Raw genomic sequence first — 56,487 nt, 5'->3', positions numbered from 1 at the left:
GCCTCCGAGGACCGCCTGGGCTTCTGGGCCGAGCAGGCCCGTCGCCTCACCTGGGCCGTCGAGCCCACCGAGACGCTGGACTGGTCCAACCCGCCGTTCGCCAAGTGGTTCGCCGACGGCAAGCTCAACGTGGCCTACAACTGCGTCGACCGCCACGTCGAGGCGGGCAACGGCGACCGGGTCGCGATCCACTTCGAGGGCGAGCCCGGCGACGGCCGCTCGATCACCTACGCCCAGCTCAAGGACGAGGTCTCGCAGGCCGCCAACGCGCTGCTGGAGCTCGGCGTCGTCAAGGGCGACCGGGTGGCGATCTATCTGCCGATGATCGCCGAGGCGGTCGTCGCGATGCTCGCCTGTGCCCGGATCGGCGCCACCCACTCCGTGGTCTTCGGCGGCTTCTCCGCCGATGCCGTCGCCTCCCGCATCCAGGACGCCGACGCCAAGCTCGTCATCACCGCCGACGGCGGCTACCGGCGCGGCAAGCCGTCCGCGCTCAAGCCCGCCATCGACGAGGCGCTGACCAAGGCCCCGCAGGTCGAGCACGTCCTCGTGGTCCGCCGCACCGGCCAGGACATCTCCTGGACCGAGGGCCGCGACGTCTGGTGGCACGAGATCACCGAGCGCCAGTCCACCGAGCACACCCCCGAGGCGCACGACGCCGAGCACCCGCTCTTCATCCTGTACACCTCGGGCACCACCGGTAAGCCCAAGGGCATCCTGCACACCTCGGGCGGCTACCTCACCCAGGCCAGCTACACCCACAACGCCGTCTTCGACCTCAAGCCGGAGACCGACGTCTACTGGTGCACGGCCGACATCGGCTGGGTCACCGGCCACTCCTACATCGTCTACGGCCCGCTCTCCAACGGCGCCACCCAGGTCATCTACGAGGGCACCCCGGACACCCCGCACCAGGGCCGGTTCTGGGAGATCGTCCAGAAGTACGGCGTGACGATCCTCTACACCGCGCCCACCGCGATCCGCACCTTCATGAAGTGGGGCGACGACATCCCCGCGAAGTTCGACCTGTCCTCGCTCCGGGTGCTGGGCAGCGTCGGCGAGCCGATCAACCCCGAGGCCTGGATCTGGTACCGCGAGCACATCGGCGCCGGCAAGGCCCCGATCGTGGACACCTGGTGGCAGACCGAGACCGGCGCGATCATGATCAGCCCGCTGCCGGGCGTCACCGAGACCAAGCCGGGCTCCGCCCAGCGCGCCCTGCCGGGCATCGCGGCCACCGTCGTCGACGACGAGGCCAACGAGGTCCCGAACGGCTCCGGCGGCTACCTGGTGCTCACCGAGCCGTGGCCGTCGATGCTGCGCACCATCTGGGGCGATGACCAGCGCTACATCGACACCTACTGGTCGCGTTTCCAGGGTCGCTACTTCGCCGGTGACGGTGCCAAGAAGGACGAGGACGGCGACATCTGGCTGCTCGGCCGGGTCGACGACGTGATGCTGGTCTCCGGCCACAACATCTCGACCACCGAGGTCGAGTCGGCACTGGTCGGCCACCCGGCCGTCGCCGAGTCCGCCGTGGTCGGCGCCACCGACGCCACCACCGGCCAGGCGATCGTCGCCTTCGTCATCCTGCGCGGCACCGCGGCCGACAGCCCGGAGCTGGTCGAGGAGCTGCGCGCGCACGTCGGCAGGACGCTCGGCCCGATCGCCAAGCCGAAGCAGATCAAGGTGGTCGGCGAGCTGCCGAAGACCCGCTCCGGCAAGATCATGCGCCGCCTGCTGCGCGACATCGCCGAGGGCCGCGAGGTCGGCGACACCACGACCCTGGCGGACAGCAACGTGATGAACCTGATCCAGTCCCAGCTCCCCGCTGCGGGCAGCGAGGGCTGAGTGCAGGCCTGAGCCGCTTGAGCCGCTGAGTCGCTGAGCTCCGGGCATGGGGCCCGGCGCCCGGGACGTGGGTGTGCCCCTGGTGGTCACGATGGTGACCACCAGGGGCACACCCATGTCCGCTTCCTGCCCGACCGCAGCCGCCACGACGACGGCGACGCCGGCCCCCGGCCCCCGGCCGTCTGCCGTTAACGCCTTCACCGCACCGCGCTGGCACGAGCAGCGACAAGGGCCGGATCCGAAGGATGTCCACCGTCCGACCGCAGGTCGGCACCCGTCCGCATGCGGCTGCCGCCGTTCGGGTGCCACTCAGAAGTACAGAACAGGCCCCTGCGACTTAAGTCCTGAAGTATGACAATCAGGATGTCCCCTTGCGGTTCCCGTTAGACTGTCAACGACGCATCAAGATCCCCACTCGGGAATCCGTGCGTCACAGGGCGCGCCGGGAAGTCTGGTCGGCACTGCACCACAGGTGCATCCGCAGACCGTTCCGCGCCCCAGGAGGTCCCTCGTGGCCAGCCAACCGACCACCAATGAGCCGACGACCCGGCGCCGCCAGCTCCTCGGCCGGTTGTCGCTTCCCGAGCGCACCTACGTCACCGACGCCCTGCGCACCGAGACGGTCGGCGGCATCCTGCTGCTGACCGCCGCCGTGGTGGCCCTGATCTGGGCCAATGTCTGGCCGCATGCCTACGAGAGCGTTCTCGACTACACCATCGGGCCGTCCGGCCCGCTCCACCTGAATCTCAGCCTGGACGCCTGGGCCAAGGACGGCCTGCTGACGATCTTCTTCTTCGTGGCCGGGATCGAGCTCAAACGCGAGTTCGTGGCGGGTGAGCTGCGGAGCCTCAGCGCCGCGATACTCCCCGTCATAGCCGCGGTCTGCGGCGTGGCGCTGCCGGCGGTCCTGTTCGCCGTCACCAATTCCGGCAGCGGCGGGCACCCGGGCGGCTGGGCGATCCCGACCGCCACCGACATCGCCTTCGCGCTCGGTGTGCTGGCCGTGGTCGGCAGCCACCTGCCCTCGGCGCTGCGCGCGTTCCTGCTCACCCTCGCGGTGGTCGACGACCTGATCGCGATCCTGATCATCGCGATCTTCTACAGCTCCGGTATCAAGTTCTGGGCGCTCGGACTGGCCTTCGCCGGCCTGGTGCTGTTCTGGTTCCTGCACCGGCGCGGGGTGCGCGGCTGGTACCTGTTCGTACCGCTGGCCCTCGTGGTCTGGGCGCTGATGCACGAGAGCGGTATCCACTCCACGGTCGCGGGTGTCGCAATGGGCCTGATGCTCCGCTGCCACCGGGTCGGCGACGAGAAGCACTCCCCCGGTGAGCGCATCGAGCACCTGGTCCGCCCGCTCTCGGCCGGGCTCGCCGTCCCCGTCTTCGCGCTGTTCGCGGCCGGGGTGACGATCTCCGGACCGGCGCTCCGCGAGGTGTTCACCCAGGCCACACCGCTCGGCATCATCATCGGCCTGCTGGTCGGCAAGACCGTGGGCATCTTCGGCGGCACCTGGCTCACCGCCCGTTTCACCCGTGCCGAGCTGAACCCTCAGCTCAAGTGGGCCGATATGTTCGCGGTCTCGGTGCTGGCCGGCATAGGTTTCACGGTCTCGCTGCTGATCAGTGAGCTCGCCTTCCCCGGAAACCAGGCGCTGGCCGACCGGGCCAAGGCGGCCGTCCTGGTGGGCTCACTGCTCTGCGCGCTGGTCGCCACCGTACTGCTCAAGCTGCGCAACCGGCACTACCGGGAGCTGTGCGAGGAGGAGGACCGCGACCTGGACGGCGACGGCATCCCCGACGTCTACCAACAGGACGACCCGGCCTGGCAGGCCCGGCTGACGAAGTCGGCGGAACGGGCGGCGGACGAGCACCCGGGCACCGGCACCAACGAACTCCGCTGAGCGCTCGGACGCCCCCCTCGGCCTCACCACAGGCCCGTCGCGCCCCACCGCGGCCCCACCACGGCCCCACCCGGCTCCCGGGGCCACCGGCGGCCCGCCCGCGACGCCACGCAACGGCCCCCGGCATCGGGACACGTCCATCCGGCGGGGCCCCGGAGTGGTGTCCGACTGACTGGTAGGGGCATGATTCTGAGCTGTCGACAGTCCACTGACGCCACCGGACCCCCGCCGGTCCCCGGAATCGCACCGTACGGCGGCGTCACGCCGCACAGCCGCAGAGGAGAACCGCTGATGCCCGCAGGAGCCGCAGACCCGTCCAGCAACGGCCGGGCGCCCTACGAGGGCGAGCGTTCGGTGGGGCAGCTGTTCGCGGCGGCCACCGCCGATCTGTCCGCACTGGTCCACGACGAGATCGCGCTCGCCAAGGCCGAGCTCCGGGCGGACGTCAAGCGCGGCGTCTCCGGCGGTGTCTCGCTGACGGTCGCCGGCGTGGTGGCGCTGGCCGCCGTCCCGATGCTGAGCGCCGCAGCGGCGTTCGGGATCCACGCGCTGGGTCTCTCGCTCGGCTGGTCGTTCCTGATCGTGGCTGGCGCGTACCTGCTGCTCGCGGTGGTGCTCGGGCTGCTGGCGCTGCGCTCGTTCAAGCGGATCGAGAAGCCGCACCGCACCATCGAGGGCGCTCAGAAGACCGCCGACGTGCTCAAGAACGCCCGGCCGCGCCCGGCCACCCAGGAGGAGATCGACCGGGCTCTGGGCCGCATCCCGTAGACCCGGCCACACGGCGCCGGGACCGACGGGACCGACCGGGCCGGCAGGGCCGACGGGACCGGGAAGACCCGGCGGACGCGCCGGGTCCGGCTCCCGGCGGCGGCCGGGCGCCCCGAGAGCGAGTGCCGGGCGCGTGTCCGGCGCACGGATGTGACACGCTCTCGGTATGCCGCTCGACCAGAAGCCCGTGCCCTCGCAGCCGTCCACCGGCCCCGGCCTCGACCGTGCGACCGGTCAGGACGTTGTTGCCGGAAGCACCGACGGACTCGCCGACGGGAAAGCCGCCGGAGCCGACGGGGAGAACGCAGCCGAAAGCGCAGCCGGGAACAGCCCCGACGGGCTCGCCGACGGTACCGACGGCGGGGCCGCCGACGGCAACAGCGAAGCAGCCCCGGAGACGGTGCCCGAGGCTGTCCCCGCAGCGGCCTGGAACATCCGGCAGGCCGGTCCCTGGACGCACCGCGACCTCGCGGCCAACGGCGCCCGCTTCCACATCGCCGAGCTGGGCGAGGGTCCGCTGGTCCTGCTGGTCCACGGCTGGCCCGAGTACTGGTGGGCCTGGCGCCACCAGCTGACCGCGCTGGCCGCGGCCGGTTACCGGGCCGTCGCGCTCGACCTGCGGGGCATCGGCGGCAGCGACCGCACCCCGCGCGGGTACGACCCGGGCAACCTCGCCCTGGACATCACCGGCGTGATCCGCTCGCTCGGCGAACGCCGGGCGCACCTGGTCGGCCACGCCTCCGGCGGCACGCTGGCCTGGGTGGCGGCGGTGATGCGGCCGTCGGTGATCCACAGCCTCACCGTGGTCTCCGCCGCCCACCCCCGCGACCTCCGCCGGGCCCTGTTGACGGACCGCCGTCAGATGGCGGCCTTCGAGCACGTGCTGGGCTTCCAGCGGCCGTGGATACCAGAACGCCGCCTGGTGGCCGACGACGCCGCGCTGCTCGGCCGCTACCTGGACGCCTGGACCGGTCGCAACCAGTTGGACCGGGCGACGGTGGCCGCGTACCGGCAGGCGATCCAGATCCCCAGCACCGCGCACTGCTCGATCGAGCCCTACCGCTGGCTGCTGCGTTCGATGGCCCGCCCGGACGGTATCCAGTTCGCCCGCCGGATGAAGAAGCCGATCACCGCACCCACCCTGCACATCCAGGGTGCCTCGGACCCGGTGCTGCTGTCGCACACCGCGCTCGGCGGCGGGGAGTACGTGGCGGCGCCGTACCGCTGGCGGCTGATGCCGGGGGTCGGGCACTTCCCCCACGAGGAGGCGCCCGAGCAGTTCACCGCGGAGCTGCTGGACTGGATCGGCCGCCACAAGGACTGACCGACGAGGACCGACCGACGGGACCGGGCCGGTGGGGTGACCCAAGGGACCCCATCATGCCGGGCCTTAGGTCCCAACTCCCTTTACATTTAGCTCATATGACAAACGCATAGGCCATTTTCGAAGCCCCTGAGGCGGTTACCCCGACCGGCCCAGGGGCATCCATTGCGGTATGACCTGGATGCCCGATCACGGCAGCGCCCCGCGCAGCCGACGCCACAACAGCTCGCCGAGGTCCAACCACCGCCCCGACCGGGCGGACGACCTCGGATACGACGGTGTGGAGCGCCATCAGCGCTCGACGCAGCCGCAGCTCGGCATCCCGCGCATCCTCGGCCGCCGCGCCCGCTGGGTGGGCGTACGACTGCGACGCGAGACCTGAGGCCCCGCGCCGCATCCTTACCGCCGCACCGCCGGTCGGTTCACCACCGGCGGTCGGTTCACCACCGCTGGTCAGTTCACCACCGTCGGCGACAGCGCCGTGAACCAGAGCAGGACGAAGGTCGCCACCGACATGATCGGCACCAGCACCTTGGTCTCGACGTCGTTGCCGCTGCGCTTGATCAGCACCACCTCGTAGCGCTCCTTGTGCGGCCAGAGCAGCGGCGCGCCCTTCTTCGTCAGGCAGTCGCCCAGCAGGTGCGCCAGCGTGCCCAGCGCGACCGCGTACGGGAGCCAGCCCGGGGCGTTCGGCATCCAGGTGTTCATCCCGGCGGTGCCCAGCACCGCGAGGCCGATAATGGTGATCCACATGGTCGGGCCGTCGCCCGGCGGGTGCAGCCGCAGGGCGCGGATCGCGAGCGCCAGCAGGAAGAACGTCACGCCGAGGGTGAAGTAGCGGCCCAGGAAGGTGACGCCCGCCCAGGTGCCGGCGCCCATCAGCGCGACGAAGAGCAGCGAGTGGGTCGCGTGCCGGTGGCCGCCGGAGATCCAGGCCACGAAGCGGCAGAGCACCTTGGAGACCGGGCCGAGGAAGTTGGCGATCGTCCCGTCGTGGTGGTCGAGGTCCGGCAGCAGGGCGGCCCCCGCGCAGAGCACCGTGCCCATCAGGATGTCGGCCGGCTGCAGCGTGGTGTCCAGCAGCAACGGCGGCAGGAAGGGCGCCGAGGCCGCGTACAGCATCGCGCCGCTGACCGCGTGCGAGTGACCCATCATCGAACTTCCCGACCTCCGCTCGGGCCCACTCCGGGACGGGCCCGGTTGAGCCGAACGGGTGAGCGCGGCCGACGCTACCAGGCAGGACTGACGGTGCGACGGATATCGGCCATCACCGGCGGTTGGACCCGGGACACAGCCCGCGGGCCCCGCAGGAGAACCAACGGCGGAACCAGCGACAGAGCCGACAGCGGACCCGACGGCGGTCCGGTCAGAGCGCGCAGCCCTGGGTGTCCACCCGGGCCGTCGCGATGCTGCCCTTGTCGGCGTCCTCGCGGACCTCGGCGGCGGTCAGCACGTACCCGGTGTCCGCACTGTCCAGCGACTTGGCGAAGACCACGCCGAACACCTGCCCGTCCGGGGTGAGCAGCGGGCCGCCGCTGTTGCCCTGGCGGACCAGCGAGCGCACCGAGTAGACGTCGCGGACGACCTGGCCGCGGTGGTAGATGTCCGGGCCGTTGGCCTGGATCCGGCCGCGGATACGGGCCGGCTGGACGTTGAAGGAGCCGTTCTCGGGGAAGCCGGCCACGATCGCGTTGTCGTTGGTCTTCGCCTCGCCCGCGAAGGCGAGCGCGGGCGCGTTCAGCTTGGGCACGTCCAGGATCGCGATGTCGCGCTGCCAGTCGTAGCGGACCACGGTCGCGTCGTACAGCTGCCCGACGCCGCCGATCTGGACGGTGGGCTCGTCGACGCCGCCGACCACGTGGGCGTTGGTCATCACCCGGTGCGGGGCGTAGACGAAGCCGCTGCCCTCCAGGGTCTTGCCGCAGGAGGTGGCGGTACCGACCACCTTGACCAGGCTCTGCTTGGCCCGGGCCACCGCCGGGCTGCCGGCCAGCGCCGGGTCGGGGATGTCGACCTGGGTGATCGGCTCGTGCTCGAAGGGGTTGAAGACCTGGGGGAAGCCGTTGCGGGCGAGCACCTTGGAGAAGTCGGAGAACCAGTTGGGCGCGTCGGAGGGCAGCGCGTCCTGGACGCCGCCGAGGATCGCGGAGGTGCGGACCTGCTTCGAGACGGTCGGCAGGGACGTTCCGGCGAGCGCCGAACCGATCAGCCAGGCCACCAGCAGCATCGAGATCACGTTGACGACGGAGCCGCCGGCCGCGTCCAGTGCCTTCGCCGGACGGCGGTCGATGTGGCCGCGCAGCTTCCAGCCGAAGTGGGTGGTGATCGCCTGCCCGATCGCCGCCAGCACGATGACCACCACGACGGCGACCACCGAGGCGGTGGTGCCGGGGTTGAGGTGATCGAGCAGCAGCGGCAGCAGCTGGACGGCGATCAGCCCGCCGCCGAGAAAGCCGAGGACCGACAGGATGCCGACCACGAAGCCCTGCCGGTAGCCCGACACGGCGAATCCGATGGCGGCGGCGATCAGCAGCAGATCCAGGACATTCACCCCGACACCCTCCCACGGCGGGCCGCGCGGCCGCGCGGACGGGCGTTCACGGAGTCCTGGCGTCGCCGCCCAGCAGCGCGCGGGAGCGGTCGCGGTCGCCCTGGGCCAGTTCGATCGCCTCGTCCGAGAGGTCGACGGTCCGGGAGGTGTCCCAGGGCAGTTCCAGGCCGCTGTGGTGCAGCACCCGGTCGATCACTCCGGCGGTGAAGCCCCAGACCAGCCGGCCGCCGACGGCGAAGGCCGGGCCGAGGTGGCCGGAGGGGTGGCGCAGCCGGGCCCGGTTCGCCGGGTCGGTCAGCTCGGCGATCGGCACCCGGAACACCGCGCCGGTCTCGCACCGGTCCACCGGCGCGACCGGCGACTCCTGGCGCCACCAGCCGAGCACCGGGGTGACCACGAACCGGCTGACCGGGATGTAGAGGGCGGGCAGGGCGGCGAACACCTGCACCCCGGCCGGGTCCAGGCCGGTCTCCTCCCAGGCCTCCCGCAGCGCCGCCGCGACCGGTCCGGGCCCGGCCGGGTCGCCGTCCTCCGGGTCGAGGGCGCCGCCCGGGAAGGACGGCTGCCCGGCGTGCGAGCGCAGCGAGCGGGCCCGTTCGATCAGCAGCAGGTCCGGGCCGTCGGCGCTCTCACCGAAGAGCATCAGGACCGCCGACGCCCGGCCGCCCTCGGCGGGCGGCAGGAAGCGGCTCAGCTGCTCGGGCCGTACCCGCTCGGCGGCGTCGCGGACCGGCAGCAGCCACGGCGGCAGACCGTCCCGCTCGATCCGCGCCGTCACTCGGCCACCGCCAGGTCCGCGACCTCGCCGTCGTGCGCGGCCGCCGCGGCCCGTGCCGCCGCCTCCCCCGGGTAGTCGGCGGGCGGCCGCAGCCGCTGGCCGGGCTGCCCGCCCAGTTCGTACTTGAGCAGCTTCCTCGCCTTCTCCGGGTCGGTCTCGCCCTCCCCGTAGGACGGGCAGAGCGGCGCGATCGGGCAGGCCCCGCAGGCCGGCTTGCGGGAGTGGCAGATCCTGCGGCCGTGGAAGACCACCCGGTGGGAGAGCATCGTCCACTCGGACTTCGGGAAGATCTCGGCGACGGCCGCCTCGACCTTCACCGGGTCCTCGTCGGTCGTCCAGCCGAAGCGTCGCGCGAGCCGCCCGAAGTGGGTGTCCACGGTGATCCCCGGGACGCCGAAAGCATTGCCGAGGACGACGTTGGCGGTCTTGCGCCCGACGCCCGGCAGGGTGACCAGGTCCTCCAGCCGGCCGGGGACCTCGCCGCCGAAGGTGTCCCGCAGGGCGATGGAGAGGCCGATCAGCGACTTCGCCTTGGCGCGGAAGAACCCGGTCGGCCGGATGATCTCCTCCAGCACCTCCGGCTCCGCCGCCGCCATGTCCTCGGGCGTCGGGTACTTCGCGAACAGGGCCGGCGTCGTCTGGTTCACCCGCAGGTCCGTCGTCTGCGCCGACAGCACCGTGGCCACCAGCAGCTCGAACGGGTTCTCGAAGTCCAGCTCGGGGTGTGCGTACGGATACAGCTCCGCCAGCTCCCGGTTGATCCTCCGTGCCCGCCGCACCATCGCCAGGTGCGACTCCGGCTTCCTCGGCTTCACACCCGGCTCAGCGGCCGCCCTCTTCGCTGCCGGCGCGGCCTTCTCGACCTTGCTCTCTGCCATGCCCGAAGGCTACGCCGCCCGACCGGCGGCAGGCAGCAGATCTCCCAGAGCCCCGCTCGCGACGGCTCCGCGCGGAGGCGGGCGGGTTGCGCGAAGGCCGCTACGGCCGGTGTGCCAGGACTGAGCCGTCGAGATCGGTCACACCGTTCACGCCCACGAAGCCCAGCGCTGTTTCCAGTTCCTCGCGGAGCAGGTCGAAGACCTTGTCGACCCCGGACGGTCCGAGCGCGGCCAGACCATAGGCGGCCGGGCGGCCGATGAGCGACGCGTCGGCCCCGAGCGCCAAGGCCTTGACCACGTCCGAGCCGCGTCGCACCCCACCGTCCAGGTAGACCTCGAGCCTGCCGTCCGCCGCTGCCACGACCTCCGGCAGGGCCGCGATGGTGGAGGGCTGCGAGTCGAACTGGCGGCCGCCGTGGTTGGACACGATGACGGCGTCGACCCCCGTGTCGGCAGCCCGAACGGTGTCCTCGCCGGTCATGACCCCCTTCACGACGATCTTCCCCGGCCACCGCTCACGCAGCCGCTCGACATCCGCCCAGGTCGCGGCCGCGTTCTCCATGGTGTGCATGAATCCGCCCATCTCCCTCATGCGCATGCGCCGCCCGTCGATCCGGTAGTTGCCGAACGTGGGCCGACGGCCGGTGGCGAGCCGGGCCAGCCAGCCGGGCCTGAGGCCGGTGTCCACCACATCGCGCAGAGTCGGCCGCGGTGGCAGGGCCATGCCGTGATGCAGGTCCCGCTCGCGCTTGCTGGACAGATTGACGTCACCGGCCACGACGAGCACCTCGACACCGGCGGCCTCGGCGCGGTCGACGTGCTCGCGGGTGAGGCCGGCGTCGGTCCAGAAGGAGATCTGCGCCCAGATCGACTTCGGCGCGGCGGCGACCACTTCCTCCAGGGAGCAGGCGGACCAGGCGCTGTGGACGAGGACGGTTCCGGCTCGTTCGGCCGCCCTCGCGAAGGCGAGGTCGGCCTGCGGGTGAAAGAGGCTCAGCATTCCCAGCGGCGAGATCATGACTGGAAGGGCGAGCCGCTGACCGAGAACCCGGGTGCCCGGTTCGATCTCGCTCATGTCGCGCAGGACGCGCTGGCGCAGACGCAGCCTGACCAGGTCCTCGGTATTGTCCTGAAGGGTCAGTTCATCGAGCGCGCCGCCTTCGAGGAAATCGAAGATCATGCGCGGCAGCTTTCGCCGGGCCTGCCTGCGCATGTCCTCGATGTTCACGATCTTTTCGGCCACCGGTAGCTCCCGCCTCGTCCTGCCGAGCGCATACCCGGACGAGCGACCGGAAGCTCAGCGATCCCAAGTTTGCGGGTCGGCCCCACTCGCCCCTATGTATCATTCACACAGTTCATGGCGATCGGCTTGTTGAATTGTCCAAATCACAATGTGTGGCACGTCGCCGAACGGCTTTCATGCGGGATGCTGGAGGAGGTGGACGAGTTGGCGCGGCTGACTCAGATCGTCAACGCCTTGGGACCGTCGATAGTCCGGGTTACGCACAGCATGCCGGACCTCGACCCCGAGATCGCCGGCCTGGTGATCCACGACGAACTCCGGGAATTGCGGCCGACTTCCGCCGGACTGCTGCTCGCGGTGGGCGTGTGTCCGGCCGGTGAACCCTGGCTGCGTCTGCTCGAACGCGCAGAAGCCGGCGGGTTCGGCTGCGTCGCCGTCAAGACGTACGGGATCGGCGAACGGCAGATCGCCGAAGCCGCGGGTTCCGGCTCGATTCCGGTCCTGCTCCTCGCCGACGAGGTCTCCTGGGAACAGCTCATCGCCTTGCTGTCGTCGGCCATCAGCTACAGCCGGCCCGCCGGACAGGGCGACGGCGGGAACAGCCTGGGCGACCTGTTCACGCTTGCCAACGCCGTCGCCTCCGCCATCGGAGGGGCGACCGCGATCGCCGACCCGGCACGCCGCATGCTGGCCTACTCAACCGTCGACGGCCAGCTGATCGACGACACCCGGAGGCAGAGCATCCTCGATCTGCAGGTGCCGACGGACCCTCAGATCGTCGCGGAGTACCAGGCCGTGCACAGCGCGCCAGGGGTCATCGAAGTAGCCGGCAGAGGCACCGACCTGCCGAGACTGGCCACCTCGATCAGGGCCGGCGGTGAACTCCTCGGCTCGATGTGGGTCATCGATCCCGGCGAGCAGGAGCGTGAGCTGGCCTGCCGGCGGCTCGTCGAAGCCTCCAACATCGCCGCCCTCCATCTGCTCCGCGTGCGCACGGAACGAGAGGGCCTGCACCGGCGCCGCAGCGACCTGCTGACAGCGCTGCTGGCTCAGGCCGATGTGCCGCACGACGTCATGAAGCGGCTGGCGCTCCCCGCCACGACGAATGCGCGGATCGCCGCGCTGGCACTGGCTGAGATCCCTCCGGAGACGGAGCCCACGGCCGCCGTCCACCAGGTACTCGACCTCGTGACGCTGCATTGCCAGGGCGAGCTGGGCTTCAGCGCCGCGACGGCCATCGACGACGTGGTGTACGTGCTGCTTCCCGCACCGCCCGGACGTGCGCGTTCGCTGCAGCAGCGACTGCTCGCAGGTGTGGCCGCACACGTCCGGCGCTCCTACGGATACCGGCTCCGGATCGGCGCGGGCGGCGAGGTCGCCGACCTCAAGGACGCCGCCCGGTCGAGGGAGCAGGCCGACCGCGTGATTCAACTGATGGGACTGCCCAGCCGGCAGAGCACGCGCACGACCACGACGGATGCGGACATCGTGTTCGCTGAAGACGTCCGCCCCCAGATCGCCCTGCTGCACCTGGCCGAGCGCTGTCCGGTCGCCGACCCCGCCATGGACGAGACCATCAACACCATGGCCGAGTACGACCGGTCCAACAACAGCCAGTACCTGCCAACCCTTTCGAGCTATCTGCAGGCCCACGGCGACATCGCCGGAATGGCTCGCGCCCTGCATGTGCACGCGAACACCTGCAGATACCGCCTCAGCAGAATGAAGGAGCTGTTCGACGTGGATCTCACCGACGCCGATGCCCGTCTCGTCATGGCCCTCCAGCTGAGGCTGCGCGATCTCGTCGCCTGACAGGGCCGCACTCGACGAAGGCGGCCCTGCGGATCAGGATCGAAACGATCAGAGCACGCTGGCCAGGAACGCCTTCGTCCGCTCGTTCCGCGGAGACAGCAGGACCTGCCCCGGTGAGCCGGACTCCACGACCGTCCCGTTGTCCATGAAGACGACGGTGTCGGCGACCTCGCGGGCGAAGCCCATCTCGTGTGTCACCACGACCATCGTCATACCCTCACCGGCGAGATCGCGCATCACCGTCAGGACCTCACCGACGAGTTCCGGGTCGAGCGCCGAAGTCGGCTCGTCGAAGAGCATGAGCGAAGGACGCATGGCCAGAGCCCGTGCGATCGCGACCCGTTGCTGCTGGCCACCTGAGAGTTGCCCGGGATAGGCATCGCCCCGATTCCCCAGTCCGACCCTGTCGAGCAGCGACCGGGCGTGTTCGAGAGCCGCCGACCGGCTCTCCCCTCGCACCGAGATCGGCGCCAGCATGATGTTCTGCAACACGGTCATGTGCCCGAACAAGTTGAATCTCTGGAACACCATCCCGATGTCGCGGCGGGCCCGCGCGATGTCGCGCGACCGCAGCTCGTACAGCTTGTCGCCCCGCTCGCGGTATCCGACCAGGCCGCCGTTGACCGAGAGTTCGCCGGAGTCCACCTTCTCCAGATGGTTGATACAGCGCAAGAACGTGCTCTTGCCCGATCCGGACGGGCCGACGATGCACAGCACCTCGCCGTCGCGGACCTCCAGGTCGATGCCACGCAGGACCTCGACCGAACCGTAGCTCTTGCGCACCTGCTCGGACCTGACGATGACTCTATCGGGCATCGGGGGCCACCGGTCCCTTCTTCATTCGCGGGTGGATTCCACGTGGAGCAAAGCCGCGTGGCCGACCGGACGCCGCTCGGAAAGCGCGACCGAATCTCCGCTCCAGGAAGTACTGCGCCACCGAGAGCACAGTCGTGAGCGCGAGATACCAGAGGCTGGCGACGATCAGCAGCGGGATGGTCTGGTACGTGCGCGCATAGATGACCTGCGCGGAGTAGAGAAGCTCGGAGATCGCCAACACGCTGACCAGTGAGGTGCTCTTCAGCATGGAGATCAGCTCGTTGCCGGTCGGCGGCACGATCACCTTCATCGCCTGCGGCAGAACCACCTTGCGCAGGGTCTGGAAGTGGGTGAGGCCGAGCGAGTGCGCGGCCTCGGTCTGGCCGTTGTCGACCGACTGGATGCCGGCTCGCACGATCTCGGCCATGTAGGCCGCCTCGTTGAGCCCGAGCCCGAGCAGCGCGGCCGCCAACGGGGTGACGATGGAATTCGCCGAACCGGAGAACAGCTGCGGGCCGAACGGAATGCCTATCCCGATCTGCGGGAAGATCGCCGAGAGGTTGTACCAGAAGATCAGCTGGACCAGCACGGGCGTGCCGCGGAAGAACCAGATGTACAGGCCGCTTGCGGCGGCGATCACCGGGTTCTTCGACATTCGGGAAATCGCGAGGACGTTTCCCAGGACGACACCGATGGCCATGGCCATGACGGTGAGTTCCAGGGTCAGCAGCGCGCCCTTGACGATGGTTCCGCTGAAGACGTACTGACCCACCACATCGAACTGGAAGCGGGGGTTGGTCAGCAGTGTGTGGATTCCCATCGCCGCCAGGACGAGCACCACTGCCGCCGCGATCCACCGCTCCGGGTGGCGTAGCGGGACGACCTTTCTCGCCGGGCGGCCTGGAGCCGCACGGCCCGGCGTCGCGTCAGCGATCGCGTTCTGGGAGCTATGCACCGTTGTCATTGACCTTCGCACTCGTGACCGCCACCGACTCAAGGCCCCACTTGGCCAGCACGGCCTTGTACACCGGGCCGGTCAGGGCCTGGGACATCGCCGCCTGAACGGCATCGGTGAGACCGCTGTTCTTGCCGATGCCGATGGCGATCGGACTGAATCCGGTATCCGCCTGCACCTCGATCGACGGGTTCTGCTTGGCCGCGTAGCCGACCACCGTGGAGTCCTCGTACAGCCCGTCGATCCGGCCGGACGCCAGCGCGAGAACCGGGGAGTTCTGGTCTGGGTACAGCTTGAGATCGATGGGCTGCCGACCGGACTCGGTGCACTTCCTGTCGAGGTCGGGAAGCACCTCGGTCACCTGGTAGGAGCCCACCAGAGCACCGATGGTGTGACCGCACATGGAGTCGACCGAGAGCTTCCGCGGATTGCCCTTCTGGACACCCAGCGCATCACCGGTTTGGGCATACGTGACGAAGTCGAGGATCTTCTCGCGCTCGGGCGTCGGGGCCATCTCAGCGACGCTGACGTCGTAGCGGCCGGCCGCGATGCCGGGAGTGATCTGGTCGAACGCGACCACCTGGACATCGAGCGTCAGCCCCAGCGACTGGGCCAGCAGCCGGGCGATGTCCGGGTCGAGTCCGATCAGGTCCTCGGTGCCCGGGGCGTAGGAGCTTCCGGGCGGCGCGTTGGTCACCATCGCCACCGTCAACGTGCCCTTGGCCCGGACGGCCGCGGGGAGAAGCGCGACTGCCGCACTCACCGGGGAAGCGCTGGGGAGCGGGCCCCCGGCATTCGTCGGCGAGCCGGCGCCGGAGGTGCCACCCGCGGCGGTGCAGGCGGCGAGCGATACGCAGCAGACAAGCGCAGCCGGTGCGACACCTCGCATCCACCTTGGCTTCCCACCTGTGGCGCGTCGGGATGATGACCTGTTGATCCTCAACTGCTTCTCCTTGTCGATCGCCGTGACCCCCTCGCCGGCGATGAGGCCCTCCCTGACGACTGCCTCGATCGCGAGTGACCTCATAGTGCAGGCCTGGGCGCCGCATGGCCTTGGAAAATGACACAGCGATGCGGGTGTGAGCTTGGACGATCGGCCAGGTTCGGATGGCTCGTCGAGAACTAACGTGGTGGCCGGCGGGTGTCGCCGATACCCCGTTCTGTCGCTTTATTGAGAGCTGGAGAGTCCCCGTGAGCCTTGCTGCGGTCACCCGGTTTCAGGCCGAGGGTGTCGGATCCGAACTCGCGCTGTCGGCCGAGGCGGTCGCCTTCGCGGGAATCGTGTGCACGACCCAGATTCCCGACCGAGAGGACGGTTCGATCGAACTGGGCGACATCCGAGCGCAGACCCGGCAGATGCTGACCAACTTGGCCGTGGCCCTCGAACGGGCGAACAGCGATCTGAGCCGGCTGCTGCACCTGACGATCTACCTCACCGACATCGACGACCGCGAGGTCTTCAATGAGGTCTACGCCGAGTTCGTACCCCTGCCGTTCCCTGCACGATGCTGCGTCGCCGTCTCCGCGCTCGCCGTTGACGGGATGCGTGTGGAAGTGACCGCGCTGGCCGCGCAGAGGCTCGGGTGACAAGGAACTTGGCGACACACTTCCGATCGATGCGCTGCGGTGGCTCAGGTGCGCCTGATGGTTGAACGAGCGGGGTGAGGTGCCCGACCAGCAGGCGCCGGCCCGGCAGGCCGGTACGGATGTGAGGATGACCTCCCAGCTGGTGCGGAAGCCGGAGGCCAAGGGGCTGTTGAACCGGAAGACCGATCCACCGGACACCCGGGCGCGCGGCCGCGGGTCACCGCGCGCGGAGCGGAGCCGGCGCAGGCCGCGATCACCGAGGTCGAGCGGGCGGGCGCGGCGTTCTTCCGCCCAGTTGCCGGGACGCGGAGGAGCTGGGCGGTCCCGGCGGACTGGACGGCATGGTCGGCGGTGGCGAGCGCGGTGCAGAACCCCGCGCAGCCGTTGTTGACGTCGAAGCCGACGGCGGCGGGTATGCCGAGCCGGCCGGCGACCTGGGTGGCGATGCTCAACCACGCCCGGCGGCTGTACCGCGACCGCTCCGCAGTCGGCCGCGATCAGCGCCGGTACAGCCCGTCCAGCTCGCCGAAGCCCAGCGAGCCGTCCAGTTCCGTGAGGGTGCCCGCGCCGAGCAGCTCGGCGGCGGCCCGACGGACGGCGGTGTACGCGAGCTGGGCGAGCCCGGTGCCGACGCTGATCCGGCGGACCCCGGCGGCGGCGAGTTCGGCCACGCCCGGTCCACCCGTCACCGCCATCGCGTTCACCGGCAGCGGGGACGCCGCGCAGAGCCGGGCCAGTGCCTCCAGGTCCAGCAACCCGGGGACGAACAGGCCGTCCGCGCCCGCCCGCGCGTACGCCTCCGCCCGGGCCAGCACCTCGTCGAGCCGGCCGCCGGGCTCGCCGATCCCGAACAGGAAGACATCCGTCCGGGCGTTGACCACCAGCTCCGGCAGACCCGCCTCCGCCGCCGCCTCCCGGGCGGCCCGCAGGCGGGCGGCCTGGTCCGCCACCGGGAACAGCGGACCGCCGGCGGCCGTGGAGTCCTCCAGGTTCACGCCGACCGCTCCGGCCCCGACCAGCAGCCGCACGGTGGCGGCGACATCGGCCGGCTGCGGGCCGTAGCCGCCCTCGGCATCGACGGTGACCGGCAGGTCGACGGCCGCGACGATCCGGCGGGCCGCCGCCGCCATCTCCTCCCGGCCGAGCCGCTGGCCGTCGCCGTGCCCGAGTGACCAGGAGACGCCTCCGCTGGTGGTGGCGATCGCACCGGCACCGGCCGAGGCGATCACCGCCGCGCTGCCCGCGTCCCAGGCGTTGGGCAGGACGAGTACGCCGCCCTCGGTGAGCGCCCGCAGACGCAGCGCCTGGTCCCGGAGCGCGGTCGAGGTCGTGGAGGTGCTGCGGGGGTGTGTGGGCATGGCGGTGACCGTCCTTCGTACCGTCGGATCGTCTGAACTGTCCGACGGCGGTGCGGTGCTGCCCCGCCGTCCGGCTCCCGCATCCTGCGGCCCGGCCCGGCCGGTGCTCCATTGATTAAGCTGAGGCCGAATCCTGAGGGAGGCGATGCGATGCGGACCGAACTGGCGTTCTCGGTGAACGACCTGGCACAGACCCGGTTCGCCGTCTCCCCCCTGTGGGAGGTCGTGACCAGCCTCCGGGCCCTGGCCACCGCCCCCGTCCCCGCCCTGCACCGCCGCTGGGCCGAGCAAGTCCGCCCCCGGCTGGTCGGCGCCGGGCTGGAGCGCGGCCGGCTGGCCGCCCTGGTCCCGGCCACCGGGCATCTGCCGGACTTCCTCAACCCCACACCGGCCGGCCCCTCCCCCGCCCTCGCGGACGAGCTGACCGCGATCACCGCCACCGCCCCGGAGCAGGTCCGGGCCGATCTCGACCGTCTGGCGGCCGAACACGGCGGCCGCCTCCCGGCCCGGCTCCGGCCGCTGTACCGCGACCCGCCGGCCCAGCTTCCCAGGGTGGCCGCCGAGATCGAGACCTACTGGCAGCTGGCGCTGGCGCCGTACTGGGCCAGGATCCGCGCGGTGCTGGAGGCCGACGTGTTCCACCGGGCGCGACAGGCCGTGGAGCACGGCACCGCCCGGGTGCTCGACGATCTGCACGAGACCGTCCGCTGGGACGGCCGCGCGCTCCGGCTGGAACAGCGGCACTGCGCCGTCGAGCGGCTGGACGCCGGGGCCGGGCTGCTGCTCGTCCCGTCCGTGTTCGCCTGGCCCAGGGTGCTCACCCGCTCACTGCCACCCGACCCGCCGCAGCTCGCCTACCCGGCGCGGGGGATCGCCGCCCTGTGGGAGCGCCGGCCGGGCAGCCGGTCCGACGCCCTCGCCGCCGTCCTGGGCCGGTCCCGGGCCCGGCTGCTCACCGAACTCGACTCGCCCGCCTCCACCACCGAGCTCGCCCGCCGGACCGGACTGTCCGCGGCCGCGGTCTCCCAGCACCTGACCGCGCTGCGGTCGGCCGACCTGACCAGCGCCCACCGCGCGGGCCACGCCGTGCTCTACGCCCGCACCGCCGTCGCCGATGCCCTGTTCGATCCGGCGGACATCGCACCGCGCCCCGCCGGGTAACCCTCGGTACGAATGGCCCCGCGCAGCACCCCTCGGCGTACCCCCTCCTCATATGATCGGAGCGACATGCGCCATGCTTGGTGATGCAGAGCACTGTACGAACTTGCGCCGGCGGGCTTGACAGCCGACCGGCCGAGAAGGAGGAAGCACGTGGACGACGTTCTGCGGCGCGCCGCACTCTTCGCGGCACTCGACGACGAACAGGCCGGCGAGCTGCGCGCTTCCATGACCGAGGTCACCCTCGCCCGCGGTGAGTCGCTGTTCCACGAAGGCGACCCGGGCGACCGGCTGTACGTCGTCGCGGAGGGCAAGGTCAAGCTGCACCGCGCCTCGCCGGACGGGCGGGAGAACATGCTCGCCGTCCTCGGCCCGAGCGAGATGATCGGCGAGCTGTCGCTGTTCGACCCGGGCCCGCGCACCGCCACCGCGAGCGCGCTGACCGAGGTCAAGCTGCTGGGCCTCGGCCACGGCGATCTCCAGCCCTGGCTGCACGCCCGCCCCGAGGTCTCGATCGCGCTGCTGCGCGCCATCGCGCGCCGACTGCGCCGGACCAACGACGTGATGTCCGACCTGGTCTTCTCCGACGTGCCCGGTCGCGTCGCCAAGGCCCTGCTGGACCTCTCCCGCCGGTTCGGCGTGCAGTCCGAGGAGGGCATTCACGTCGCCCACGACCTCACCCAGGAGGAGCTGGCCCAGCTGGTCGGCGCCTCCCGCGAGACGGTCAACAAGGCGCTCGCCGACTTCGCCGGCCGCGGCTGGCTGAAGCTGGAGGCCCGCGCGGTGGTCCTGATGGACGTCGAACGGCTGTCGCGCCGCTCGCGCTGACGGCGCCGCTCGCGCTGACGGCGCCGCACCCGACGAGGGCTCGTACACCGACCGGTGTACGAGCCCTCGCGCATGCCGTCGTCGTGCCGCCGTCGTGCCGTCAGGACCGACGGACGGGCCCGGCGAGAGGCCCCGCGACGGGGCAGGTACCCGGCGGCAGGTGCGCGGCTCAGATCAGCCCGTGCTCCTCCAGGTACTGGAGCTGGGCCAGGACCGACAGCTCGGCGGCCGGCCAGAGCGACCGGTCCACGTCGGCGTAGACCCGGGCCACCACCTCGGGCGCGGTCCGGCAGCCGGCCTCCACGGCGGTCTCCACCTGGGCGAGGCGGTTGGCCCGGTGGGCGAGGTAGTAGTCGACGGCGCCGAGCGCGTCCGCGAGCACCGGCCCGTGGCCGGGCAGAACGGTCCGCACGCCGTGCTCGGAGGCCATGGTGTGCAGGCGGCGCAGCGAGTCCAGATAGTCGCCGAGCCGGCCGTCGGGGTGGGCGACCATCGTGGTGCCGCGCCCGAGGACGGTGTCGCCGGTGAGGATCGCGCCGTCGACGGGCAGGTGGAAGGTCAGCGAGTCCGAGGTGTGACCGGGGGTGGCGACCACCCGCAGGTCGAGACCGCCGATGTCCAGGCGCTGCCCGTGGGTCAGGCCCTCCGAGCCCAGCCGGTGTGCCGGGTCCAGGGCGCGGACCTCGGTACGGGTCAGCTCGGCGAAGCGGGCGGCGCCCTCGGAGTGGTCGGCGTGGCCGTGGGTGAGCAGGGTGAGCGCGACGCGCTTGCCCTGCTGTTCGACGGTGTCGATCACCCGGCGCAGATGGCCCTCGTCGAGCGGGCCGGGGTCGACGACCACCGCGAGGTCCGAACCGGGCTCGGAGAGCAGCCAGGTGTTGGTGCCGTCCAGCGTCATCGGCGACGGGTTCGGCGCCAGCACGCAGAGCGCCCGGGGGGTGGCCTCGCCGCCGATGCCGGCGGCGGGGTCACCCGGGAGGAGACCGCTCACCGGCCGCCCCCGCCGGTCCGGACGATCGCGCGCGGCGGCATCGGCCTGAGCAGGTCGCGCAAGCCCGGGGCATGGTCCTCGCCGATCCCGGCGTCGAAGGCGAGGGTGCGGGGGATCAGGCTGCGGGCGGGCATCTCGCGTGCCGTCCGGCGAGCCACGTCGTTGTGGTTCATCGGGCGAGGTCCTCTCTGTTCATCGGATTGTCGTAGTTCATCGAGTTGTCGGACTGATCGGATTCTGCAGGTCTTCGGTGTTCGCGGTGCACGGCCTCCGCGGGCTCCCGGCGCTCCGGCGCCCAGGGCCACCGGCGCTCCGGCTACTGGGCGCGCTCGGGGAACTCTCCATCGATGGTCAGCTCTTCATACCCCGACCATCGAACGGTCATTCGATCACCCCGGACCTCGGCCCGGCCGAGGACCGGTTCCAGCGACCTGCCCCCGGCCGCCGCCAGGGCCTCGGCGGCACTGCGCGCCGGCAGCAGCTCGCGCAGCACCGTGACAGTCGGCGGCAGCATGCCGTAGCGGCCCTGCTCATAGCCCTCGACGGCCTCGGCCGGCGAGAGCCAGGCGACCTTGTCGGCCTCGCCGACCTCCAGCGCCGCGCGCTGCCCCGGCGGCAGGGCGGCCACGAAGAACCAGGTGTCGTACCGACGCTCCTCGAACTCCGGGGTGATCCACCGGGCCCAGCCGGCCAGCAGATCGCTGCGGAGCAGCAGGCCGTGCTCGCGGAGGAAGTCGGCGAAGGAGAGCTCGTGGGCCTCCAGCGCGGCGCGCTCGGCGCTCCAGTCACGCGGTTCGGCGGTGCCGGCGGTGTCCGGGCCGGCCAGCAGGACGCCGACCTCCTCGAAGGTCTCGCGGACGGCGGCACAGACCACCGCCTGCGCGGTCCGGGCGTCCGTGCCGAGCCGCCGCGCCCACTCCTGCGGGCCCGGGCCGGCCCAGCCGAGTTCGGCCTCGGCGTCGCGCGGATCCACCCCGCCGCCCGGGTAGGCGTACATGCCTGCGGCGAAGGCCATCGAGGTGCGTCGGCGCAGCAGGTACGCCTCCGGCCCGGTGGCCTCGTCCCGCAGCAGCACCACGGTGGCGGACGGCTTGGGCACCGGCGGGGTCAGCTCGCCGGACTCGACCGCCCGGATCCGGGCAGGCCAGCCGGGCGGCATCGGGAGCGTCGTTGCTCGATGGTCCATGCCCGGATGCTAAGCGCCCGGGGGTGGGGTTGGACAGGGCCGGCCGCCGCCCGTTCGGCCCAGGGCCCGCCGCCCAACCCCACCGCGACGATCAGGCTCCGGTCCTGACCCGGACCTGCAGCTCGACCTCGACCGGGGCGTCCAGCGGCAGCACCGTCACGCCGACCGCGCTGCGGGCGTGCACACCGGCTTCGCCCAGCACCCGGCCGAGCAGCTCGCTGGCGCCGTTGATGACACCCGGCTGGCCGGTGAAGTCGGCGGCGGAGGCGACGAAGCCGACCACCTTCACGACCCGCTCGATCAGATCCAGGTCGCCGATCACCGACTTCACCGCGGCCAGCGCGTTGAGCGCGCAGATCTGCGCGAGCTCCTTGGCCTCCTCCGGGGTGATCTCGGCACCGACCTTGCCGGTGTTCGGCAGCTTGCCGCCCACCATCGGCAGCTGGCCGGAGGTGAAGACGAACTCGCCCGAACGCAGAGCCGGTACGTAGGCGGCGACCGGCGCGGCCACCGGCGGCAGGGTCAGGCCCAGCTCGGCGAGCTTCTCCTCGACTTTGCTCATGCGCTCTTCTCCCGCTTGAAGTAGGCCACCAGCTGCTCCGGGTTCGGGCCCGGCACGACCTGGACGAGCTCCCAGCCGTCCTCGCCGAAGTTGTCCAGGATCTGCTTGGTGGCGTGCACGAGCAGGGGCGCCGTCATGTATTCCCACTTGGTCATGGCCAGACTCTAGACGAGCGGCCGCGACGAGCGGGGCGGCCCGCAGGCGGGCGTGTGAGGTGGCCCACAAAGCGGGCATGATTCAGGCCTGGCCCCCCTGATGCTCCAGGCATCCGGCGCGGTCCCTGGTTACCCTCGCGGGAGGGCACCAGAGCAGTGTCGGCCTTCGGAACGGCCTTCGCGCCCTCGGAACGGCCCTCGGCCCTCGAAGACGGACGGAGACGGAGCGTGGCACGCACCCCCGGCCAGGCGGCCCGGCGCGATCCCGACTGGGAGGGCGTACGGCTGCACGTGGTCAGTGGCAAGGGCGGCACGGGGAAGACCACCGTGGCCGCCGCGCTGGCGCTGGCCCTCGCCGCCGAGGGCGGACGGGTGCTGCTGATCGAGGTGGAGGGCCGCCAGGGCGTCGCCGAACTGTTCGGGATCTCCGCGCTGCCCTACGAGGAGCGCCGGATCGCCTCCGTCTCCCGCGCCCAGCTGGGACTGCCCGGCGGTGGCGGCGGCGGTGAGGTCTGCGCGCTGGCGATCGACACCGAGCAGGCGCTGCTGGAGTACCTCGACATGTTCTACAAGCTCGGGCGGGCCGGCAAGGCGCTGCAGAAGGTCGGCTTCGTCGACTTCGCGACCACCGTCGCGCCCGGCGTCCGGGACGTGCTGCTGACCGGCAAGGCCTGCGAGGCGGCCCGGCGCAAGGGCCCGGACGGGCGCCGGGCGTACGACGCGATCGTGATGGACGCGCCGCCGACCGGTCGGCTCACCCGCTTCCTGAACGTGAACTCCGAAGTGGCCGGACTGGCCCGGATCGGGCCGATACATACGCAGGCGCAGGCTGTGATGCGGGTGCTGAGATCGCCGGAGACCGCGGTGCACCTGGTCACCCTGCTGGAGGAGATGCCGGTGCAGGAGACGGTCGACGGCTTCGCCGAGCTGCGCGAGGCCGCCCTCCCGGTGGGCGGGGTGATGGTGAACATGGTCCGGCCGCCGGTGCTGGACGCGGCGGCGGTGGCGGCGGTGGACGGGGACCACCGCGAGGAGGTCGCGCTGGCCCTCGGCGAGGCGGGTCTCGGGGGGCGCTCGCGCAAGCCGGAGATCGTCCGGACCGCGGTGGAGCCGCTGCTCGACCCGCTGCTGGCGCAGGCCAGGGAGCACGCCGAGCGGGTGGAGCTGGAGCGCGAGCAGCGCGCCGACCTGCAGCAGTTGAAGCTCCCCACGTACGAACTCCCGCTGCTGGGCGAGGGTGTGGACCTCGGCGGGCTGTACCGGCTGGCGGGCGAACTGAAACGGCAGGGGGCGGCGTGAGCGGCAACGGCGTACAGGGGACGGGCAGCCGGCTCGCGGTGGACGGGCTGATCGACGACCCGAAGACCAGGATCATCGTCTGCTGCGGATCGGGCGGCGTGGGCAAGACCACCACCGCGGCGGCGATCGGCCTGCGGGCGGCCGAACGGGGGCGCAAGGTCGTCGTGCTGACCATCGACCCGGCCCGCCGGCTGGCCCAGTCGATGGGCCTGACCGAGCTGGACAACACCCCCCGGATCGTCAAGGGCGTCACCGGCGAGGGCGAGCTCCAGGCCATGATGCTCGACATGAAGCGGACCTTCGACGAGGTCGTGCTGGCCCACGCCGAGCCCGACCGGGCCAAGGCGATCATGGAGAACCCCTTCTACCAGTCCCTGTCGGCCGGCTTCGCGGGCACGCAGGAGTACATGGCGATGGAGAAGCTCGGCCAGCTGAGGGCGGCCGAGGAGTGGGACCTCATCGTCGTCGACACCCCGCCGTCCCGCTCGGCGCTGGACTTCCTGGACGCGCCGAACCGGCTGGGGTCGTTCCTGGACGGCAAGGTGATCCGCATCCTGACCGCGCCGGCCAAGGTCGGCGGCCGCAGCGCGATGAAGTTCCTCAACGTCGGGATGGGCCTGCTCACCGGCACCCTCGGCAAGATCTTCGGCGCCCAGCTGCTGACCGACGTACAGACCTTCGTCAGCGCGATGGACTCGATGTTCGGCGGCTTCCGCGAGCGCGCGGACCGGACGTACCAGCTGCTCAAGGCGCCGGGCACGGCGTTCCTGGTGGTGGCCGCGCCGGAGCGGGACGCGCTGCGCGAGGCCGCCTACTTCGTCGACCGGCTGGCGGCCGACCGGATGCCGCTGGCGGGTCTGGTGCTCAACCGGGTGCACGGCACCGGCGCTCCGCAGCTCACCGCGGAGCGTGCGCTGGCGGCGGCCGAGGCGCTGGAGGAGAACGGTTCGGAGCACGCCGGTCCCGAGGCCGAGCTGCTCGCGGCCGGGCTGCTGCGACTGCACGCCGAGCGGATGCAGATCATGGGGCGGGAGCGCCGTACCCGCGACCGCTTCGTCTCGGTCTACCCGGACGTGCCGATCGTCGAGGTGGCCGCGCTGCCCGGGGACGTCCACGACCTGGACGGGCTGCGCGTCATCGGTGACCGCCTCAGCGGCGCCGCGTAGTCCCGAGCATCGGGCAGTCCTGAGGCGCCGGGCAGTCCCGAGACACCGGGTGCAGTTCTGCCGCACCGGGCGGCACAGTCCTCACACGCCGGGTATGGTCCGCACCGGGGTGGAGGTGGGATCAGCCCGCCTGGGCGTAGTCGGTCAGTATGACGCCGGTCGCGAGCGACTCCTCGTACTCCGTGCGGGCCGTCTCCAGCAGCCGCCGCCACGAGATCACCGTCGGACGGCGGCGCAGCAGCGCTCTGCGCTCGCGCTCCGTCATCCCGCCCCAGACGCCGAACTCCACGCGGTTGTCCAACGCGTCCGCCAGGCACTCCGTGCGAACGGGGCACCCGCTGCACACCGCCTTGGCGCGATTCTGCGCCGCCCCCTGGACGAACAGTTCGTCCGGATCACTAGTGCGGCAGGCGGCCTGCGCACTCCAGTCATCTACCCAGCCCATGCCGGCGCCGTCCTCTCCCGAATCGAGGCTCCCCCACGGCGGCAACGGCATATTCACCGTTGCCAGTTGAGGACGTTACGGAAGAACGACAGCTTGCAACAGCCCCTTCGTGCCCAATCTCGAATGACCCAATCGGACTATGGGTATCGGTCAGCTCACTCGTTGGAGTGACCGCAGGTCGCATGCCTTGCCAAGTCCATCGCCACCACTCTCGCCACGCACACCATCACAGAGCGCTACCAAGAACAGGCGCACAGCCGGAGACAGCCACCTCAAAACCTGTCCACAGGGAGGCAATTCGGGCAAATCTCATCACTCACAGAGTGATAAATATTGACGCACCGAAGCTGTCGCAAGCTTGTGACAAGCCTAGGCGAACACCTGCCCCTATGTGCGGGATTCCGCGACGTAGGGTTCTCCTCATGGCACCGAAGCGCCCCCAGGCACCCCAGCCCCCAGGCAACACCGGAGCTCCGCGCGGCCAGCGCCGCGGGTCACCGCAGGATCTCGCGGGACACGGAGTGAAGTTCCTGGGCGTCAGCGTGCTCTCCGGAGTCCTGCTGGCCGGCATGGCCCTGCCCGCCGTCGGCGCGCTCGGGCTCACCGCCAAGAACACGGCGGAGAGTTTCGACAACGTCCCGGACGACTTCAAGACCCCGCCGCTCACCCAGGCCACCCAGATCTTCGACGCCAAGGGCGGCCTGATCGCGAAGGTCTACGAGCGCGACCGCACGGTGATCACGGCCGACCAGATGTCGCCCTACATGCGTCAGGCCCAGGTCGACATCGAGGACGCCCGGTTCTACGAGCACGGCGCCGTCGACCTCAAGGGCGTGCTCCGCGCGGTCAGCAAGAACGCCGAGAGCGGCACCACCTCCCAGGGCGCCTCGACGCTGACCCAGCAGTACGTGAAGAACGTCAACGTCGAGAAGGCCGGCGACGACCAGGCCGCCGTCCTGGAGGCGCAGCGCAAGACGCTGGGCCGCAAGATCCAGGAGCTGAAGGTCGCGATCAAGCTGGAGGAGGACCTGACCAAGGATCAGATCCTCACCAACTACCTGAACATCACCTTCTACGGCCACCAGGCCTACGGAGTGGAATCCGCCGCCCAGCGGTACTTCAGCAAGAGCAACAAGGACCTGACCATCGCCGAGGCCGCCACCCTGGCCGGCGTGGTGCAGAACCCCTCCCAGTACGACCCGGTGCGCTACCCCGAGAACACGGTCAAGCGCCGCAACGTGGTGATCGACAAGATGCTTGAGAACAAGCACATCACCGCGGACCAGGCGAAGGAGGCCAAGGCCGCCCCGCTGGGCCTGAAGTACAAGGACCCGCAGAACGGCTGCATCACCGCCCAGGCGGGCATGGGCTTCTTCTGCGACTACGTGCGCCACGTGGTCAAGCAGGACCCGACGTTCGGCAAGACCGCCGCCGACCGCAAGAAGCTCTGGGACACCGGTGGCCTGAACATCTACACCACCCTGGACCCCGACAAGCAGGCCGCCGCCCAGAACGCGGTGACCAAGAAGGTCTACGTCACCGACTCGGTGTCGGCCGCCACCACCATGATGGAGCCGGGCAGCGGCAAGATCCTGGCGATGGCCCAGACCCGCCCGTACGGACTGGACCCGAACAAGAACCAGACCGTCGTCAACCTCAACGTGGACGCGGCGATGGGCGGCGGCAACGGCTTCCAGACCGGCTCGACCTTCAAGCCGATCCTGGCCGCGGCGGCCCTGGAGTCGGGCATGCTGCCCACCCAGTCGTTCCCGTCCGAGAACAAGATCGACTATCCGTCGATGTCCACCTGCTCGGGCACCTGGAAGAACACCGACAAGCCGAAGGCGACGGTGAAGAACGAGAGCGAGAAGGAGATCGGCCCGTACCAGCTCAAGGAGGCCATGGCCCTCTCGGTCAACACCTACTTCGTGCAGATGGAGCAGCAGGTCGGCCTCTGCGCGATGAAGCAGATGGCCAACAAGCTGGGCATCACCCAGTCCTCCAAGGGTGACGCGTTCCAGGAAGTCCCCTCGATGGTCCTCGGCACGCTGGAGCTGAGCCCGCTGACCATGGCGAACGTCTACGCGACCTTCGCCGCACGCGGCAAGTACTGCACCCCGATCGCGATCAACAAGATCACCACGGTGGACGGCAAGGACGTGAAGGTCCCGCAGTCCACCTGCAGCCAGGCCTTCTCCGAGAACACCGCGGACGCCCTCAACACCGTTCTGCTCAACGTGACCGAGAAGGGCACCGCAGCCGACCTTCCCCTCTTCGACGGCCGGCAGATCGCCGGTAAGACCGGTACCACCGACGAGAAGAAGGCCGCCTGGTTCAACGGCTACACGCCGCAGCTCGCCACCGCCGTCTGGCTCGGCGGCCCGGCCGGCGGCGTGAAGATGAAGAACATCAGCATCGGCGGCACGCAGTTCCAGGAGGTGTTCGGTGCCACCGGCCCCGGCCCGATCTGGAAGCTGGCGATGGACCAGGCGCTGAAGGGCACTCCCAAGGAGACCTTCCAGACCATCAGCATCCCGGACCCGCCCAAGACCGACCCGAACGCGAACGCGACTCCCACGTCCGGCGCCAGCCAGCCGGGCGGCGACGCGGCCGCGGCCGGCGGTAACCCGGGTGCCCCGGGTAACCCCGGCAACCCTGGCAACCCCGGCAACCCCGGTGGGGGCCCGGGCGGTAACCCCGGCGGGGGTGGCAACCCCGGTGGGGGCGCCAACAACGCCGGCGGGATGATCGGCGGCGGGTTCACCCTCCCGCCGGGCGTCATCGGCGGGAACAACGGCGGCGGTCGGCACGGCGGCAACAACGGCAACGGCGGCTGAGCAGGCCAGTGGCAACGCCGGAGGGCGCCCCCCCGAATCATCGGGGGGGCGCCCTCCGGCGTTGCGGGCCTCAGCCCTCGCCTGGGGCTGGGGCCCGCCAGGTCGTACTGGACCTGGCTGGGCTGGGCTGGGCTGGGCTGGGCTGGGCTGGGCTGGGCTGAACGAAAACGGTCGGGGACCGGTCGGGCCCGGCCGGGAAAGTCCAGCCCTCCCGCCCCGCCCTCAGCTGAGCGCGGCCTTCACCGCGGCGGCCACCCGGCCACCCTCGGCGAGCCCGTCCACCTTCGGCTTCACCAGCTTCATCACGGCGCCCATGCCCTGCGGCCCGGTCGCCCCGCTCTCGGCGACGGCGGCGGCCACGATCGCCGTCAGCTCCTCGTCGGAGAGCTGCTTGGGCAGGTAGCCCGCCAGCACCTCGCCCTCGGCCCGCTCACGGGCGGCCGAGTCGACCCGGCCCGCCTTGTCGAACGCCTCGGCGGCCTCCCGGCGCTTCTTCGCCTCGCGGGCGAGCACCTTCAGCACCTCGTCGTCGGAGAGCTCCCGCTTCGCCTTGCCCGCCACCTCCTCGCTGGTGACAGCGGAAAGCGTGAGCCGGATGGTGGACGAGCGCAGCTCGTCCCGGTCCTTGATGGCAGCCGTGAGGTCATCCTGCAGCTGCGCCTTCAGCGTGGTCATGGCCCCGAGTCTCCCACCTGCGACGTTCGACCGCCCAGCATTAACGCCCGGGCCCACCGGCACACGACGGATTCTGCCGGGCGCGCCCGCCTCCCGGTCGGTGGTGACATGACTGGCGAGCGGACGCCCGGACCGGCTCACCGACCCCGGCCGGGCGCACCCGCCCCGCGTCGCCCCCGCCGAGCCGTCCGGAGGGGCCGCTTGGAGCAGTGTCCCGTGTCCCCGCGCACCCACCGGACGTTCACCAGCTGATCCGCCGTCTGAGAGCATGGAGCGATGCGACCGCTGTACTCCGTTCCCCTCGGAATCGCCGCCACCGGCGCCGCCTGCCTCGCCTACTCCGCCGGGTACGAGGTCCGTTCCTTCCGGCTCCGCCGGGTCGAGGTCCCCGTCCTGCCCCGGGGCGCCCGGCCCATCCGGGTACTGCAGGTCTCCGACATTCACATGGTGAGCGGACAGGGCAAGAAGCAGCGCTGGCTGCAGAGCCTCGCCGGGCTCCGCCCCGACCTGGTGGTGAACACCGGCGACAACCTCTCCGACCCGCTCGCCGTCCCCGCCACCCTGGACGCGCTCGGGCCGCTGATGGAGTTCCCCGGCGTCTACGTCTTCGGCTCGAACGACTACTACGGCCCGGCCCGCAAGAACCCGGCCCGCTACCTCCAGGCGATGCGCAGCGGCGCCCACGGCATGAACAACCCGGACGGCAGCGCGCGCCGCGGCATCACCGGCGCCGTGCACAACCCCTGGGAGAAGCTGCGGGACGGCTTCGACTCCGCCGGCTGGCTCGACCTCACCAACACCCGGGGCCGGCTGAACCTCGGCGGCCTCGACATCGAGTTCACCGGCCTGGACGACCCGCACATCCGCCGCGACCGCTACAGCGAGGTCAGCGGAGGCCCGTCCGCCGACGCCGACCTCTCGCTCGCCGTCGTGCACGCCCCCTACCTGCGCGTCCTGGACGCCTTCACCGCCGACCGCTACCCGCTGATCCTGGCCGGCCACACCCACGGCGGCCAGCTCTGCGTCCCCTTCTACGGCGCGCTGGTCACCAACTGCGACATCGACGCCAAGCGGGTCAAGGGCCTCTCCACCCACCAGGCCGGCGGCCGCCGCTCCTACCTGCACGTCTCCGCCGGCTGCGGCACCAACCGCTACACCCCCGTCCGCTTCGCCTGCCCGCCCGAGGCCACCCTCCTCACCCTCACCCCACCCCGCTGACCTGCGACGGACGCCCGCCGGGAATCGGATTTCGTCTCTCGGCGAGCGTCCGGTAGAGTTCTACTCGTTGCGAAGGAGACAGAGCAACAAAACGCAGGACCGGGGTGTGGCGCAGCTTGGTAGCGCGCTTCGTTCGGGACGAAGAGGCCGTGGGTTCAAATCCCGCCACCCCGACCCAGGTCAGAGGCCCTATCGGAGAGATCCGACAGGGCCTCTGACGTATGTGCCAGCATGCAAGTACAGCAACTGCTGTGGCTGCTGGCGGCCTTCACCCGCTGTCGGCCCGGCCGCCCTGCGGAGCAGCCGACCTGACAGGGGGTCGATCGGGCGGAGGCCCGGCCCACCCCCTGTCTGTGCGAAGGCGCCCGAGTGGCTGACGGTCCGTCTGCGGCTCTGGGGGCCGATCGCGGCGCCCGTGATCGACGGGACGCCCGCCGGCGCGGCGCTCCGCAGCAAAGTGGTTATCGCGACCATGCCAGGACCGGGCCGGACCGAGAGTAGCCTGGACATCACCGAAGGCACTTCGCATGCCGGCACCGGACACTGGCGTCGTCTCCGGCGAGTGGCAATGCCGGATCCGGCCCCGGGCGGGTCCGGGGACAGGTCCTTGATCATGACTGCGACGCTCGATCGTGCAACGACGCCCGCTGCCCTGGAACCCGCCGTGCGGCTCGCCCTTGCGCCCGACGGCGCGCGGGCCGGACGCCTGGACGGAGCCTGGTGGCCCCGCTCGCGTGATCTTCTTCTCGAACTCCCCTCCCTGGCAGCCGAAATCGACGGGCGGTGGGGACGGATCACCCGGATCACCGTGAATCCCGCGCAGTGGCCCGTCATCCCCCGGCGCATCCCGGTCACGGGGCACACCGTCCATGCGGGCTGGTTCACCACCGAGCAGGACGAGCACACGATCGCGGTCTACTCCTACGCTCCGCGTCGGCTGAACCTGCTGGTCGTCCCGCCGGCGACGGATGCCGTCGTTGCCGCCCGGCTGATGTCCGAGGCGACCGCTCCCGCCAACACCCGGACCGCGAGTGAGCTGCTCGCCGCCGAGGCGGACAGCGGTGCGGCAGGGCAGGAGTTCCGCCCCGACTTCCTGCCGTCGGCCGCCGCGCCGGGCGACGGCCCCGGCGAGGCGGGAAGGCGCGCGGACGTCGCCCGGAGCCGGGCCGCTTCCTGGCCGGTACCGGCGTAGCCCGCGGACCCTCGTCCGGTCGGGGCCTGGCGCGTCACTCGCGTGACCACTCGGTTTCGGCCTGGGGCTCGCCGGTGGGGTCGGGCCCGTCCCAGAGGCGGATCCTGATCGCCCGGGGGCCGGGAGCGGGCCGGGAGAGGGTGCGGACGAGCACGTCCCGCAGGTGGTTGGCCGCCCGCTGGGGCGGTCCGTCGTACTCCAGCGGGTCCGGCAGGGGGGCGTCGTCGTGCCGGGACCAGCGGCCGTCGTCGTCCTGGGTCTCGAGAACCCACCGGTAGCGCGGCATCCTGGCCTCCTGTGACAACGAACCTGCCCCAGGACAGACCGTAAGGTCCGGACCGGGCGACGGCGACCGGTGAACGTCCGGTGCCGGTTAGTACTCGGAGCCGCTTCGCAAGTAGGTGCCCGCGACCTGGAGCCACGCCGAGGCGCTGAAACACGCTTCGACCGCGTGCGGAGTGTCCTCGAAGACGCGCAGGATCCGCAGTACCCCGCTCGGGTGCAGGTCGTACTCGTACGTCGAGCCGTCGGCAGTGTCCTGGTACTGCATGTCCAGCGGCCCCTTCGACGGCTCCGATGGCGACCGGGCGTCGGTCGAGAGTTTCACGTAGACGGACATTTCGCCGCCTCGCCTTTCTGTCTTCGAGGAGTCCGCGTTCAAGGAGTCCGCGGTGGAGACCGTCCCCCTCAGGTCGCTTCGGCCGGAGGCTCGGCGCCGATGCCGGTGGCGATGAGGATCTGTCGGGCCGAGTCGGTACCGTCGGCCTGGACCGCTCGCGTCATCGCGGCAAGGGCCGCTTCCTGGCTCGCCTGCGGGGGGACGACGAGCAGACTGAAATGATCGCGGTCGCCCCGCGTGATGATCACCGTGTCGTCACCCACCGGATACCGGTCGATCCGCACCGACCGGCCGTCGACGACCAAACGGGCCGGGACGTCGTCCCACGCCTCCGCGTCCAGACCAACGCTCGCGACGGGCCCCAGATGCTCGGTGAGCGCGGCGACCAGACCGGGCAACTCGGCGCCGATGTCACGCGAACGAGGCCACCACGCGCCGTCGAGCAGCCCCTCGCGCGACCGCGTGGTCTCCAGGCGCAGCAGCACCGTACCCGGCCTCGCCGACTGCCGGAACCGGTCCGGCAGAAGCCCCGGGTGCGGAGCACCGGATTCGTCCGACATGGCTCGCCACCTATCCGCAGGAGCAGGTCGGGCCTGCTGACGTGGGGGGCGCCCCTTCGGTTGCGGCGGCTCGGGTCGTCCCGATGTCCCCACGCTACTCCGCCCGTGCCGGGCCGGGCCGGCCGCTCGCCCCGTTTCTCCTTCAGGACATGGGAGAGCGCGCACACGACCGCGCGCACACCGTCCTCCGACCGCCGACACGGTCGACTCGGTCGATGAGCTGCTCCTCCCCTGACGTGTTGCCCGCTGCTGTCGCGACCTGAGGGCGGTCGGGTGGGACGGCTGCCGGTGCCGCCGTCACCTGGGTGGCGGCGGGGCCGTTGGGAGGAGTATGAACTCCTTTGCTGAAACGCGGCCCTTCCCTGGCCATCATGGGCCGACGAGCGTGCCGCTTCCGTATGTGGGCCAGCAGATTCAGACCACGCACCTGCAGCGGCTGGACACCGATCGTTGGGATGCGCGGGTGCCGGCCGGGCAGTTGGTGGGGCTTGGCGAAGCCTTCGACGCGGCTGAGCGGTTGGCGGCCAGGCGTGACTTCCTGGCGGGTTCGCCCCAGAACCTGGAGCGGGAACGGGTGCTGCGGGAGCGGCCCGAGGACTACGGGGTCGTCGGGCGGTTGGTGCTCGGCGCCGAGAACGTCCTCTGGGTTCCGGACGGCAGCCGGACCAGCGGCACGGTCCAGCTTCTCGGGCCCGAGTGCATCGACGGGTACCAGCGGATCGCGCTGGTCGCCCGCCTGGCCACGGACCTCTCGCCGGCGCACCTGGACCGGGCGGTGCTCGATGTCCGGATCGTCACCGGACCGGCCCGTGAACAGGCCCGGGCCGAGCACGACCGGGCGTACCTCTACCACCACCCGACCACCGCGCAGGATCTGCTGACCCGCGAGCCGGTGATGTGCCGGCTGGTCAAGCAGTTCGACCGGGACCGGCTCTACTTCCGGCTGCACCGTGGTGAGCGACGTGGTCCCCACCGGACCGGGTACTCCGTCGACGAGGCGACGACGGCTCTCGCGCTGTTCTCCTGCGACGCCCTCCCCGCTCTGGGGCATCTCGCCCTCGACGAGAGCGGGCGTGAGGAGATCTGGTGGGAGCCGTCCGCGCCGGCGTTCCGGGCACTGTTCAACCAGAAGACGCAGGCGACCGGCGTCCGCATCGCCATCATGATCCGTCGGACCGTTCACCGTGTGCTCGCGGAGATGAGCCGCGTCCGGTCGGACCGGCACTGGCACTTGCTGGAGGACGCGCCCGACCTCGTGGTCTGGGCGGTTGCCCGCAACCTGCCGATCGATCGGCTGCATGACGATGAACGGGCACCTGACGCCCCGGCATGGGAGCGCATCCACGACCACGAGGTGCCCGAGCTGACCCGCCGGACAGCCGAGCGGCTGGTCAAGGGCTACCTGAAGGTGCGCCCGAAGGGGGTGCACCGGAAGTCGGAGGTCGGGGAGCTCTCCAAGTGGCACGAGATCCTCCAGGCGGCCAAGGTGATCTGAGCCCCTGAGGGGCCGCCGGGAACGCGCAGTCCACCGCTGTCGCCGTAGGTGCCGATCTTCGCCAGTCCGCCGACCGGTTCGGCGGTGAGCGGCACGGAGGGGCGGACGGGCGGGACGTAGTGCGGCCGGCTCAGGGTGGGCACGACGGACCTGGAGCACCGCGAAGGCGGCCAGGGCGACCGCCATGGCGTCTGCGCCCGGACGTGTGCCTGGTGGACACCAGGATGCCGGGACCGGACGGTACCGACGTCACCCGCGCCCTGGCCGGCCCCGGTGGCTCGGGGTCCGCAACCGGGTGGAGATCGCCGCCTGGGCCTGGGAGAGCCGGCTCATGGACTCCACGGAGCCGCAGGCCGACGGATGGCCTGCGGCGTTCAGAGCAGGGCCGGGAGGTCGGCGCGGGAGGTGATGCCGAGCTTGGGGTAGGCCTTGTAGAGGTGGTGGCCGACCGTGCGGGGGCTGAGGAAGAGCTGGGCGGCGATGTCCCGGTTGGTGAGGCCCTGGGCGGCGAGCCGGACGATCTGGAGTTCCTGCGGGGTGAGGGTGGTGAGAGGGGAGCCGTCGGTCGGCGGGGTGGGCGCGGTGGTGCCGGTGGCGGTGAGTTCGGTGCGGGCGCGGTCGGCCCAGGGGCGGGCGGCGAGGCGCTCGAAGGTCTCCAGGGCGGCCCGCAGATAGGGGCGGGCGTCGGTGCGGCGGCGTTCGCGGCGCAGCCACTCGCCGTAGAGGAGGGCGGTGCGGGCCTGTTCGAAGGGGCGGTGGGTGCCGTCGTGGAGGCGGAGGGCGGCGCGATAGGCGGCTTCGGCGAGTTCGTCCGGGCCGAGCAGGGCCTGGCAGCGCAGCCGTAGCGCCTCGGCCCAGGGCTGGGCGGCGGCGCCGGCCCAGCGGGCGAAGCGCTCGTACGGCTCCGCGGCACGCTCGGGGGTACCGAGGCGGACGGCGGCCTCGGCCAGGTCGGGGACGGCTCGGGTGGCGCTGACATGGTGCCGGTAGCGGCCGGTGGTGAGGGCTCGGAGGCGGTCGGCGGCGCCGGCGGCCCGGCCCTGGCCGAGGTCGAGAACGGCGAGCGCCCACTGGGCCCAGGGCTCGCCGGGGGCGGGGGCGGCGGACCGCGGTGCGGTGGTGAGGGCGGTGGCGGTGCGGGCGGCGCACTCCTCGGCGGCGCCGCCGAGTGCGGCCAGGAAGCCGAGCAGGGCGCTGAGCTGGCTGACCCACTGGTGCTGGCCGGTGTCCCGGGCAAGGGCCAGCGCCTCGGTGGCGGTCACCTCGGCGTCACGGTGGCGGCCGTGGAAGAGCTCCGCCTCGGCGAGGAAGAACTGGAGGGTGGGCAGCACCCCGATGGTGCCCTTGGCCCTGGCCTCGGCGATGAGTTCGCCCGCGAGTTCGATGGTCTCGGCGTCCCGGCCGAGGACGAGGGTCACGCCGCAGAGCTGCACGAGGTCGCTCGGGGTCTCGGCACCGGCCCGGCGGGCCACGGCCGCGGTGTCCCTGGCGGCGGGCAGCGGCGGCGCGGGGTGGCCCAGGGCGGGAAGGACGGCGGCCGGCAGATGGCGGGCTAGCGGGGTGAGCGGGTCGCCCTCGGCGAGCGGGAGCCGGGCCAGCCGGTCGAGGACGACGGCCACCGGCTCCTCGCCGACGTACCAGGCGGTGTGAAAGGCCTGGAGGAGCATGCGGGCCGCGTGCGGCGCCTCGATGTCGGTACCGGCGGCGTCCAGCAGCAGCCGGTAGGCGGTGGGGTAGGAGCCGCGCCAGAAGTGCGCGGTGGCCCGGACCTGGTCGAGCAGGGCGTGGGCGAAGGGGTTGTCGGTCCGGGCTCCGGCCCGGTCGGCGAGCGCCTCGGCCTGTGCCAGCTTGCCCTCCTCGGTGGCGGCTTCGGCGGCGAGCACCAGGCGGCGGGTGGCGCCGTCGCGGTCGGGGGTGAGTCGGGCGGCGCGCTCGTACGCGGCGGCGGCGCCACCGTGGCCGCCCCGGGCCTCGGCCCGTACGGCGGTGCGTTCCAGCGCGTCGGCGAGGTCGGCGTCGGGGGCGGTGGCGGCGAGGGCGAGGTGCCAGGTGCGGCGGTCGCCGTCCTCCAGCGCCTCACCGATCGCCCGATGAGCCGTCAGTCGCTGCTGGAGCGGCGCCCGTTGGAGGATGGCGGCGCGCAGCAACGGGTGCCGGAAGGCCAGTCGGCGGTCGGCGGTGGTGGTGACCAGGCCCGACTCCTCGGCGGGCGCGAGGTGTTCGGCGGTCGCCCCGAGGACGGCGGCGGCCGGGAGAATGACGTCCAGGTCGCCGTTCTCCTCGGCGGCGGCGACCAGCAGCAGGTTCTGGGTGGCCGGCGGCAGGCCGGTGACCTGGCCGTGGAAGGCGATCTGCAGGCGACTGGTGAGCGGCAGGACGCCGGGGGTACCGGTCGCGGTGGCGGCGGCGCCCGCTCCGGCTCCGGCGGTGGCGGACTCGCAAAGGGCGATGGGGAGTTCGGTGAGGGCCAGCGGGTTGCCGGCGGCCTCGGCGAGCAGCCGTCGCCGGACCTCGCCGGGGAGTTCCGGCCCGGCGCGGGAGGCGAGGAGTCGGGCCGCGTCCGGCTCGTCGAGGCCGGACAGCCGGAGCTCGGGCAGACCGGCAACCGGGAACGCCTCACCGGGGCCGCCCGGCGGGCCAACGTCCCGGGCGGCCAGCAGCAGGACGACTCCTTCCGCCTGGAGCCGACGGGCGGCGAGCAGCAGCGCGTCGAGGGATGCCCGGTCCAGCCACTGTGCGTCGTCCACCACGCACAACAGCGGCTGTTCGGAGGAGAGTTCGGCCAGCAGGCCAAGGGTGGCAAGGCCGGTGAGCAGCCGGTCGGCGGGCACGGTGGCGGCCTCGCTGAGCCCGAATGCGGCCTCCAGTGACCGGCGTTGCGGTCCCGGCAGAGCGGGGAGCCGGTCCAGGCCAGCCGCAAGCAGCAGACTGAGCCCGGCGAAGGGGAGTTCGGCCTCGCACTCGACGCCGGTGGCCCGGATCACCCGGAACGCGTCACCCGCCGCCGCGACCGCGTGGTCCAGCAGCGCGGTCTTGCCGATGCCCGGCTCGCCCCGCAGCACCAGCACCCCGCTGCGGCCGCCCCGCGCCCCGTCGAGCAGCCCGTCCACGGCGGTCTGCTCCCGCTCCCTGCCGTACAGCGTCCCCATCCCCCGACCCTACCGATCCGGCCGCCGGCCCGCCCCTGGCCGGTCTGCTCGCCCACCCGCCCGCCGACAGCGCACCGGCAGGCCACCGGCCAGGTACGTACGCCGCTACCTATGCGTGACGGATTCGGCCGCCCCGCGATCTCCGTACCGTCATGACCAGCGGGACCGAGCAGCGGGGAAGGCCCGCCGAACCACCCCGCAGGACAAGGGAGATGACCATGAACGACATCCAGCCGGCCGACCTCCAGCAGCTTGCCGGGCGCTACGTCGCCACCTGGAACGAGACCGACCCGGCCACCCGCCGCAAGCTGATCGACGAGCTGTGGGCGGAGGACGGCAGCTACACCGACCCGCTGGCGGCGGTCACCGGCCGGGACGGCGTCGACGCCCTGATCGGCGCGGCCCAGGAGCAGTTCCCCGGCCTGGAGTTCACCCTCGGACCGGTCGACGCCCACCACAACATCGCCCGGTTCACCTGGAACCTCGGACCGGCCGGGGCGGAGGCCCTGGTGATCGGCTTCGACGTGCTGGTCGCCGGGCCGGACGGCCGGATCGCCTCGGTGCACGGCTTCCTGGACCGCGTGCCGGGCGCCTGAGCCATCGCGGACGGCGGGGGCGGACACACCCGGTCCGCCCCCGCGCCACGGGCCCCAAAGACAAAACGCCCCGCCCGCGACCGGCGCCCGACTCCCCCGAGGAGAAACCGAGTGAGGAGAAACCGAGATGAGCACCGCCCTGCGCACCCGGCCGGTCACCGGGGACAACCCGGCCCCCTCCCCCAGGGGCCTGCTGCCGGTGGTCCTGACCGCCACCTTCATGACCGCCCTCGACGCCTTCGTGGTCAACGTCGCCATACCGTCCGTCCAGGCCGATCTCGGAGCCGGACCGGCCGCTGTCCAGTGGGTCGTCGCCGGCTTCGGCCTGGCGCTCGCGGCCGGCCTGGTCACCGCGGGGCGGCTCGGCGACCGCTACGGACGGCGCCGGGTGTTCGCCCTCGGCCTGGCCCTGTTCACGCTCGCCTCGGCGGGCTGCGGCCTGGCCCCGACGGCCTCCGCCCTGGTCGGCGCCCGGGTGGTCCAGGGCCTGGCGGCCGCGTTGATGGGCCCGCAGGTGCTGGCGATCCTGCGGACGGCGTTCAGTGGCGCGGCGCAGGCCCGGGCGTTCGCGAGGTACGGGCTGACCATGGGCCTCGGTGCGGTGTTCGGCCAGCTGATCGGCGGCGCGCTGATCCGGGCGGACCTCTTCGGCCTGGACTGGCGCAGCTGCTTCCTGATCAACCTGCCGGTCGGCCTCACCGCCCTCGCGCTGGTCCGCCGCTGTCTGCCGGAGTCGCGCTCCCCGCACCGGCCCGGCCTGGACCCGGTGGGCGTGCTGCTGATCACCGTCGCGCTGACCGCTCTGGTGCTGCCCCTGATCCAGGGCCGCGAGGAGGGCTGGCCGCGGTGGACCTGGCTCTGCCTGGGCGGCGCGGCCGCGCTGCTGGCCGCCTTCGCCGCGCACCAGCACCGGTCCCGTGGCACCGGCTCGCCGCTGGTCGACACCCGGCTCTTCCGGACCAGGTCCTTCGGTGCCGGTCTGCTCGCCCAGCTCGCCTTCTGGCTCGGGCAGGCGTCGTTCTTCCTGGTGCTCGCCCTGCACCTGCAGCTGGGACGCGGTCTGGACGCGCTCGGGGCCGGTCTGGTGTTCACCGCGATCGGCGTCGGCTACCTGCTCACCTCCACCACCGCGCACCGCTTCGCCGCCCGCCTCGGCCGCCAGGCGGTCGCGCTCGGCGGGCTGCTGATGACCGCCGGGCTGGGCCTGCTGGGCCTCGCCGCGTACGGCGGCGGGACGACCGGCAGCGTCTGGTGGCTGGCGCCCGGCCTGTTCGTGGACGGCCTCGGGATGGGTCTGGTGATCGCCCCGGTCACCTCCGTCGTCCTGGCCGGGGTCGAGCCGCGGCTGGCCGGTTCGGCGGCCGGGGTGCTGTCGACCGTCCAGCAGGTCGCCGGGGCGCTCGGGATCGCGCTGATCGGCATCGTCTACTACGGCACCGGGGACCCGGTCGCGGCTTTCGGCCGGAGCGTGGGGGCGCTGGCGGTGCTGGAGCTGCTGCTGGTGGGCCTGGTGCAGTTGCTGCCCCGCCGGGCGGGCTGACCCGCCGCCCGGGGAGCGCACGGTCCTCGGGGAGCACACGGTCCTCGGGGAGCGCACGGTCCTCGGGGAGCGCGGTCGGGCCCGGCCGGGCACCGGTCGGGCCCACCCGCCCGTTCCGTTCACTCCCCCCGATCGGGTTGGATGGACGGATGAGCGAGGAGAAGAGCGCCGTACCGGCGTGGGAGCAGCGGTTCAGGGCAGCACGCGTCTCACTGCCGGACTGGGCCGAGGACGCCCCCGAGCGGGCACTGTACGTGTCCAACGCGACCGGCACCTACGAGGTCTACGCCTGGGACCGCGCGACCGACACCCACCGCCGGGTCACCGACCGGTCGAACGGCACCACCGACGCCGAACTGTCCCCCGACGGAGCCTGGGTGTGGTGGTTCGACGACCATGACGGCGACGAGTTCGGCATCTGGCGCCGCCAGCCCTTCGCCGGGCGTCCGGGCGGCGAGGACGGCCCCGACGAGGAGGCCGTGCCGGGCCTCGCCCCTTCGTACTCGGCGGGCCTGGCGCTCGGCCGGGACGGCACGGTCGTGGTCGGCCGCTCCACCGACGAGCAGGGCACCACGCTGCACCTGCGCCGCCCGGGCGCGGCCGAGGCGGTCGAGATCTACCGGCACGAGGAGTACGGCGGCGTCGGCGACCTCAGCTACGACAGCTCCCTGCTCGCCATCGACCACACCGAGCACGGCGACGCCATGCACGCGGCGATCCGGGTCGTGCGGCTCTCCGACGGTGCGACCGTCGCCGAGCTGGACGAGGTCACCGGCCGTGAGGACCCGCGCGGGGTCGCCTGCCTCGGCTTCGCGCCGGTGGACGGCGACACCCGGCTGCTGGTCGCCCACCAGCGCACCGGCCGCTGGGAGCCGATGATCTGGGACGTCGCGACCGGCGCCGAGACCGCGCTGCCGCTGCGCGACGAGCACGGGCGCGAGCTGCCCGGCGACGTCTCGGCGCAGTGGCGCCCCGGCGCGCGGGCGCTGCTGGTCGAGCACGAGTACGAGGCGCGCAGCGAGCTGTTCTCGTACGACCTCACCGACGGGGTGCTGACCCGTCTGGACACCCCGCGCGGCACGGTCGGCGGCGCGACCGCCCGCCCCGACGGCACCGTGGAGTTCCTCTGGTCGTCCGCCGCCGAGCCGTCCGCCGTCCGCTCCACCGCCGGAACGGTGGTGCTGCGGGCGCCCGGCGCGGTGCCGCCCGGCTCGGTGCCGGTCGAGGACGTCTGGGTGGACGGACCGGGCGGGCGGGTGCACGCCCTGGTGCAGCGACCGGCCGGCACGGGCCCGTTCCCGACCGTCTTCGACATCCACGGCGGGCCGACCCACCACGACAGCGACTCCTTCGCCGCCGGCCCGGCCGCCTGGCTGGACCACGGCTTCGCGGTGGTCCGGGTCAACTACCGCGGCTCCACCGGCTACGGCCAGGCCTGGACGGACGCGCTGCGCGAGCGGGTCGGCCTGATCGAGCTGGAGGACATCGCCGCCGTCCGCGCCTGGGCGGTGGACAGCGGGCTCGCCGACCCGGCCCGGCTGGTGCTCACCGGCGGCTCCTGGGGCGGCTACCTCACCCTGCTCGGCATCGGCGTGCAGCCGGAGAACTGGACGCTCGGCGTCGCCGCCGTGCCCGTCGCGGACTACCTGACGGCGTACGACGACGAGATGGAGGCGCTGAAGTCGCTGGACCGCACGCTCTTCGGCGGAACGCCGGAGGAGGTGCCCGAGCGCTGGACGGCCTCGTCGCCGCTGACGTACGTGGAGCAGGTGCGGGTACCGGTCTACATCAGCGCCGGGGTGAACGACCCGCGCTGCCCGATCCGGCAGATCGAGAACTACGTCGAGCGGCTGGAGCGGCTGGGCAGGCCGCACGAGGTCTACCGGTACGACGCCGGGCACGGCTCGCTGGTGGTGGAGGAGCGGATCAAGCAGCTGCGGCTGGAGATCGACTTCGTGCGACGGCACCTCGGCGGAACGGGCGGCGGGGCCGGAGGCGGACAGGACCAGGATCAGGACCAGGCCGGGGCGGCCGACGGGGGGAACGGGTGAGACGTCTGCTGACGCTCATGGGGGTGGGGGTGGCCGGGGCGCTCGTGCTCACCGGCTGCTCGGGTCAGGACAGCAGCAGTTCGGCGGACTGTCCGCCGCCCGCCGCGCCGCAGTCGACGGCTTCGGCCTCGGCTCGGGCGACTGCGGCGGCGACGGCCTCCGCCACGGCCGCGGCCGTGGCGGAGGAGGGGGGCACGGTCGTGCGGGCGGCCTTCCGTACGACGGAGGTCGCGGCCGGGGAGGACGGTGGGACGGTGCTGCTCGCCAAGGGCTCGTCCGGGTCGAAGGGGTCCTCCTCCGGCTCGAAGGGGTCCAAGGGGTCCAAGGGCGGGCGCACCACGCGCCACCACACCGACCACTACGACTCGGACGACAACCACGGCGGCGGCAGCGGCAGCCGGTGCGGCCAGCAGGCACCACCGACCCAGTCACCGTCGCCGGCCCTGACGCCGCCGTCGCAGTCACCGGTCCCGGCGCCGTCCCTGCCGGGCGCGCCGTCCAAGCCGGTCGTACCACCCGCGAAGCCGTCCCGCTGAGCCGAGCCGAGCCGCCGAGCTGAGTTGAGCCGGGTCTGGCGGCGCTACTCCAGGACCGGGTCCAGCCCGAGGGCCCGGTCCTGCTCGGCCTCGGCCTCGCGGCGCACCAGGCGGAACCACATGAAGACCACGAAGCCGCCGAAGACGAACCACTCCAGGGTGTAGCCCAGGTTCTGGAACGCGCGCAGGGTGAGCCCGTTGCCGCCCTGCGGCTGCACCGTCGGCACCGTGCTCAGCCCGGCCGGCACGGCGTCCGCGGACACCCAGCCGTCGTACCAGCCGTCGTAGGACAGCACGTTGACGAGCGCGGCCCGGTTGATCGTGCCGAGCTGGCCGGACGGGAGACCGCCCGCCACCGCGCCACCGCTGCCGCTGCTCTCCCCGGCCTGCAGGCGCCCGGTCACCGTCACCTCGCCGACGGGCGGTACGGCGGCGGCGGACGCGCCCTCGGCGGGCGTGCCCGGTGCCCAGCCCCGTACGACGGCGACGGCCCGGCCGTCGCCGGTGCGCAGCGGGGTGAGCACGTAATAGCCCTGCTTGCCGTCCACCACCCGGTTGGGCACCAGGAGTTGGTGCTCCTCGTCAAAGGTGCCGGTCACCGTGACGGCTCGGCCGACGGTGTCGGTGGTGACCTGCGGCCGGGCGGCGTCCAGCAGTTCGTCCAGCGGCTTGGCCACGCCGGCGTCGTCGACCGCCCGGCTGATCTCCTTGTGCGAGGAGACCTTGTCCTCGAACCGCCCGAGCTGCCAGGAGCCGAGCCAGAGACACACCGCCACGGCCGTCACGGCCAGCGCGGTGCCACTCAGCCAGCGCGGGGTCAGGAGGAACCGGTACACACCCCCCACGGTAACCACTCCTCACACCTCTCCCGACCACAGGGGTGCCGCGCCGCGCCTCCCGAACATCGGGAACCGCTGCCGGGGCGTCCACCGGGGCGTCCGCCGACGGGAGTGGAAAGTCGGCCGGGCCGACTTCCCGGGCACCGTCCGGCCCGCACCGTCCGGCCCGCACCCGCCTGGCCCGGCGCAGGACCGGCGCGGGTTCAGCCCGGCCTCACTCCGGCCTCACTCCGGCCTCACCCCGGCCTCACCCCGCCGACGGCGAGGCGCTCGGCTGTGCGCTCAGCGCCTGCAGGGCCTGGGGCGCCGTCCGGTAGACCGTGCCCGCGCAGGCGCCCGGAAGGACGGCCGCGGCGGCGACCGGGCCGCCCGGGGCCGGGGTGTGGGCGAGGGTGACGGCGGGCGGCGGGGCGGTGGTGGCGGTGGCCGTGGGGCTGGGGGCCGAGGTCGGCCCGGCCGTCGGCGAGGCGGACACCGGGGGAGGCACGCTCGGTGCCCCCGAGGCGCCGACCTCAGGGGCGCCGCCGGTACCGCCCAATCCGTCGGGCTGCGACCCCGCCAAGGTGCCCGAGCCCGAGGTACCCGAGCCCGAGCCCGTGCCCGAGGTGCCCGAGCCACCCGGGGCGGCGGGCGCGCTGGGCGATGCCCCGCCCGGCACCGGGCAGCCGGTGTCCGGCACCCAGCCGAAGTCCACCCGGTACCCGGACTGCGGTGCGAGCACCAGGCCCTGGCCGCCCCCGTTCGCGGCGGACCCGTTCGCGGCGCCCGTCCCCGCGGCCGCGTCCGGGGCGGGCAGCCCGGTCGCCGGGTCGCCCGCCGTGTGGTCGGCCACCCGGATCCGGCTCTGGTCCGTCCCGGATGCGGCGGTGACCGCCACCGAGCCCGGACCGCCGAGCCGGCAGCTGCGCGCGGAGGTGTTGAACACGCTGAAGTGCCCGTAGATCTTCCCTCCGCCGTCGGCCGCGCCGACCGTCGAGGTCCCGCGGCCGAGATCCGCCCTGGTGCAGAGCGGGACCAGCGGGTCGCCGGTGCTGGGCGCCGGGGCCGGGCTGGACGCTCCGGCCCCCGCTCCGGCCTTGCTCGCGCCGGGGCTGGGCGGGACGGTGGCGGATCCGGACGGCCGGCCCTGGTCGCCGGGCCCGTCGGCGTCGGGGTGCGGCAGCCGGCCCGGCCCGGCGGAGTCGGCGCCGGCCGTGGCGCCCGCGGACGCCGGGGCCGCACCGCTGTGGGCACTGGGCGAGCCGGGGCCGCTGGAGAGGTCGAGGCGCTCGCCGGAGCGCAGGGCGGGCAGCACGATGGCCACCGCGGCCACCAGCGCGGCGGCCCCGGTCAGGGCCCCCCGGCGGGCGGCCCGGCGGCGGGGCACCGCACGGCGGATCCGGGGCAGGCCGGCTGGGTCGGGCTGGACCTCGGCCACCGCCCGCTGCATCAGCGAACGGACCAGCAGCTCCTCGGCGTTCAGCCCGTCCAGGTCGCGGTCCTGCTCGCCGGTGTCCCGTGCGGCCCGCGTGGCCCGTACGTCCCATGCGACCGACGCGTCCTGCGCGGCCCGGGTGTCCCGCGTGCTCCGTGCGCCACCCGAACCGCGTGCGCCGCTCCCGCCCGGTGCGCCGTTGCCGTCTCGTACGCCGCTGCCGCCCGGTACGCCGCCCGGGCCGTGGGCGTCGGTCCGGTCCTCAGCCATTCCCGGCCTCCATCTGGACCCGCAGCGCGGCGAGTCCACGCGAGCCGTACGCCTTCACCGAGCCGAGCGAGATGCCCAGGGTCTCCGCGACCTGCGCCTCCGTCATGTCCACGAAGTAACGCAGCACCAGAACCTCCCGCTGACGGCGTTGCAGACCCCGCAGCGCGGCCTTCAACTGATCGCGCTCCAGCGCATCGTAGGCGCCTTCTTCTGCACTGGCCATGTCAGGCATGGGCTTTGGCAGCAGCCGCAGACCGAGGATGCGGCGACGCAGCGTGGAGCGGGACAGGTTCACCACGGTCTGCCGCAGATAGGCGAGCGTCTTCTCGGGCTCGCGCACTCTCCGCCGGGCCGAGTGCACCCGGATGAACGCCTCCTGCACCACGTCCTCGCAGGTCGAGAGGTCGTCAAGAAGCAGCGCGGCCAACCGCAACAGCGAGCGGTAGTGGGCCTGATAGGTCTCGGTGAGCAGGTCCTCGCTGGTACCCGCGTCGGTGTCCGCGCCGGAGTCCGCCGCGCCGGGTGCGACCGCCGTCATCTGGCTGTCTTCCGGCCTATCCGCAGGCCACTGGGCGCGCGGCGAGAACGTCACCGCGACCGTCGTCGAGATGCCCGCCCCTGCCCCCACCATCACGTTCGCCACGCCCGTTGGACACTCGATCCCCTGTCATGGTTGCCCAGCCCGCGAGACATTCTCGCGCATGGCCGAATCCCCCTCCAGGGGATCCGAGGGGGATTCCTGGCAGGAATGCGGAGCAGGGTCTGTCGGCCCCTCAGCCGGACAGCTCGCCCACGACCAGTTCGGCGATCTGGACGGCGTTGAGCGCCGCGCCCTTGCGCAGGTTGTCGCCGCAGAGGAAGAGGTCCAGTGCCGCCGGGTCGTCCAGCGCCCGCCGCACCCGTCCGACCCAGACCGGGTCCGTCCCGACGACATCGTTCGGCGTGGGGTACTCCCCCGCCGCCGGGTCGTCGTACAGCACCACGCCGGGGGCGTCCCGGAGGATCTCCTGCGCGTGCTCCTGGGTGACCTCGCGTTCGAAGACCGCGTGCACGACCAGCGCATGGGTGCGGACCACCGGGATGCGGACGCAGGTCGCCGAGACCCGCAGGGCCGGCAGGCCGAGGATCTTGCGCGACTCGTTGCGGACCTTCAGTTCGTCGGACGACCAGCCGCCGTCCATCAGCGAACCCGCCCACGGCACCGCGTTGAGCGCCAGCGGCGCCGCGAACGGCCCGTGGTCGGCGATCACCGCGCGCAGGTCGCCGGTCTGCTCGCCGACCTCGGTGCCCGCGACCAGCGCGACCTGCTCGCGCAAGGTGTCCACACCGGTCCGGCCCTCGCCGGAGGCCGCCTGGTAGGTGGCGACCATCAGGGCGCTGAGCCCGTACTCGGCGTGCAGCGCGCCGATCGCCGCGATCATCGCGAGCGTGGTGCAGTTGGGGCTGGCGACGATGCCGCGCGAACGGATCCGCAGCGCGGCCGCGTTCACCTCGGGGACGACCAGCGGGACGTCCTCGTCCATCCGGAACGCGCCGGAGTTGTCCACCACCACGACGCCCTTGGCGGCCGCGATGGGCGCCCACTGGGCGGAGACCTCGTCGGGGACGTCGAACAGCGCGACGTCGATCCCGTCGAAGACCTCCTCCGCCAGCGCCAGCACCTCGACGGGCTCCCCGCGCACGGTCAGCTTGCGGCCGGCCGAGCGCGGGGAGGCGACGAGACGGATCTCGCCCCAGATGTCGTGGCGGAGGGAGAGCAGGCCGAGCAGCACCTCGCCGACCGCGCCGGTGGCGCCGACGACGGCGAGGTTCGGCCGCCGGGTCATCGCCCGGTGCCTCCGTAGACGACCGCCTCGTCCGAGTCGCTGTCCAGCCCGAAGGCGCTGTGGACGGCGCGCACGGCCTCGTTGACGTCGTCGGCCCGGGTGACCACCGAGATGCGGATCTCCGAGGTGGAGATCAGCTCGATGTTGACGCCGGCCTCGGAGAGCGCCTCGAAGAAGGTCGCGGTGACGCCCGGGTTGGAGCGCATACCGGCGCCGACCAGGGAGATCTTGCCGATCGCGTCGTCGTAGCGCAGCGACTCGTAGCCGATGCCCTCCTTGACCCGGCCCAGCGCGTCGATGGCCTTCTGGCCCTCGGCCTTCGGCAGGGTGAAGGAGATGTCGGTCAGCCCGGTCGACGCGGCGGAGACGTTCTGCACCACCATGTCGATGTTGACCTCGGCGTCCGCGATGGCGCGGAAGATGCGCGCCGCCTCGCCCGGCTTGTCCGGCACGCCGACGACGGTGACCTTGGCCTCCGAAGTGTCGTGGGCGACTCCGGAGATGATGGCCTGCTCCATCTCGCCCCCTTCGGGCTGGTTCGGGTTGTCGTTGCTGACGATCGTCCCGGGAAGGCCCGAGAAGGACGAGCGTACGTGAATCGGGATGTTGTAGCGGCGCGCGTACTCCACGCAGCGGTCGAGCAGCACCTTGGAACCGGACGACGCCAGCTCCAGCATGTCCTCGTACGCGATCCAGTCGATCTTGCGGGCCTTCTTCACCACGCGCGGGTCGGCGGTGAACACGCCGTCCACGTCGGTGTAGATCTCGCAGACCTCGGCCCTGAGGGCCGCGGCGAGAGCGACGGCGGTGGTGTCCGAGCCGCCGCGGCCGAGCGTGGTGATGTCCTTGCTCGACTGCGAGACACCCTGGAAACCGGCCACGATCGCGATGTTGCCCTCGTCCAGGGCGGTGCGGATGCGGCCCGGCGTCACGTCGATGATGCGCGCCTTGTTGTGGACGGAGTCGGTGATGACACCGGCCTGGCTGCCCGTGAAGGACTGGGCCTCGTGACCCAGGGATTTGATCGCCATGGCCAGCAGGGCCATGGAGATGCGCTCTCCAGCGGTCAGCAGCATGTCGAACTCGCGGCCGGCGGGGAGAGGTGACACCTGCTCCGCGAGTTCGATGAGCTCGTCCGTCGTGTCGCCCATCGCGGACACCACGACGACGACCTCATGGCCGGCCTTCTTGGTATCGACGATTCGACGGGCCACGCGCTTGATGCCCTCGGCATCCGCAACGGATGAGCCGCCGTACTTCTGCACGACAAGGCCCACGTGCGCTCCTCGACTTGTGTCGTTTCCGGGGGCTCTGGGCCCCCGCACCCCCGGGGGGAGGGGGTTGTGCGGTCCGCGCCAGTCTACCGAGCAGGGGTGCCGCGACCGGCGCTTTCCATATGGTGAGACGTATGTTTCAGCAGGTGGGCGCCGTGCGGGGCGGTCCGACCGGCAGGTCTGCGGGGGATCCGGCGCGGCCCCGAAGAATCGGCGGGCGAATGGGCGGTGGCCCCCGGTTTTCGCCGGGGGCCGGGAACCGTGAGGCTTGCGTCACAATCCGCGTTTCCGTCGCCCCGTCCGGGTTCCCGGGCGTTTCGGCCGGGCTTCCACCGCTTTGTCCGGGGCCGTTTTCTCCGGGCCTGTTTTCTCCGGGGCCCGCACTCTCCGGGCCCGCACTCTCCGGGCCCGCGCCGTCCGGACCTGCGCCGTCTACCGCCCGAGCCCCAGTTCGGCCGCCATCAGATCGCCGGCCTGCTGTTCCAGCTGCTCGTCGGTCAGCCCGTCGTCGTCGGTGTCCGCACCGTCCGGCACCGCCCCGATCGGACTGTCCAGCCGGACGTGCGCGATCAGCGACTGCAGCGCCCGGAGCACCGCCGAGCAGGTCGTGCCCCAGTTGGAGAGGTACGAGAACTGCCACCACCAGAGCGCCTCGCTGACCCGGCCCTCGCGGTAGTGGGTCAGCCCGTGCTGGAGCTCGCTGACCACGCCGGCCAGGTCGTCCGAGATCCGGAAGGCGTTCGGCTTCTCCGGCGGCCCGTACGGGTCGAAGACCTCGTGGTAGACGTCGATCGGCGCGAGCAGGTCGGCCAGCCGCTCGCGCAGCTGCTCACCGTCCGGCTCCGGCCCGGCATCGGGCTCGAACCGGTCCTCCGGGACGACGTCCTCGATCGCGCCGAGCCGGCCGCCGGCCAGCAGCAGCTGCGAGACCTCCAGGAGGAGCAGCGAGACCGCGCTGCCGGGCTCGTCGCCCTTGGCCACCTCGGTGACGGCGAGCACGAAGCTCTCCACCGAGTCCGCGATCTGCACCGCGAGGTCGTCCGGCTCCGAGCCGTGCGCGTGGATGTGCGGAGTGTGCTGCTGCTCCGCGGCGTGGTGCTGCCCGTTCTGGTGCTGCTGCCCGTGGGACTGCTGGTGGGGCGCGTGGGGCTGCGGGTTGATCGTCCGGTCAGACATCGAGCAGTCGTCTCCCTTCGAAGGCGCGGCCGAGGGTGACTTCGTCCGCGTACTCCAGATCCCCGCCGACGGGCAGACCGCTCGCCAGCCGGGTCACCTTCAGGCCCATCGGTTTGCAGAGCCGGGCCAGATAGGTGGCGGTCGCCTCCCCCTCCAGGTTGGGGTCGGTGGCCAGGATCAGCTCGGTGACCGTGCCGTCCGCGAGGCGTGACAGCAGCTCGCGGATCCGCAGATCGTCCGGACCGACGCCCTCGATCGGGCTGATCGCGCCGCCCAGCACGTGGTAGCGGCCGCGGAACTCCCGGGTGCGTTCGATCGCGACGACGTCCTTGGACTCCTCGACCACGCAGATCACCGCGAGGTCGCGGCGCGGGTCCAGACAGACCCGGCACTGCTCGGCCTCCGCGACATTGCCGCAGACCACGCAGAACCGGACCTTGTCCTTGACCTCCAGCAGCGCGTGCGCCAGCCGGCGGACGTCGGTCGGGTCGGCCTGCAGGATGTGGAAGGCGATCCGCTGCGCGCTCTTGGGCCCGACGCCGGGCAGCCTGCCCAGTTCGTCGATCAGGTCCTGAACCACGCCCTCGTACAACGTCGCGCCTTCCCTCAGGTGTGGATGGTGGTGCTCCTGGTTGGTGGTGCTCCGGTGCCATCATCCAACGAATCGGGCGTCGGACACACCGGCCGACGCCCGACTCCCGCATAAATCACACAGGTCCGTTGTCTGAACTTCAGAACTTCGGAGCGCTACTTCACGCTACTTCGAGCCCCGCAGGCCTCGGTGAGGCTGCTGCGGGGCTCTGTGGGGCCCTGTGTGGGCCCTGCGGGGCTCTGCGGACCTTCTCAGACCCTGCGGGTTCTCTCCGGTCGGCAGGTCAGAACGGCAGCCCGGGGATGCTTCCCCCGCCCAGGCCCTGGGTCAGCGGGCCCATCCGCTCGGACTGCATCTTCTGCGCCGTCTGGTTCGCGTCCCGGACGGCCGCGAGGATCAGGTCGGCCAGCGTCTCGGTGTCCTCCGGGTCGACGGCGGCCGGGGCGATGGTCAGCGCGACCAGCTCACCGGCGCCCGTCACGGTGGCCTCGACCAGGCCACCGCCCGCCGTACCGTTCACCTTCGCCTCGGCCAGCTCCTGCTGGGCCCGGGCGAGTTCCTCCTGCATCTTCTGCGCCTGCTTCAGCAGCTGCTGCATGTTGGGCTGACCACCACCGGGGAACACGGCTCACTCCCTTGCGTTCTGTGTTCGCGTTGTCTCGCTCGCGTCGTCGAACCGAGCCTACGTGCTGCCCGGGCCGACCGCGTACGGCCGCCCGTCGGTGGCGCGGTGGGCGGTGTGGTGGTCAGTTCCCGGTGTGGCGGATCTCCTCCAGGACGGTCGCACCCAGCTCGCGGATGATCAGCTCCTGGCCCGAGAACGCCTCCTCGTTGAGGTCCGGGTCGTCCTCCTCCGGGATGTCGTCCTCCGGCGCCACCGACCGCACCGGCCGCGCGGGGGCCATGGCCGGCGGCGGCGCCTGTACGGGCGCGGGCGCCGGAGCGGCCGGGACCGGCGTGGGCGCGGGGGCCGACACGGGGGCCGGATCGGGGGCCTGCATGGCGGGGGCCTGCATCTGGGGCGCGGGCGCGGCGGGACGCGCCGCCTGCGGGGCACCCCAGCCACCACCGCCACCACCACCGGTACCACCGGCGAGGCCGCCCGCGGCGCCGCCACCGGCTCCGCCGACCCCACCGGACGGGTCGACGATGCACTCGATCCGCCAGTCCACACCCAGCGCGTCGGTCAGCGCCTGCCGCAGCACGTCGTCGCTGTTGCTGCTGACGAAGCTGTCCCGGGCGCCCGCGTTGATGAAGGACACCTGGAGCACGCTGCCGTCGAACCCGGCCACCTGGCCGTTCTGGCTGAGCAGGATCCAGGTGAAGCGACGGCGGTTCTTCACCGCCTCCAGAATCTGCGGCCAGAGCTGCCGGACCTGCCCGGCACCCTGCTGGGCGGCCGCGGAAGGCTGCCCGCCGGCGGCGGAAGCCGGAACGGCGGCCACGGCCGGAGCCGGGGCTGCCTGCGGCTGGGGCGTCTGGGCGGGCGTGGGTACGGGCGCCGGAGCGGCCGCCGGGGCTCCGCCCGCCGGCGGGAAGCTGCGCGGAATCGGCCAGGCACCCGGCGCGGGCGCGGCCGGGGCCGGCTGCGCGGGCGGCGCCTGCGGCACCGGCGGAACCACGGGCGCGGGGGCCGCCACAACCGGCGGCGCCTCCACCGCGGGAGCCGCTGCCATCGGAGCCGCTGCCACCACGGGCGCGGCCACCGCTCCTGGGGCCCCCGTCATGCCCACCACTGGCGCCGCTGCCGCGAATCCCCCGGCCGCCGCCCGCCGCTCCAGCTTGTCCAGCCGCGCCTGCAGCGACAGCTCGTCGCTGTACGCACCCGGCAGCATCACACGGGCGCAGATCAGCTCCAGCTGGAGCCGGGGCGCCGCGTTCCCCCTCATCTCGGTCAGCCCGGTGTTGACGATGTCCGCCGCCCGGCTCAGTTCGGCGGCGCCGAACGCGTCCGCCTGCGCCTGCATGATCGCGACCCGGTCCGCCGGGGCGTCGATCAACCCCTTCTCCCCGGCGTCCGGCACGGTGGCCAGGATCACCAGGTCCCGGAGCCGCTCCAGCAGGTCCGTGACGAACCTGCGCGGATCGTGCCCGCCCTCGACCACCCGGTCGATGACCTGGAACACCGTCGCCCCGTCCTGCGCGGCGAAGGCGTCCACCACCTCGTCCAGCAGCGCCGAGTCCGTGTAGCCGAGCAGTGCGGTGGCCATCGGGTACGTCACCCCGGCCTCGTCGGCACCCGCGAGCAGTTGGTCCATCACCGACATCGAGTCACGCACCGACCCGGCCCCGGCCCGGACCACCAGCGGAAAGACGGTGTCCTCGACCTGGATGCCCTCCCGGCCGCAGACCTCCGCCAGGTAGTCACGCAGCGTGCCGGGCGGCACCAGCCGGAACGGATAGTGGTGCGTCCGGGAGCGGATCGTCCCGATCACCTTCTCCGGCTCCGTGGTCGCGAAGATGAACTTGAGGTGCTCCGGCGGCTCCTCCACCACCTTCAGCAGCGCGTTGAAGCCGGCCGAGGTCACCATGTGCGCCTCGTCCAGAATGAAGATCTTGTACCGGCTGTGCACCGGCGCGAAGAACGCCCGCTCCCGCAGCTCACGGGCGTCGTCCACACCACCGTGCGAGGCCGCGTCGATCTCGATCACGTCGATCGATCCGGGCCCACCCGTCGCCAGGTCCCGGCAGGACTGGCACTCACCGCACGGCGTCGGCGTCGGCCCCTGCTCGCAGTTCAGACAGCGGGCCAGGATGCGCGCACTCGTCGTCTTGCCGCAGCCGCGCGGGCCGCTGAACAGATAGGCGTGGTTGACCCTGTTGTTACGCAGGGCCTGCTGGAGCGGAGCGGTCACGTGCTCCTGACCGATGACCTCCGCAAAGGTCTCGGGGCGATAGCGGCGGTACAGGGCTAGGGACACACCCCCGACGATATCGGGACGGACCGACAAACGCGTCGCCCCTCGCCTCCCGGCCCCGGGAACGCAAAGACCCCCCGCGCACCCGCCAGAGCCCTCCTACCCTTGCTGCCTTCCGGCCCTGGGGGGGTTCAGAGAGATAACGCCACACGAGGGGCTGACACCCACAGTACCGGATCCCGACCCCCCACCTCCACCACCCACCCCCTTCACCGATCCGCAGGCACCACCCCCCGCTCACCCTCCACATGCGTGGTCGCAACCACCCCTGAACATGTACTAAGCTCTCCCACGGAGGATTCGCCTAGAGGCCTAGGGCGCACGCTTGGAAAGCGTGTTGGGGGCAACCCCTCACGAGTTCGAATCTCGTATCCTCCGCCTTTGCCTGGCAAGGCAGTTGAAGGCCCCGACCGGGAACCCGGTCGGGGCCTTCTTCGTGTCGTGGTTGCAGTTTTGGTTGCAGTTGCCGCCGCACACGGACCGATACGGTTGCCTAGTGGCTCCGCACTACCTACCAGCCGACCGCGCGTTCCTCGACCTCCCGCGGTACTCGGAGGCCGATCGCCCAGCACATCTGTTGCCAGCGGACGATCTACCCGCCCTCGGCCTGCGCATCCCACACTCGCGCCAACCCAGCGCGTGGCTGACCAGCCCAGGTGTTCACGGCTGCACATACCGGCCCGCCTATTCCCTGGCCGGTCTCGAACCGGCCGAGTCACAGCATGGCGAACGCCACGTCGATCGAGACGACGAGATGGCGCGGACGATGACCGCCCTCGACATCAAGGAGATGGTCGCCCGCAGCAAATTCCGCGCAGGCCTGGTGGAGAACCGTGCACTCAACGGGCGCCTCATCCGGGCAAAGGGAAGGCCCTACCAAACTGGCCATCCCCTGGTACTAACCGTTCGCGCAACCCCATGCTGCGGCCGGCTCTCCGAGATCGCGGTGTACTCCCTGTTCGACCTGGTCAACGAGCACTTCCTCATCCGCACAGAACCCGGCCAGTCTTGTCCGGCCGACCACCATCCAACCGACGCCCAACCGCTCCTGCACGTCCTCCCAGAGCTTGCTCGGCTCGCGACCAAGACAGTGGAGGGCGAGCACATCATCGTCTGGGGCCAGTACCCGGTGCTCGCCCTGGAGGCTGAGCTCGCGCTCACGTCAACCGGGTCCAAGAAGCCACGCAAGGAGTGGTGGCTGGGATCACAGTGGATCGACCTACAGGTGACCGAGGCGATCTGGCGAAGCGGCGAAAGTACCGACGACCTAGCGATGTTCACACCAGGCGCCGACGCCGCGGACGACGCCCAGATCCTGGTCCGGATCGTCCACCGGATCAGCGACTCCCATGCCTTCATCTCGCGCGGTCGCGACCGGCTCCCGGATCCTGCGCCGGAGGTCTGCCCCTCCGCGAGAGCATTGCACTTCATCCTGCCCGCGGAATTGGGCGCTGGCAGTTCCACCGAGGCGGCTGAGCCGTGGTCGCTGACCTTCCCGACTCACCTGTTGGAAGGGCCTACCGACACCGCTCGACTGGGTAGCGCCCGCCGGGAGCAACCTCAGCTGCGCCGGTGGCTGCTCAACAACCGCACGGCTGCCCCATGCGCACTGTGCGGGGAGACCTATCCAGCGGCCTACCTCCGCGCCGCGCATATCAAACGCCGGGCCGAGGCAAGCGAGGGCGAACGGCGCGATCTCGCAATCGGAATGCTGGCCTGCGCGTTCGGCTGCGACCAGATGTTCGAGCTCGGCGACATCTTCGTTGACTCCGAGGGCGTCATCCGAAGCCGCCTCACAGACGAGGGAAGTGCTGTTGCCGCCGCAGCCGGACGCCTCGTGGGCCGGCGATGCCCAGCGGCCATCCCGGAGAGAGCGGAGTACTTCCGCCACCACCGGCAGGCTCACGGCCACGACGAATAGGCACACCCGCACCCGCAGGCTCTCTGGCCGACCCATCGCATTCCCACCCGCTGGGGACCGATCCTCTGGCAGGGTGCTGTCCATGGCCGTGTCCGAAAAGACCCGGAAGATCATCTGGGGTGAAGCAGGCGGCAGGTGCGCGATCTGCCGGGTGCAGGTGGTGACGCCTGAAACTGACTGGGACGACCCCTCGGTCTTCGGCGAGGAGGCCCATATAGTCGCCCGCTCGAAGGGGGGACCGAGAGCTGGTGCTCTCGACGACGCGTCCATCGACAACCATACGAACCTGGTCCTGCTGTGCAGCAAGCATCACAAGCAGGTAGATGACCAGCCAGGCCACTTCACGGTGGATCTCCTGCGCGAGATCAAGGCCAAGCACGCCGCGTGGACGCGCTCGCTCGGCGAGGCCACGCCAGGCCAGCTGAGGCTGGTGCCCGACCCTGCCTTCCCTCAGCCCCGGAGGCTGAAGCTGATCACACGCGGAAACCCGCTGTGGAACATGATCAAGCCGAGCATGACCTTCGAGTACGCGCTGCCAGACCGTCTCCCCGAAGAGGACGAGGACCTCATCTTGGAGTTCCTGGGCTTGGTCCAGGACTACTGCGACATTGCATCCGATCTGACCGGCGTGCGTGAGAACCGCGACGCCGAGAAGGCATTGCAGAGCTACCTGAGCAAGCTCGCCGAGCGCAGCTTTCTGGTGGGCGCCCTCGTGCGCCACATGCTCCTGACCGATGGCTCAGGTCAGGATGGCACGCCCTGGCCCATGCTTCGCGTCGAGGTCCTGCCAGCTTCACACGCCACAATCACCGACGAGCGCGGCAGGCCCCATCCCGATGTGCAGCTGAGTGCGGGAGTACCTGACGAGGAGCAGAGCGCATGACTGAGCGGACGATCTACCTCGACCCCGATCGACATGGCCCCAGCTCTCGGAAGATCAATGTCTGGGCTCACCGTTGGTACGCCCTGGTCGAACTGGACCGAGATGGGCACGTCGACGCCTTGACCCGGCGGGGAGACTCCCCAGATCTGCCTGCCGCCTACACCGAGGCCGTCACCAGGGCGCAACACACGTCTGTCGATCACATCTGGTGCGACGGGTATCGGGGCGCCCTCTCATGCGGCATCGGGCCAAGCTTGGTCGGTCTGCCTGTTCCCTTTGCTCGGGTCGGCGCGGCAGTGGAAGCGTTGCGCAGCGCTGAGCTCGACCACGATTACAGCGGACTTCACGCCCTCGCTGACCAACTGACACTCCCTATCGAGGACTGGCTTGCACCTGGCGAACGGGAACTGGTCCGCGGAGTCGACTTTTCCGCACCACCGAGCGTCTTTCTGCACTTCCTGCGTGGCAGAGCCAAGCGGCACGGAGTACGCCTCAACGGCCGGGCGACCGCAGGCAGTGTCTGGGTTCGCCCAACACTGCCTGCGTTCGAGAAGCTAAAGCGGGAGCTGTTTCCCGAGCAGCACCCCGGCTGGGTGGATCGATGGACCGGGTTCATCGAGCAGGACGGCACGACAGCCCGGCCATGGGTAGGCGGCGGAGATCGGAATCTCAGTTACGGCGCCGTTCCCGTCCAGTTCCGCCGTGTGGAGACCCCCAGCGGTGGCAAGTGCCCCTGCGGCATTAGCCTGCAGCGTGACTCGGACAGCGACAAGGGACACACCTCTCACCATGCAGCATGGGCGTTCGGCGTCCGGGCACCAAGGAACCTGGATTGGTGGGCCGACTTGGCCGTCGTAACGACGGAATCGCCGATCGCTTGGCGGAAGCTGACCCACCAGGTGGGGCGGATGCCGCAAAAGGAGAACCACTACGACTTCAACTCGTGGTCCGACCTTGCTGAGCCCAGGAAAACCCCGGACAAGGTACGGGCGTACCTGCTGAAGGCCAACGAGCACGTCATCGGTTACCTTGCCGCCCGCGACACCAGCCAGCACATCCGCTGGGACCTGACCGACAGATCAGGGTACGGCGACGAGGACGACACTCTGCGCCCGCTCATCGACCTGATCTGGGTAGCGGACTCCTATCGCCGACAGGGCGTCGGCGCCAAGCTCGTACAAGCCCTCGCCGACGACTTCGGGTGAACCGCTGCGGGTTTGACCGAGACTCGTTCTCTTGGAAGGATCGAGTCCGTTATGAGGAAGCCATACCCCAGTGAGGTCCGGGAGCGGGCG

Annotated in this window: 51 protein-coding genes, 2 tRNA genes, 1 other RNA gene and 1 pseudogene (1 of these 55 only partly in view); 23 read left to right on the top strand and 32 right to left on the bottom strand. The window is 71.7% G+C overall.

The window, feature by feature from the left end; genetic code table 11:
• The 5 genes from acs to ACIO5D_RS11960 all read left to right on the top strand — a co-directional run.
• Positions 1-1,851, top strand: the 3' portion of a protein-coding gene (gene acs / locus ACIO5D_RS11980) for an acetate--CoA ligase (RefSeq protein WP_363604095.1). The gene continues 105 nt to the left of window position 1, outside the view; the window shows 1,851 of its 1,956 coding nt (coding positions 106-1,956); the start codon falls outside the window, past its left edge; it ends in the stop codon at positions 1,849-1,851.
• A gap of 511 nt (positions 1,852-2,362) precedes the next feature.
• Complete coding sequence (nhaA, locus tag ACIO5D_RS11975; protein ID WP_400794896.1) at positions 2,363-3,751, top strand: Na+/H+ antiporter NhaA; 1,389 nt, start codon at positions 2,363-2,365, stop codon at positions 3,749-3,751.
• A gap of 291 nt (positions 3,752-4,042) precedes the next feature.
• The gene (locus ACIO5D_RS11970; RefSeq protein WP_363604092.1) at positions 4,043-4,519 is read left to right on the top strand and encodes a phage holin family protein; all 477 of its coding nucleotides are present in this window, start codon (positions 4,043-4,045) and stop codon (positions 4,517-4,519) included.
• A gap of 166 nt (positions 4,520-4,685) precedes the next feature.
• Entirely contained in the window at positions 4,686-5,843 is a 1,158-nt protein-coding gene (locus tag ACIO5D_RS11965; RefSeq protein ID WP_363604090.1) for an alpha/beta hydrolase, read from the top strand.
• 172 nt (positions 5,844-6,015) lie between these two features.
• Positions 6,016-6,225, top strand: a complete 210-nt coding sequence (locus ACIO5D_RS11960; RefSeq protein ID WP_363604089.1) for a hypothetical protein — start codon at positions 6,016-6,018, stop codon at positions 6,223-6,225.
• 71 nt (positions 6,226-6,296) lie between these two features.
• Here the strand turns inward: ACIO5D_RS11960 and ACIO5D_RS11955 are convergent, their stop codons facing one another.
• The 5 genes from ACIO5D_RS11955 to ACIO5D_RS11935 all read right to left on the bottom strand — a co-directional run bounded on the left by ACIO5D_RS11955 (position 6,297) and on the right by ACIO5D_RS11935 (position 11,293).
• On the bottom strand, positions 6,297-6,998 hold the full coding sequence (locus tag ACIO5D_RS11955; protein WP_363604087.1) for a metal-dependent hydrolase: 702 nt from the start codon (positions 6,996-6,998) through the stop codon (positions 6,297-6,299).
• A 211-nt stretch (positions 6,999-7,209) separates the two neighbouring features.
• Positions 7,210-8,394 carry a MarP family serine protease gene (locus tag ACIO5D_RS11950; RefSeq protein ID WP_363604085.1) on the bottom strand — a complete coding sequence of 395 codons (1,185 nt, stop codon included), beginning with the start codon at positions 8,392-8,394 and terminating at the stop codon, positions 7,210-7,212.
• 46 nt (positions 8,395-8,440) lie between these two features.
• Positions 8,441-9,172 (bottom strand): NUDIX hydrolase, encoded by a 732-nt coding sequence (locus ACIO5D_RS11945; RefSeq protein WP_400653436.1) that lies wholly within the window; start codon positions 9,170-9,172, stop codon positions 8,441-8,443.
• Positions 9,169-10,050: an endonuclease III gene (gene nth / locus ACIO5D_RS11940; protein WP_363604083.1), complete on the bottom strand. Its 882-nt coding sequence runs from the start codon at positions 10,048-10,050 to the stop codon at positions 9,169-9,171. The genes ACIO5D_RS11945 and nth overlap by 4 nt, the downstream gene beginning before the upstream one ends.
• A gap of 100 nt (positions 10,051-10,150) precedes the next feature.
• Positions 10,151-11,293, bottom strand: a complete 1,143-nt coding sequence (locus ACIO5D_RS11935) for an alpha-hydroxy acid oxidase (RefSeq protein WP_363604081.1) — start codon at positions 11,291-11,293, stop codon at positions 10,151-10,153.
• A 114-nt stretch (positions 11,294-11,407) separates the two neighbouring features.
• On the opposite strand from ACIO5D_RS11935, the gene ACIO5D_RS11930 reads away from it, so the two are divergent.
• Complete coding sequence (locus ACIO5D_RS11930) at positions 11,408-13,105, top strand: PucR family transcriptional regulator (protein WP_400794893.1); 1,698 nt, start codon at positions 11,408-11,410, stop codon at positions 13,103-13,105.
• Between the two features lie 48 nt (positions 13,106-13,153).
• On the opposite strand, the gene ACIO5D_RS11925 is transcribed toward ACIO5D_RS11930, so the two are convergent.
• The 3 genes from ACIO5D_RS11925 to ACIO5D_RS11915 form a co-directional block, all read right to left on the bottom strand.
• Positions 13,154-13,921: an amino acid ABC transporter ATP-binding protein gene (locus ACIO5D_RS11925; RefSeq protein WP_363604079.1), complete on the bottom strand. Its 768-nt coding sequence runs from the start codon at positions 13,919-13,921 to the stop codon at positions 13,154-13,156.
• On the bottom strand, positions 13,911-14,762 hold the full coding sequence (locus tag ACIO5D_RS11920) for an amino acid ABC transporter permease (RefSeq protein ID WP_363604078.1): 852 nt from the start codon (positions 14,760-14,762) through the stop codon (positions 13,911-13,913). Before ACIO5D_RS11920 ends, ACIO5D_RS11925 begins: the two co-directional genes overlap by 11 nt.
• A 106-nt stretch (positions 14,763-14,868) precedes the next feature.
• A complete protein-coding gene (locus ACIO5D_RS11915) occupies positions 14,869-15,903 on the bottom strand; it encodes a transporter substrate-binding domain-containing protein (protein ID WP_400653431.1) in 1,035 nt (344 codons plus the stop codon).
• Positions 15,904-16,067: 164 nt separating this feature from the next.
• On the opposite strand from ACIO5D_RS11915, the gene ACIO5D_RS11910 reads away from it, so the two are divergent.
• Complete coding sequence (locus tag ACIO5D_RS11910) at positions 16,068-16,463, top strand: RidA family protein (RefSeq protein WP_363604076.1); 396 nt, start codon at positions 16,068-16,070, stop codon at positions 16,461-16,463.
• Between the two features lie 334 nt (positions 16,464-16,797).
• On the opposite strand, the pseudogene ACIO5D_RS11905 reads toward ACIO5D_RS11910, so the two are convergent.
• Together ACIO5D_RS11905 and ACIO5D_RS11900 are read right to left on the bottom strand one after the other, a co-directional pair.
• A pseudogene (locus tag ACIO5D_RS11905) lies at positions 16,798-16,912 on the bottom strand (3-oxoacyl-ACP synthase); the annotation flags it as partial.
• Positions 16,913-16,960: 48 nt separating this feature from the next.
• Entirely contained in the window at positions 16,961-17,821 is an 861-nt protein-coding gene (locus ACIO5D_RS11900; RefSeq protein ID WP_400794891.1) for an isocitrate lyase/phosphoenolpyruvate mutase family protein, read from the bottom strand.
• A gap of 150 nt (positions 17,822-17,971) precedes the next feature.
• Here ACIO5D_RS11900 and ACIO5D_RS11895 point away from each other — a divergent pair, with 150 nt between their 5' ends.
• Both ACIO5D_RS11895 and ACIO5D_RS11890 read left to right on the top strand, forming a co-directional pair.
• On the top strand, positions 17,972-18,982 hold the full coding sequence (locus tag ACIO5D_RS11895; RefSeq protein WP_400794889.1) for a DUF5937 family protein: 1,011 nt from the start codon (positions 17,972-17,974) through the stop codon (positions 18,980-18,982).
• Positions 18,983-19,132: 150 nt separating this feature from the next.
• The gene (locus tag ACIO5D_RS11890; protein WP_030240972.1) at positions 19,133-19,807 is read left to right on the top strand and encodes a Crp/Fnr family transcriptional regulator; all 675 of its coding nucleotides are present in this window, start codon (positions 19,133-19,135) and stop codon (positions 19,805-19,807) included.
• A 169-nt stretch (positions 19,808-19,976) separates the two neighbouring features.
• Here the strand turns inward: ACIO5D_RS11890 and ACIO5D_RS11885 are convergent, their stop codons facing one another.
• The 5 genes from ACIO5D_RS11885 to ACIO5D_RS11865 all read right to left on the bottom strand — a co-directional run bounded on the left by ACIO5D_RS11885 (position 19,977) and on the right by ACIO5D_RS11865 (position 22,701).
• Positions 19,977-20,798, bottom strand: coding sequence for an MBL fold metallo-hydrolase (locus ACIO5D_RS11885; protein ID WP_400794887.1), 822 nt, complete (start codon positions 20,796-20,798; stop codon positions 19,977-19,979).
• A complete protein-coding gene (locus tag ACIO5D_RS11880) occupies positions 20,795-20,971 on the bottom strand; it encodes a hypothetical protein (protein WP_363604071.1) in 177 nt (58 codons plus the stop codon). The genes ACIO5D_RS11885 and ACIO5D_RS11880 overlap by 4 nt, the downstream gene beginning before the upstream one ends.
• 143 nt (positions 20,972-21,114) lie before the next feature.
• Positions 21,115-21,984 carry an NUDIX hydrolase gene (locus ACIO5D_RS11875; RefSeq protein ID WP_400794885.1) on the bottom strand — a complete coding sequence of 290 codons (870 nt, stop codon included), beginning with the start codon at positions 21,982-21,984 and terminating at the stop codon, positions 21,115-21,117.
• Between the two features lie 91 nt (positions 21,985-22,075).
• Positions 22,076-22,546, bottom strand: coding sequence for a RidA family protein (locus ACIO5D_RS11870; protein WP_363604067.1), 471 nt, complete (start codon positions 22,544-22,546; stop codon positions 22,076-22,078).
• Complete coding sequence (locus ACIO5D_RS11865; RefSeq protein WP_158835332.1) at positions 22,543-22,701, bottom strand: DUF4177 domain-containing protein; 159 nt, start codon at positions 22,699-22,701, stop codon at positions 22,543-22,545. The genes ACIO5D_RS11870 and ACIO5D_RS11865 overlap by 4 nt, the downstream gene beginning before the upstream one ends.
• A gap of 228 nt (positions 22,702-22,929) precedes the next feature.
• On the opposite strand from ACIO5D_RS11865, the gene ACIO5D_RS11860 reads away from it, so the two are divergent.
• Both ACIO5D_RS11860 and ACIO5D_RS11855 read left to right on the top strand, forming a co-directional pair.
• Positions 22,930-24,000: an ArsA-related P-loop ATPase gene (locus ACIO5D_RS11860; protein WP_363604066.1), complete on the top strand. Its 1,071-nt coding sequence runs from the start codon at positions 22,930-22,932 to the stop codon at positions 23,998-24,000.
• Positions 23,997-25,166 carry an ArsA family ATPase gene (locus ACIO5D_RS11855; protein WP_363604065.1) on the top strand — a complete coding sequence of 390 codons (1,170 nt, stop codon included), beginning with the start codon at positions 23,997-23,999 and terminating at the stop codon, positions 25,164-25,166. The genes ACIO5D_RS11860 and ACIO5D_RS11855 overlap by 4 nt, the downstream gene beginning before the upstream one ends.
• A 121-nt stretch (positions 25,167-25,287) precedes the next feature.
• Here ACIO5D_RS11855 and ACIO5D_RS11850 read toward each other — a convergent pair whose 3' ends face one another.
• On the bottom strand, positions 25,288-25,611 hold the full coding sequence (locus tag ACIO5D_RS11850) for a WhiB family transcriptional regulator (protein WP_030240986.1): 324 nt from the start codon (positions 25,609-25,611) through the stop codon (positions 25,288-25,290).
• Between the two features lie 422 nt (positions 25,612-26,033).
• On the opposite strand from ACIO5D_RS11850, the gene ACIO5D_RS11845 reads away from it, so the two are divergent.
• Positions 26,034-28,448, top strand: coding sequence for a transglycosylase domain-containing protein (locus ACIO5D_RS11845; protein ID WP_400794883.1), 2,415 nt, complete (start codon positions 26,034-26,036; stop codon positions 28,446-28,448).
• 222 nt (positions 28,449-28,670) lie between these two features.
• Here the strand turns inward: ACIO5D_RS11845 and ACIO5D_RS11840 are convergent, their stop codons facing one another.
• Positions 28,671-29,123: a GatB/YqeY domain-containing protein gene (locus ACIO5D_RS11840; protein WP_363604063.1), complete on the bottom strand. Its 453-nt coding sequence runs from the start codon at positions 29,121-29,123 to the stop codon at positions 28,671-28,673.
• Positions 29,124-29,399: 276 nt separating this feature from the next.
• Here ACIO5D_RS11840 and ACIO5D_RS11835 point away from each other — a divergent pair, with 276 nt between their 5' ends.
• From ACIO5D_RS11835 to ACIO5D_RS11825, 3 genes are all read left to right on the top strand, one after another.
• A complete protein-coding gene (locus tag ACIO5D_RS11835; protein ID WP_363604062.1) occupies positions 29,400-30,341 on the top strand; it encodes a metallophosphoesterase in 942 nt (313 codons plus the stop codon).
• Between the two features lie 100 nt (positions 30,342-30,441).
• Positions 30,442-30,515: transfer RNA gene (locus tag ACIO5D_RS11830), tRNA-Pro, on the top strand.
• 439 nt (positions 30,516-30,954) lie between these two features.
• On the top strand, positions 30,955-31,533 hold the full coding sequence (locus ACIO5D_RS11825) for a DUF5994 family protein (RefSeq protein WP_400794881.1): 579 nt from the start codon (positions 30,955-30,957) through the stop codon (positions 31,531-31,533).
• Between the two features lie 34 nt (positions 31,534-31,567).
• Here ACIO5D_RS11825 and ACIO5D_RS11820 read toward each other — a convergent pair whose 3' ends face one another.
• The 3 genes from ACIO5D_RS11820 to ACIO5D_RS11810 form a co-directional block, all read right to left on the bottom strand.
• A complete protein-coding gene (locus tag ACIO5D_RS11820) occupies positions 31,568-31,819 on the bottom strand; it encodes a hypothetical protein (protein ID WP_363604059.1) in 252 nt (83 codons plus the stop codon).
• An 87-nt stretch (positions 31,820-31,906) separates the two neighbouring features.
• The gene (locus tag ACIO5D_RS11815; protein ID WP_400794879.1) at positions 31,907-32,152 is read right to left on the bottom strand and encodes a hypothetical protein; all 246 of its coding nucleotides are present in this window, start codon (positions 32,150-32,152) and stop codon (positions 31,907-31,909) included.
• Between the two features lie 68 nt (positions 32,153-32,220).
• Complete coding sequence (locus ACIO5D_RS11810) at positions 32,221-32,712, bottom strand: DUF5994 family protein (protein WP_363604056.1); 492 nt, start codon at positions 32,710-32,712, stop codon at positions 32,221-32,223.
• 400 nt (positions 32,713-33,112) lie between these two features.
• Between ACIO5D_RS11810 and ACIO5D_RS11805 the strand changes: the two genes are divergently transcribed.
• Positions 33,113-34,207, top strand: a complete 1,095-nt coding sequence (locus ACIO5D_RS11805; protein WP_400653417.1) for a hypothetical protein — start codon at positions 33,113-33,115, stop codon at positions 34,205-34,207.
• 374 nt (positions 34,208-34,581) lie between these two features.
• Here ACIO5D_RS11805 and ACIO5D_RS11800 read toward each other — a convergent pair whose 3' ends face one another.
• A complete protein-coding gene (locus ACIO5D_RS11800; RefSeq protein ID WP_400794877.1) occupies positions 34,582-37,356 on the bottom strand; it encodes an AAA family ATPase in 2,775 nt (924 codons plus the stop codon).
• A 218-nt stretch (positions 37,357-37,574) separates the two neighbouring features.
• Here ACIO5D_RS11800 and ACIO5D_RS11795 point away from each other — a divergent pair, with 218 nt between their 5' ends.
• The 3 genes from ACIO5D_RS11795 to ACIO5D_RS11785 all read left to right on the top strand — a co-directional run bounded on the left by ACIO5D_RS11795 (position 37,575) and on the right by ACIO5D_RS11785 (position 41,543).
• Positions 37,575-37,952: a nuclear transport factor 2 family protein gene (locus ACIO5D_RS11795; RefSeq protein ID WP_363604051.1), complete on the top strand. Its 378-nt coding sequence runs from the start codon at positions 37,575-37,577 to the stop codon at positions 37,950-37,952.
• A gap of 127 nt (positions 37,953-38,079) precedes the next feature.
• Complete coding sequence (locus ACIO5D_RS11790; RefSeq protein ID WP_363604049.1) at positions 38,080-39,492, top strand: MFS transporter; 1,413 nt, start codon at positions 38,080-38,082, stop codon at positions 39,490-39,492.
• Positions 39,493-39,641: 149 nt separating this feature from the next.
• A complete protein-coding gene (locus ACIO5D_RS11785; protein WP_400653409.1) occupies positions 39,642-41,543 on the top strand; it encodes a S9 family peptidase in 1,902 nt (633 codons plus the stop codon).
• A 64-nt stretch (positions 41,544-41,607) separates the two neighbouring features.
• On the opposite strand, the gene ACIO5D_RS11780 is transcribed toward ACIO5D_RS11785, so the two are convergent.
• The 11 genes from ACIO5D_RS11780 to ffs form a co-directional block, all read right to left on the bottom strand.
• Positions 41,608-41,868, bottom strand: coding sequence for a hypothetical protein (locus ACIO5D_RS11780; protein ID WP_400794875.1), 261 nt, complete (start codon positions 41,866-41,868; stop codon positions 41,608-41,610).
• Between the two features lie 255 nt (positions 41,869-42,123).
• Complete coding sequence (locus ACIO5D_RS11775; RefSeq protein WP_363604044.1) at positions 42,124-42,915, bottom strand: SURF1 family protein; 792 nt, start codon at positions 42,913-42,915, stop codon at positions 42,124-42,126.
• A 250-nt stretch (positions 42,916-43,165) separates the two neighbouring features.
• Entirely contained in the window at positions 43,166-44,602 is a 1,437-nt protein-coding gene (locus tag ACIO5D_RS11770; RefSeq protein WP_400794873.1) for a hypothetical protein, read from the bottom strand.
• Entirely contained in the window at positions 44,595-45,140 is a 546-nt protein-coding gene (locus ACIO5D_RS11765; RefSeq protein WP_363604200.1) for a SigE family RNA polymerase sigma factor, read from the bottom strand. Before ACIO5D_RS11765 ends, ACIO5D_RS11770 begins: the two co-directional genes overlap by 8 nt.
• Positions 45,141-45,375: 235 nt before the next feature.
• The gene (locus ACIO5D_RS11760; protein WP_400794871.1) at positions 45,376-46,428 is read right to left on the bottom strand and encodes an aspartate-semialdehyde dehydrogenase; all 1,053 of its coding nucleotides are present in this window, start codon (positions 46,426-46,428) and stop codon (positions 45,376-45,378) included.
• Complete coding sequence (locus ACIO5D_RS11755) at positions 46,425-47,705, bottom strand: aspartate kinase (protein ID WP_363604040.1); 1,281 nt, start codon at positions 47,703-47,705, stop codon at positions 46,425-46,427. The genes ACIO5D_RS11760 and ACIO5D_RS11755 overlap by 4 nt, the downstream gene beginning before the upstream one ends.
• A 429-nt stretch (positions 47,706-48,134) precedes the next feature.
• Positions 48,135-48,878: a DUF5063 domain-containing protein gene (locus tag ACIO5D_RS11750; RefSeq protein ID WP_363604038.1), complete on the bottom strand. Its 744-nt coding sequence runs from the start codon at positions 48,876-48,878 to the stop codon at positions 48,135-48,137.
• A complete protein-coding gene (recR, locus tag ACIO5D_RS11745; RefSeq protein WP_363604037.1) occupies positions 48,871-49,470 on the bottom strand; it encodes a recombination mediator RecR in 600 nt (199 codons plus the stop codon). The genes ACIO5D_RS11750 and recR overlap by 8 nt, the downstream gene beginning before the upstream one ends.
• Positions 49,471-49,753: 283 nt before the next feature.
• A complete protein-coding gene (locus ACIO5D_RS11740; RefSeq protein ID WP_363604036.1) occupies positions 49,754-50,095 on the bottom strand; it encodes a YbaB/EbfC family nucleoid-associated protein in 342 nt (113 codons plus the stop codon).
• Between the two features lie 121 nt (positions 50,096-50,216).
• Positions 50,217-52,391 carry a DNA polymerase III subunit gamma and tau gene (locus ACIO5D_RS11735; protein ID WP_400794869.1) on the bottom strand — a complete coding sequence of 725 codons (2,175 nt, stop codon included), beginning with the start codon at positions 52,389-52,391 and terminating at the stop codon, positions 50,217-50,219.
• Positions 52,392-52,456: 65 nt separating this feature from the next.
• Positions 52,457-52,547: signal recognition particle sRNA small type (gene ffs, locus ACIO5D_RS11730), an RNA gene on the bottom strand.
• A gap of 134 nt (positions 52,548-52,681) precedes the next feature.
• Between ffs and ACIO5D_RS11725 the strand changes: the two genes are divergently transcribed.
• The 4 genes from ACIO5D_RS11725 to ACIO5D_RS11710 all read left to right on the top strand — a co-directional run bounded on the left by ACIO5D_RS11725 (position 52,682) and on the right by ACIO5D_RS11710 (position 56,397).
• Positions 52,682-52,766, top strand: a tRNA-Ser gene (locus tag ACIO5D_RS11725).
• A gap of 118 nt (positions 52,767-52,884) precedes the next feature.
• Complete coding sequence (locus ACIO5D_RS11720) at positions 52,885-54,309, top strand: hypothetical protein (protein WP_400794867.1); 1,425 nt, start codon at positions 52,885-52,887, stop codon at positions 54,307-54,309.
• An 82-nt stretch (positions 54,310-54,391) separates the two neighbouring features.
• Complete coding sequence (locus tag ACIO5D_RS11715; protein WP_400794865.1) at positions 54,392-55,192, top strand: HNH endonuclease; 801 nt, start codon at positions 54,392-54,394, stop codon at positions 55,190-55,192.
• Positions 55,189-56,397 carry a GNAT family N-acetyltransferase gene (locus ACIO5D_RS11710; RefSeq protein ID WP_400794863.1) on the top strand — a complete coding sequence of 403 codons (1,209 nt, stop codon included), beginning with the start codon at positions 55,189-55,191 and terminating at the stop codon, positions 56,395-56,397. The genes ACIO5D_RS11715 and ACIO5D_RS11710 overlap by 4 nt, the downstream gene beginning before the upstream one ends.
• Positions 56,398-56,487 lie beyond the last annotated feature (90 nt).

This window comes from Kitasatospora sp. NPDC087315 (genome assembly GCF_044744345.1).
Lineage (GTDB): Bacteria > Actinomycetota > Actinomycetes > Streptomycetales > Streptomycetaceae > Kitasatospora.
This window is presented reverse-complemented; position numbering and strand designations above follow the sequence as displayed.

Excerpts from the sequence above, each read along its gene's own strand:
- ACIO5D_RS11750 (WP_363604038.1), bottom strand. The coding sequence starts at position 48,878 with ATGTCTGACCGGACGATCAACCCGCAGCCCCACGCGCCCCACCAGCAG.
- ACIO5D_RS11895 (WP_400794889.1), top strand. The coding sequence starts at position 17,972 with ATGCGGACCGAACTGGCGTTCTCGGTGAACGACCTGGCACAGACCCGG.
- ACIO5D_RS11795 (WP_363604051.1), top strand. The coding sequence starts at position 37,575 with ATGAACGACATCCAGCCGGCCGACCTCCAGCAGCTTGCCGGGCGCTAC.
- ACIO5D_RS11955 (WP_363604087.1), bottom strand. The coding sequence starts at position 6,998 with ATGATGGGTCACTCGCACGCGGTCAGCGGCGCGATGCTGTACGCGGCC.
- ACIO5D_RS11845 (WP_400794883.1), top strand. The coding sequence starts at position 26,034 with ATGGCACCGAAGCGCCCCCAGGCACCCCAGCCCCCAGGCAACACCGGA.
- ACIO5D_RS11825 (WP_400794881.1), top strand. The coding sequence starts at position 30,955 with ATGACTGCGACGCTCGATCGTGCAACGACGCCCGCTGCCCTGGAACCC.
- ACIO5D_RS11770 (WP_400794873.1), bottom strand. The coding sequence starts at position 44,602 with ATGGCTGAGGACCGGACCGACGCCCACGGCCCGGGCGGCGTACCGGGC.
- ACIO5D_RS11965 (WP_363604090.1), top strand. The coding sequence starts at position 4,686 with ATGCCGCTCGACCAGAAGCCCGTGCCCTCGCAGCCGTCCACCGGCCCC.
- ACIO5D_RS11810 (WP_363604056.1), bottom strand. The coding sequence starts at position 32,712 with ATGTCGGACGAATCCGGTGCTCCGCACCCGGGGCTTCTGCCGGACCGG.
- nth (WP_363604083.1), bottom strand. The coding sequence starts at position 10,050 with ATGGCAGAGAGCAAGGTCGAGAAGGCCGCGCCGGCAGCGAAGAGGGCG.
- ACIO5D_RS11815 (WP_400794879.1), bottom strand. The coding sequence starts at position 32,152 with ATGTCCGTCTACGTGAAACTCTCGACCGACGCCCGGTCGCCATCGGAG.
- ACIO5D_RS11820 (WP_363604059.1), bottom strand. The coding sequence starts at position 31,819 with ATGCCGCGCTACCGGTGGGTTCTCGAGACCCAGGACGACGACGGCCGC.
- ACIO5D_RS11930 (WP_400794893.1), top strand. The coding sequence starts at position 11,408 with ATGGCGATCGGCTTGTTGAATTGTCCAAATCACAATGTGTGGCACGTC.
- ACIO5D_RS11900 (WP_400794891.1), bottom strand. The coding sequence starts at position 17,821 with ATGCCCACACACCCCCGCAGCACCTCCACGACCTCGACCGCGCTCCGG.
- ACIO5D_RS11800 (WP_400794877.1), bottom strand. The coding sequence starts at position 37,356 with ATGGGGACGCTGTACGGCAGGGAGCGGGAGCAGACCGCCGTGGACGGG.
- ACIO5D_RS11785 (WP_400653409.1), top strand. The coding sequence starts at position 39,642 with ATGAGCGAGGAGAAGAGCGCCGTACCGGCGTGGGAGCAGCGGTTCAGG.
- ACIO5D_RS11710 (WP_400794863.1), top strand. The coding sequence starts at position 55,189 with ATGACTGAGCGGACGATCTACCTCGACCCCGATCGACATGGCCCCAGC.
- ACIO5D_RS11960 (WP_363604089.1), top strand. The coding sequence starts at position 6,016 with ATGACCTGGATGCCCGATCACGGCAGCGCCCCGCGCAGCCGACGCCAC.
- ACIO5D_RS11760 (WP_400794871.1), bottom strand. The coding sequence starts at position 46,428 with ATGACCCGGCGGCCGAACCTCGCCGTCGTCGGCGCCACCGGCGCGGTC.
- ACIO5D_RS11915 (WP_400653431.1), bottom strand. The coding sequence starts at position 15,903 with ATGAGGTCACTCGCGATCGAGGCAGTCGTCAGGGAGGGCCTCATCGCC.
- ACIO5D_RS11880 (WP_363604071.1), bottom strand. The coding sequence starts at position 20,971 with ATGAACCACAACGACGTGGCTCGCCGGACGGCACGCGAGATGCCCGCC.
- ACIO5D_RS11840 (WP_363604063.1), bottom strand. The coding sequence starts at position 29,123 with ATGACCACGCTGAAGGCGCAGCTGCAGGATGACCTCACGGCTGCCATC.
- ACIO5D_RS11925 (WP_363604079.1), bottom strand. The coding sequence starts at position 13,921 with ATGCCCGATAGAGTCATCGTCAGGTCCGAGCAGGTGCGCAAGAGCTAC.
- ACIO5D_RS11850 (WP_030240986.1), bottom strand. The coding sequence starts at position 25,611 with ATGGGCTGGGTAGATGACTGGAGTGCGCAGGCCGCCTGCCGCACTAGT.
- ACIO5D_RS11835 (WP_363604062.1), top strand. The coding sequence starts at position 29,400 with ATGCGACCGCTGTACTCCGTTCCCCTCGGAATCGCCGCCACCGGCGCC.
- ACIO5D_RS11870 (WP_363604067.1), bottom strand. The coding sequence starts at position 22,546 with ATGAGCAAAGTCGAGGAGAAGCTCGCCGAGCTGGGCCTGACCCTGCCG.
- ACIO5D_RS11970 (WP_363604092.1), top strand. The coding sequence starts at position 4,043 with ATGCCCGCAGGAGCCGCAGACCCGTCCAGCAACGGCCGGGCGCCCTAC.
- ACIO5D_RS11875 (WP_400794885.1), bottom strand. The coding sequence starts at position 21,984 with ATGGACCATCGAGCAACGACGCTCCCGATGCCGCCCGGCTGGCCTGCC.
- ACIO5D_RS11715 (WP_400794865.1), top strand. The coding sequence starts at position 54,392 with ATGGCCGTGTCCGAAAAGACCCGGAAGATCATCTGGGGTGAAGCAGGC.
- ACIO5D_RS11865 (WP_158835332.1), bottom strand. The coding sequence starts at position 22,701 with ATGACCAAGTGGGAATACATGACGGCGCCCCTGCTCGTGCACGCCACC.
- ACIO5D_RS11765 (WP_363604200.1), bottom strand. The coding sequence starts at position 45,140 with ATGACGGCGGTCGCACCCGGCGCGGCGGACTCCGGCGCGGACACCGAC.
- ACIO5D_RS11790 (WP_363604049.1), top strand. The coding sequence starts at position 38,080 with ATGAGCACCGCCCTGCGCACCCGGCCGGTCACCGGGGACAACCCGGCC.